Here is a 56,245-nt window from a genome sequence, read left to right as displayed (position 1 = left end):
TCGGCGCGCTGGGCGGCGATCTGCCCTTCCAGTTGCGCCAGCAGCGTGGCGCGCTCTTTCTGCTGCCCAACCAGGGCGGTCTTCTGTTCGGAGGTTTCGGCCACGACCTTTTCGATTTCGCCGCGGCGCGCATCGGCGCGCGCCTGCAAGGCGGCCAAACGTTCGATGTCGGCCCGCAGCGCCTGCACGGCATTGGCGCGGGCCTGCGACACGTAATCCAGATAGCCCAGGTTGCGGCCCAGCACCTGGGGATCGTCGCCGGACAGCAGCGCCGTCCAGGGCGACACGCCGCTGGTGTATTGGGTGCGCAGCTGATCGGCAAGCTCGGTGCGGCGCTTTGCCAGCACGGCCTCTTGCGCGCCAATCTGCTTTTCCAGGCTGGTCAGATCGGCCTGCGCCTGGCGGTTGGCTTCGCCCAACTCTCGCAAGCGCAGGTTGATCTTGGAAATCGCGGATTCCGACTGCTTGAGCGCGTCGGCCGCTTCCTTGCGGGCAGCCTCGCGGCCGTCGATGTCCTTTTGCAGGCTTTCGATGCGGTCGCGCAAGGCGGCCTGCTGGCGTTCGGCGTCGGACTGGCGCCCGGCAAGGTCGTTGGGGGCCGCGCGGGCCGACAGCGCCCCACCCGCCAACATGACCGCCAACAACAACCCTGCCGTGTGACGCATAGAAGGACCTGCTCTCACCGGAAGGAGCCTCGCACAAACTGGAAATCGGGGGCCAGGCCAGGCGTGGCCGACGCCGCGCGGCCTGCACCACGCAAGGTGGCCACCACGACGCCTGGCGCCCGAGTGCCAGCCTGCCCGGAGGGTGATTGCGCAATCATGCGAGGTTCCATCTGGGGTGAACGGGTCCTTTTAGTCCTTCTTGGCCTTGCCCTGGGCGGCCACGGCAGCCATGGCCGCCTCGATCTCGGCGGCATCGCCCAGATAATAGTGGCGGATGGGGCGCAGGTCATCATCCAATTCGTAGACCAGCGGCTGGCCGGTCGGAATATTGAGGTTGACGATGTCGTCGTCCGACACATTGTCCAGGTGCTTGATGAGCGCGCGCAAGCTGTTGCCGTGGGCGGCGACCAGCACCTTGCGGCCGGAGCGGATGGCCGGGGCGATGGATTCGTTCCAGAACGGCAGCACGCGGGCGACGGTGTCTTTCAGGCACTCGGTAGCCGGCAACTGGTCGGCCGGGATCTTCGCGTAGCGGCTGTCAAAGCGCGGATGGCGTTCGTCGTCCAGCGACAGCGGTTCCGGGGCGATGGCATAGGCGCGGCGCCAGACCAGGACCTGCTCGTCGCCGTACTTGGCGGCGGTTTCGGCCTTGTTCAGGCCTTGCAGCGCGCCATAGTGGCGTTCGTTCAGGCGCCAGTTCACGCCGACGGGAGTGTACATGGCGTCCATGGCGTCCAGCGCGATCCACAGCGTGCGGATGGCGCGCTTGAGCAGCGACGAATAGGCCAGATCGAAGGTGTAGCCCTCTTTCTTCAGCAATTCTCCGGCCTTGCGGGCCTGTTCACGGCCGGTTTCGGTCAGGTCGACGTCGGTCCAGCCGGTGAAACGGTTTTCCAGATTCCATTGGCTTTCGCCGTGGCGCATCAGAACAAGTTTATGCATGGTTTGGCACGCTTTCCGCGCGGGTTAAAGTTAGGGGATGGTTAAAGAATGCGCTCATTTTATAATTGAGTGATTTTGCCCTTGATTTTGCCCCGGCGCACCCGCCCATTTCCCTGGCGCGGCCCCTGAGGCGACGCCAAGGGTTCGCCCCTACCAGGCTTGTCGCCGTACTTCAGGATGCCCCGTGGATCTTCTGCAATTCTTGCTCGATAAAAATAACGTCTTCATCGTCGCCGTCGCCGTGATCTCCGGCGTGATGCTGGCCATTCCGGCGCTCCGCAAGGGGCGCAGCGGCTCGGCCGTCAGCACCGGCGAGGCCATTCAGATGGTCAACCAGCGCAATGCCGTCTGGGTCGACGTGCGTCCCGCCGAGCAATTCCAGGCTGGCCATATTGCCCAGGCACGCAACGTGCCGGCGGCCGACATTGAACAAAAGGCCGCGTCGCTGCCCAAGAACAAGCCGCTGGTCGTGGTTTGCGACAATGGCCGCGATTCCGCCCGTGCCGCGGCCAAGCTGCGCGCGCAAGGTTTCACCGACGTCGTGCCGCTGGATGGCGGCATGCGCGCCTGGTCGGCCGCCAGCCTGCCGGTTACCCAAAAGGGTTGAACCGGGGCGTCCGTCCCCTTCCTTCAAACCCGAATCGCAGGAGCGCCTATGAATAAAGTTGTCATGTATAGCAAGGACTATTGTCCTTACTGCGCCCGCGCCAAGGCTCTGCTCGAGCAACGCGGCGTGACCGACCTGGAGATCATCCAGATCGACCGCGACCCGTCCCAGCGCGATGTCATGATCGAACGTACCGGCCGGCGCACCGTGCCGCAGATCTTCATCGGCGATACCCATGTCGGCGGTTGCGACGACTTGATGGCCCTGGACCGCTCGGGCGGCCTTGCCCCCTTGCTGAACGGCTAATCGCCCTCTCTTTTGCCCCCTCCACCAACGGAAACACTCATGGCTGATCAAGACCAAAACACCCAGCAAGAAGGCGGCAACGACGCGCCCTCGTTCAATCTGCAACGCGTCTACCTGAAAGACCTTTCGCTGGAAATGCCGAACGCGCCTCACGTCTTCCTGGAGCAAGAAGCGCCCCAGGTCGAAGTGAGCATCACCGTGGGCGGCCAGCGTCTGGCGGAAACCGTGTTCGAGACCACGGTCACCGTCACCGTCACCACCCGCATCAACGATAAGGTCGTGTACCTGGTCGAAGGCACGCAAGCCGGCATCTTCGAAGCCGCCAACATCCCGGAAGAGCAACTGGATCCGCTGCTGGGCATCGTCTGCCCGACGATGCTGTACCCGTACCTGCGCGCCAACATCGCCGACGCGATCACCCGCACCTCGATGCCGCCGCTGCACCTGACGGAAGTCAACTTCCAGGCCCTGTACGAGCAACGCCTGGCCGAACTGCAACAGCAGCAAGGCGCGACCAACGGCAATGGCAACGGCAGCGACTCGGGCATCATTCTGCCCCCCAGCGCCACCCGCCAGTAAGCACGCCGCGCCCCGATGAACAATCCCACAGAGCCGCGCCTGCGCGTTGCCGTCCTGGGTGCGGGAAGTTGGGGCACCGCGCTGGCGGCGGCCTCCAGCCGCCGCCACGCCACCCTGCTTTGGGCGCGCGACGCCGCGCAGGCCGCCAGCATGGCCGCCACGCACGAGAACGCGCGCTATCTGCCTGGCATTCCCCTGCCCCAGGCCTTGAATGTCACCTCCGATCTCGACGCCGCGCTGCGCAGCCTGCAAGACGAGGGCGCACGCCGCCTGATCGTGCTGGGCGTGCCCGTGGCCGGGCTGACCGCCATTTGCGGCGAATTGTCGCGCCGGCTGCCCGTCTTGGGATTGCAGGACACCCCTATTGTCTGGACGTGCAAGGGCTTTGAAGCCGACACGGCCAGGCTACCCCACGAAATCGTGCGCCAGGCGCTGCCCGGCGCCGTCGGCGGCGTGCTGTCCGGGCCCTCGTTCGCGCGCGAAGTCGCCCAGGGCCTGCCGGTGGCGCTGACGGTCGCCAGTACCAGCGCCGCCTTGCGTGATGCCACCACCGCCGCCTTCCATGGCGCGGCGCTGCGCGTCTACGCCAGCGCGGACGTCGTGGGCGTGGAAGTGGGCGGCGCCTTGAAGAACGTGATCGCCGTCGCCTGCGGCATCGGCGACGGACTGGCGCTGGGCACCAATGCCCGCGCCGCGCTGATCACCCGCGGCTTGGCCGAAATGACGCGATTTGGCGTGGCGCTGGGCGCCCGCGCCGAGACGTTCGCCGGATTGACCGGCCTAGGCGACCTGGTGCTGACCGCCACGGGCGACCTGTCGCGCAACCGCCGCGTGGGCCTCGAGATCGGCGCCGGCCGCAAGCTGGCCGACATCCTGGCCAGCGGCATCACGGCCGAAGGCGTGCGCTGCGCGCGCGCTGCGCTGGACCGCGCCCGCGCCATTCATGTCGAATTGCCCATCACCGAAGCCGTCTGCGCCGTGCTGTTCGACGGCGTGGCGCCCATGACCGCGGTTTCCGCCTTGCTAGCCCGCGACGCGCGCGACGAAAGCGCGGACGCCGGCGGCCCGCTGGACCCGTCGCTGGGCGGCCATCTGTGACCCCACCCTAACAACAAGACACCGCACCGATTCCGAGGAGACATCCTTCATGACGCAAACCCGCACATTCGGAGTAGGCCCGCTTCTGCGCGCCCTGTGCCTCAGCCTGGCCGCCGCGCTGCCGGCCGCCGCCCATGCCGACTGGCCCGATCGCCCCATCCACATGGTCGTGCCCTTCCCGCCCGGATCGTCGCCCGACATCCTGGCCCGGACGATCTCGGAGCCGCTGTCGCAGGCGCTGGGCCAGCCCATCGTCATCGACAACAAGCCGGGCGCGGGCGGCAACATCGGCACGCGCATCGTGTCGCAGGCCAAGCCCGACGGCTACACGCTGCTCTATACGATCAACGGGCCGCTGGTCACCGCGCCCACGCTGTACAAGAAAACGCTAGGCTACGACCCGCTGGCCGATCTGGCCCCGGTCACGCTGGTGGGCACCAGCCCCAACGTGCTGGTCGTGCCGGGCAGCCTGAAGGTCGATAACGTCCAGGATTTCGTCAAACTGGTCAAAGGCCGCGGCAATTCCCTGAACTACGGGTCCGTTGGCCCCGGCAGCTCGGCCCATCTGGCGATGGAAATGTTCAAGGAACGCGCGGGCGTGGACCTGGCGCACATCCCGTATTCCGGATTCCCGCAGGTCATCACGGCGATCATCGGCGGCGACGTGCAGGCCGGCTTCATGGTGCCCGCCATCGCCGTGCCCCAGGCGCGGGACGGCAAGGTCAAGCTGCTGGCGGTGACCAGCCTGCAACCCAGCGAGGCCCTGCCGGGCATCCCGACGATGGCGTCGCAAGGCTACCCCGACTTCGAAGCCATTTCGTGGAACGCGGTGCTGGTTCCCGCCGGCACGCCCACGCCGGTCATCGAACGGCTGAACAGCGAACTGGCCCGCATCATCGACAGCGAGGCCGTGCGCAAGCAACTGGCCTTGCAGTACTTCACGCCTGCGGCATCCACCCCGGAAGCCCTGACCGCCCGCATCAAGAGCGAAAAGGCGCGCTGGGACCAGGTGATCGACAAACTGAAGCTGTCGCTGGATTAAGCACGGCCGGCGCGCGCCAGCGGCTTGCCTTCGTAGGATGGGTCGTCGGATGGGCCATCGGATGGGTCGTAGGATGGGTGTAGCGCGAGAGGTCTTAAGCAAGAATATTGCTGCCCAGCGCGCGTAACCCATCATGCTGCGGTCATTTCTTGCCCGCTTCAGCCACAACGCAACCGCCGCTTGATGGGTTGCGCGCGCTCGATGCCGGTGTTCTTGCATACGGACTGGCGCGCTTCACCCATCCTACACGCCGCCTTCGAAGCCTTGCTGGCGCCAGGCTTCGAACACGGTCACCGCGACGGCATTGGACAGGTTCAGGCTGCGCTGGCCCGCGCGCATCGGCAGCCGCAGGCGCTGCTGGGGCGCGAACATCGCTTGATGCTCCGCCGACAGCCCCGCCGTTTCGCGGCCGAACACAAACACGTCACCCGGTTTGAAACCGATATCCGCCACGCTGCGCTGCGCCTGCGTGGTCAGCGCGTAGATGCTTGAGGCGTCGGCGCCGGTGTCGTCCAACGCCTCTTGCAGCGTGTCGTGCACGCGCACGGGCTGCCACTCGTGATAGTCCAGGCCGGCGCGGCGCATGCGCGCGTCGTCCAGTTCAAAACCCAAAGGGCGCACCAAATGCAGTTGGGCGCCGGTATTGGCGCACAGCCGGATGGCGTTGCCGGTATTGGGGGGAATCTCGGGGCAGACGAGGATGACGTGGAACATGGCGAATAAGGAACAAGGACGGCGTGCGGCGCCAGAGTGGCCACACAGGCGAATTGTCGCCGATTTGCCGCGGTGGCGCGCTGGCCCGGGTCTGGCCCGGACCCGGGCCCAAGCCTGGCCGCCTCAGGGCGTGCGGGCCGCGACCAGGATGGTGACGCTGGCCGCGCCCGCCGCCAACAGGGCGCTTGCGGCCGCCTGGACGGTGCTGCCCGTGGTCATGACGTCGTCCACCACCGCCACATGACGGCCGAGCACCCGGGACGAGGCCAGGAACAGATCCGTCGCGCCTTGCTGGCGGGCGCGTCGCCCCAGCGACGTCTGGCGGGGCGTTTCCCGACGCCGCCGCAGCGCCCCGCGCGCCAGGGGCAGCGCCAGCTGGGCTGCCAGGCTTCGGGCGATTTCGCCGGCCGGGTTCATGCCGCGCAGACGCAGCGAGGCGCGGCCGGCGGGCACCGGCACCAGCAGGCTGCCCACTGGCAATCCGCCGTGGCGCAGGACCTCGGCAGCCAGCAACCGGGCCAGCACCGGCGCCATGCTCAGGCGCAGCCGGGTTTTAAGCATCTGAATCAGGGCGTCAGCGGGTGGCGCGTAGTCGAATGCGGCGATGGTCCGTCCGTAGGCCCGCGATGCGCCGAGACATGCCGGGCAAGAGGACGCGGTGGCCGGCAGGCGCAGCGCGCAGCCCGGGCACCGGGGCCGCCCGCCTGGCAAAGCGGTAATGTCGGCTTCGCAGCCGCCACATAGCCGCGCGCCCGCCACCCGCGCGCCGCATAACGGGCAATCGCAGCCGATCCGGGACCCCAGCCGCCGCCCCATGCCCTGTAGGGAGAATCGGGCCCGGCCGCCCGGATGCGCAATAATGTGTGCCATCCCTTATGAAATCATGTTCCGCCCCGCGGCGAAGACGCGGGCGCGACCGAAATGTCCCTGCCAGAATCCGCACCGCTTCCTTCCCTTCCCCTCGTTAGCGCCGACGTGCCGCGGCAGTTCGCGCGCCGAGGCGACTTATCCGACGCACAATTCCTCTATGGGGAAGTGGCCCGCCGCATGCTCGGCCGTCTGCAGTACATCCGGGTGCAGCCTCAGGCGATGCTGGACGCGGGCTGTGGCGCGGGCGACAACCTGCCGGTGCTGCGCGAGCGCTATCCGGACGCGGCCTATACCGGGCTGGACAACTGCGAACCGTTGTTAGACCAGGCCCGCAAGCGCCATGCGCCCGCAGGTCTGGGCGCCTGGATCGGCAAGCTGGCCCGCCGCGGCCCGGCGGCCCCCGCTTTCGTCAATGCCGACCTGGCCGATACCGGCCTGCCGCCCGAATCGCTGGAACTGGTGTGGTCGAACCTGGCCATGCACTGGCACCGCGCTCCGCACGCGGTGCTGGCGGAATGGCGCCGCATCCTGAAAGTGGGCGGGCTGGCGATGTTCTCCTGTCTGGGCCCCGCCACCCTACGTGAGCTGCGCCAGGCGCTGGCCGACGCCGGTCTTGCAACCGCCACGCCGTCTTTCGTGGACATGCATGATTTCGGCGACCTGCTGGTGGAAAACGGCTTTGCCGATCCGGTCATGGACCAGGAACTGCTGACCCTGACCTACCGCAGCCCGGAAAAGCTGCTGCAAGACGTCCGCGCGCTGGGCGGCAACCCCGCCGAAGGCCGCCGCGGCGGCTTGGTCGGGCGCGACTGGCGCGACCGCCTGTGCGCCGCGCTGGAAGCGCAACGCCGGCCCGACGGCCTGATCGCCTTGAGTATCGAAGTGGCCTATGGCCACGCGTGGCGCGCCGCCGCGCACCGCACGGTAGCCGGAGAAACCCGGCTATCCGTCAGCGCAATCGGCGGCCGGCACCGCGGAACCCCTTGAATCGGGGGCCCGCCACGGGGCCGCTCAGTGCAAGCGTTCGGGCAGGGGCACGCTGACCCCCGGCTCAGACGCCGACAGGGGCTGCATGGGCTCCGAATTGGCGCGGATGCGCCGGCGCAGCACCGCCGTGGGTTCCGCCGGGGCAGCCCCGGCCGGCTCGCCGCGCCAGGTGTGCGTCATGGCGTCCACCACCAGCGGCAGATCGCGCAGGCGGTGGAACTGGCTACGCAGCCACCGGGCGTCGTTGCCGCTACGCATGGCTTCGTCGCGCAGGGCGGCAATCATGTCGCCCGTGCCCAGTTCTTCCGCCACCGGCATCAGCCGCTGGAACAAGGCGCGCAGATGGTCCATCAGGCGCAGGCGCTGGCCATCCGGCGTGACATAGCTGCCTTGCAGGCCGAAACGGCAGGCCTGGAAGTGATTGCTGCGGTAAGACAGCCAGGCGTTGTCATGCGGGTCGTCCTCGCGCATCAGCAAGACCGCCAAGGCCTGGGCGAAGGCCGCGATCTGGCACGCGCGCTCCACCGTCAGCGGCGTATCGCACACGCGGATCTCTACCGTGCCGAATTCCGGCTTGGGACGGATGTCCCAGTACAAGTCCTTGATGCTCTCGGCCAGACCGTAGGCGCGCAGCTGCGACAAATGCGCCTCGAACTGGTACCAGTCCTTGACGTCGGGCGGCATATGGCCGGCCAGCGGGAAGCTGTTCACCGCATTCAGGCGCGAGCACGAAAACAGGGTGTCGACGCCCTCGCAATACGGGGACGAGGCCGACAACGCGATGAAGTGCGGGACGTAGGGGGAAAGCCGGCGCAACAGTTTGATAGAGTCGTCGCCATTTTTCACGCCCAGGTGGATGTGTTGGCCGAACACCGTAAATTGACGCGCCAGGTAACCGTACATTTCGGCCAGGTACTGGAACCGCGGGGTATCCGAGATAGAACGCTCTTGCCAGCGCATGAAGGGATGGGCGCCACCGCCGGCGACCGCCACGCCGACTGCGTCGGCCGCTTCAACCAAGGCGTCGCGCATCTCGCGCATTTCGGCCAGCAGGCCCATGGGGTGCTCGTGCACCGAGGAATTCAATTCGATCATGGACCGCGTGATTTCCGGTTTAACGCGGTCGGCAATGGGATGGTTGGCCATTTGGGCCAGCAGCTCGTCAGAGGCTGCGGTCAGATCAAAACTACGGGGGTCGATCAGTTGCAGCTCGAGTTCGATGCCCAGGGTGTTGGGGGCCGACGAAATGAACGGGATCTGTTCCATCTCGGACTCCTTTGAATGTTTGATGAGGGACGCACCGTTCGACCTTGAAGCCCGGTAACTTCCCGGGGGGTGCTAGACGGCGACTTGTGAACGCATGATAGCCGCAGGTTTGTGGCAAAACGATTGAAAATCGTGACATTTGTGTGCAACATCGCGAAGCATCCAGTTTTGCCCTCTGAAGGGAAGTGAGCGAGCGCTCACAACATAGAAACGGCGCGGGTCGCGGGCCGACGGCGGCCGGAATCGCAGTCGGGAAGCGGTTTCCGAGATGGGGCGGGATAACCCTGATCAGGGTAATCCCTTATGAAATATTCGAGCCCGGCGGCCCTTATTTGCGCCAGAAAATCGGCGTGAACAGCACCAGGACGGTCAGCAGTTCCAGGCGCCCAATCAACATGGCGAAGGTACAGACCCAAATCTGGAAATCGGACAGCACCGCGAAGTTGCCCATGGGCCCTACGGGCCCAAGGCCGGGGCCGGTGTTGTTGACGCTGGCAAAAACAGCCGAGAACGCCGTGATCGGATCCAGGCCGGACAGCAGCAGCAGGCTGGTGAATACCGCAATGGAGAGCCCATAAAACAGCATGAACGCCAGCACGGACGACATTGTCCGGGTGTCTACCGCCCGGCCGTTGATCCGCACGGGGCTGACCGCATGCGGATGCAACATTGTTACCAGTTCATTGCGTGCCTGCTTGACCAGCAAGATCGCCCGGATCATCTTGATCCCGCCCCCGGTTGATCCCGCGGACGTGGCGAAACCCGAGAGCAGCAGCATCGTCAGCGGCGCAAACAAGGGCCATTGGGCGAAGTCGGTATTGGCATAGCCCGTGGTGGTCGCCATCGAAATGGTGTTGAACATGCCATAGCGCAGCGCCTCTAGCGGCGAGCCATAAACGCCCTTCACGTACAGGAAAATCGAAATAACCAGCCCTGCTCCCAGCACGATGACAAGGTAGGGAATGGCTTCCGGACACCGCCAATAGGCGCGCGCGCTGCGCTGGCGGAAGGCGTTGAAGTGGGTGGCGAAGTTGATGCCGGCGATCAGCATGAACACCATAGCCACCATTTCCACCGCGACCGAATCGAAATGGGCGAAACCGTCGTCCCAGGTAGAAAATCCGCCCAGCCCCATCGTCGTGGCCATGTGGCACCAGGCCTCGAACCACGACAGCCCCACGGCGCGATAGGCCAGGAAGCACAGGATCGAAAACACGAAGTACACCGCGTACAGCGCCTTGGCGGTACTGGCGATGCGTGGCGTCAGGCGCTCGTCTTTCATGGGGCCTGGCGTTTCGGCCCGCACCACCTGATGGCCGCCCACCCCAAGGAGGGGCAGAATCGCCACGGCCAGCACCAGGATGCCCATGCCGCCAATCCAGATCAGCGTGGCGCGCCACAGGTTGATCGACGCGGGCAACGCGTCCAGGTTGGTCAGCACCGTCGCCCCAGTGGTCGTCAGCCCGGACATGGCTTCGAAGTAGGCGCCGGTGAACGACAGCGGCAACCCGGCACCGTGGAAATACAGCAATAGCGGTATTGCGGCCAGCAGCGGCAGGCCGGCCCATACGGCCGACACCAGCACAAAGCCGTCGCGCGCGCGCAATTCGCAACGGCTGTGCCGGGTCAGGGCGGCCAACCCGCCCCCGATGCCCACCGAAATCAGGAAGCCGTTCAGGAAAGCCTCGCGCGCGGCATCGCCGCCCACATAGGCGACAAGCAGCGGGATCAGCATGGTGAGGGCGAACATCACCATGGTCAGGCCCAGGATATAAAGGGTGGCCAGAACGCGCTTCATGGGGTTATCCGGCGGCGAGCGGCTTGGGGCGAGGCATGGGGCGGGTGCGCATCAGAAGAACGACGCCGACACTTGGAACAGCTTTTCCACGCGCGGCATCTGCTTGCGCGACGGCACGAAGACGATCACGTGGTCGTCCGTTTCGATCACGGTATCGGCGTCCGGCAGGATGATTTCGTCGCCGCGCACCAGCGCGCCGATGCTGGCCCCCTTGGGCAGGCTGATCTGACCCACCGCCCGGCCCACCACCTTGGAGGTTGAGCGATCGCCGTGGGCGATGGCTTCCAGGGCCTCGGCAACGCCCTGGCGCAGCCGGTGCACGGCCGCCACGTCACCGCGGCGCACATGGCGCAGCAGCTCGCTCATCGTCGCCTGCGAAGGCGACACGGCAATATCGATGTGGCTGCCCTGCATCAGTTCGCCATACGCCTGGCGGTTGATCAGCGCGATCACTTTGCGGGCGCCCAGGCGCTTGGCCAGCAGCGACGACATGATGTTGTCTTCGTCGTCGCTGGTCAGCGCCAGCCACGTGTCCATGTCTTCGATGTTTTCGCGTTCCAGCAGGGCTTCGTCCGTGCCGCTGCCATGCAGGATCAGGACGCTATCGGGTAGCTGAGTCGCCAGGTATTCGCAGCGTTTCAGGTCGCGTTCGATGATGCGCACGCTGTACTTTTCTTCGGCCAACTGGCGCGCCAGGCGCAGGCCGATGTTGCCGCCGCCCGCGATCATCACGCGGCGCACGGCGCGTTCGGCTTCGCGCAGCTGGCGCACGGCACGGCGCGCATCGCGCGAATCCACCACCAGCACGACTTCGTCGCCCGGGGCGATGACCGTGCCGCTGCCGGCTCGTAGCGGACGACCGCCGCGCAGCACGTCGATCACGCGCGCCTTCACGTCGGGCCAAACGTCGCGCAGCTTGTCCACGGAGGAATGCGCCATCGGGCTGCCATGCCCCACCCGCACCGTCACGACGCAGACGCGGCCTTCGGCGAATTCCACGACCTGCAAGGCCTCCGGAAATTCGATCAGGCTGTGCAGATAGGTGGTGACGCTGCGTTCTGGGCTGATCAGGGCGTCGATGCAAAAGCCCTCTTCGCTCATCAGTTCCGGGTGTTCCGGGAACTCGGCCGAACGGATGCGGGCAATGCGGCGGGGGATGTTGAACAGCTGGCGGGCGATCTTGCACGCCACCATATTGGCAGTGTCGGAGGCCGCACAGGCAATGAACAAGTCGGTGTCCGCCGCGCCGGCGGCTTCCAGCACCGACACCTGCGAGCCGTCGCCATGGACGACGCGCAGGTCGAAGTGTTCTTGCAGGTATTGAAGCTGCGTGGGATCGGAGTCCACCACGGTGATGTCGTTTTCTTCGGACACCAGGTTTTCGGCCACGCTGGTGCCTACGCGACCAGCGCCCATGATCAGGATCTTCATGTGCTGCGCTTGCGCGCCGACTCGATGCCCAATTGCTTGAGCTTGCGGTAGAGGTGGGTGCGTTCCAGCCCGGTGCGTTCGGACACGCGTGTCATGCTGTGGCTTTCGCGGACCAGGTGGTATTCAAAATAGATGCGCTCGAATTCGTCGCGCGCTTCACGTAGCGGCTGGTCCAGCGAAATGCTGCCCAATTGGCCGTTGGACGTGACGGGCACTTCGTTGGCGGGCGCAGCCACCACGGCGGGGGGATCCAGCTCGTCTTCCAGCGCCACGGTGGCGTTGGCGGCGGCCGGATGCACGGCGGCTGGCGCCGGATGCGGGGCGCGCCCGCGCGCCAATCCCGCCGCGACGGTCTTCAGCAGACGTTGCAGCGTGATGGGCTTTTCCAGGAAATCCATGGCGCCGATGCGCGTGGCCTCGACCGCCGTATCGATGGTGGCGTGGCCGCTCATCATGATCACGGGCATGTCGAGCAGGCCTTGCGAGCCCCACTCTTTCAGCAAGCTCACGCCATCGGTGTCGGGCATCCAGATGTCCAGCAACACCAGATCAGGACGCATGCGAAGGCGTGCGGCGCGCGCTTGCGCCGCGTTTTCGGCCAGTTCGACCGTGTGTCCTTCGTCGTAAAGGATCTCCGACAAAAGCTCGCGTATACCGACTTCGTCGTCAACCACCAGAATTCTGGCCATAAAGCATCCACCTATTGCGTAGCCGCATTATCCTTTTCTTGCGCGGTCGCGTCCATAGTATCTGCCCCGGGAGCCAACCGGGTCAACAAGATGGAAATCCGCGCGCCTCCTTCCTTGCGGTTGGCAAGGTCGATACGTCCGCCGTGCTCTTCCACAATCTTGCGTACGATTGCCAATCCTAACCCAGTCCCGTGGGACTTGGTGGTTACGTAGGGCTCGAACGCGCGCTGCATCACCTGCGGCGGGAAGCCCGGCCCGGTGTCGGCAACGGTAAATCTAAGTGCTTGCTGATCGGCCCGGTCGGGCTGTTCGCTGCGCATGAGCTGGGTCGTCACGCTGACCCTGCCCTCGCCGCCCATTTCGGCAATCGCGTCGCGGGCGTTGGACATCAGGTTGTGGATCACCTGGCGCAGCTGCGTCGGATCGCCTTCGATCGCCGGCAGGTCCGCCCCCAGGTTCACGTCCAGATTCAGCGCCTTGCCGGTCAGGCGGGACGAACCGCCGTCCGGCTCCCAGCCATACAGCGACAGCACGTCGGCCACCAGCGCGTTGAAATCGATGCGCTGCATGACGGCCGGCGGCGTCCGGGCGTACTCGCGGAAGTCGTCCACCATCTGCTTTAGCGACGCCACCTGGCTGACGATGGTATTGGTGGACCGCGTGACGATCTGCGCTTCGGTGGGTTGCAGCTTGCCTTCCAGCTTCATGGCCAAACGCTCGGCCGACAGCTGGATGGGAGTCAGCGGGTTTTTGATCTCGTGCGCCAGCCGGCGGGCCACTTCGCCCCACGCCACGGTGCGGTTGGCCGAAATCACTTCGGTAATATCGTCGAACACCACCAGATAGCCGTTGCCGCGCCCGTCCACGCGCAGATGGGTGCCACGCGCCAGCAGGGTCAGCGGCTGGGGTGCGGTGGCCGCGGCGCCCTGGGCCGGGCTGATTTCGAATTGCTGTTGCCAGTGTTGGCGCTCCGAGCCCACGGCCGCGTGGGTGGAAAACGCCTGGCGCACGATATTGGCGAATTCCAGCATGCCATCCACGGTTTCCAACGGACGCCCGATCACCGAGCGCAGATCCGCCCCCAGGATGGTCTGGGCGCCCTGGTTGACCGTGGTCACGCGGAACGATTCGTCAAAGACCAGCACCCCGGACGACAGGTTGGACAGCACGCTTTCCAGATAGACGTTGGACCGTTCCAGCTGCTGGCGGTTGCTTTCGACCATGCGCCGGGCCTCGTCCAACTGCCGTGTCATCGCGTTGAACGACCGCGTCAACTGGCCGACTTCGTCGCGCTCGGGCGGTTCGGGCAGCGGCCGGTAGTCGCCCACGCCCACGGCCTGCGTGCCGCCCGCCAGGCTCAGCAGCGGCCGCACCAGGCGCTTGGATAGCGATAGCGCCACGGCGATGGCGCCGAACGCCGCCAGCAGCAGCGCCAGCGTCAGCGTGATGCCGTAGAGCTTGCGCAGCCCCAGGCGGGACAGCGCCAGCTCTTGATAATCGCGGAAACCCTGCTGCACCAGGTTGGCGTTGTGCGCGATCTGCTCCGGCACGGGCTGCAGCAATTGCAGCCAGCGCGGTTCGGACGCCGCCCCCAGCAGGTTGTCATAGCGGTCCGGTCCGGTCAGCGGAATCACCACGCGCAGGTGTAGCCCCCCCTCGGCGCCCGCCGTAACGGGGTCATCGGCTTCGGCCGCGGAATAGCCGCGCGCCAGCCGCAGCTGGTTCATGACGGTCGACGGCGGCATGGCGGGCAGCAACTGCCCATATTGGCTGGTGGAAAACGCCACCATGCGCCCGCTGCCGGTGAACACCATGGCCTCTTGCACGCCATTGGTTTCGCGCAGCCGGGTCAGGGCCAGCATCACGCCGCTGTCGGTGCTGCGGTTCAGTTCCATGGCCATGGAGCGCGCACGCGCATCCAGGTCGGCCAGCAACGAATCCAGCGCGGCGCGACCCAGGTTAAGCCCTGCCTCCAGCGCCGTATCCACCCGCACGTTGAACCAGGATTCGATGGAGCGAGACATGAACTGCACCGATACGGTGTAGATCAGCGCTCCGGGGACCACGCCGATCAGCGCGAACGCCAGCGAAAAGCGCGCGGTCAGGCGGGCGCCGAACTGCCGGCGCCGGATCTGGCGGGCCAGCCGTACCGTCAGCGCCACCACCCAGATGAACAGCGCCAGGGCGAAAATGCCGTTCAACACCAGCAACGTGTCGTAATAGCGCGCAAAGCGCGAGGCGTTGCCCGTGGACCATGCCAGCAAGCCCAGCAATGCCAGGCCGCTTACGGCACCCACCATCAGGGCCAGCCGGAGCAACAGCCTCATGAGGGATCTTTCTCCTTGCCGCTCAGCGTGAATGAGAAGTCCGTCCAGGGAGTCCCCTGCGCCCATGAGCTGCTGTTCAAGGCGTTCACCTGGAACGGCCGGGGCAAGAGCGAGGTGTCCAGGCGCAGCCGCAGCTGGCCGCCGTACATCACCCCTTCGTCGAAGTCGCCGGCGTCAGCCACCGACCAATTGCGAATGTGGCGGATGACGCTCATGGCGTCGTCCAGCGACGCCACGGGAAACGAAAGTTCGCCCACGCCGGCGCGCCATTGCCGGGTCAGGGCGTTATAGACGACCCGCCAGGTGCGGGAGGTGTCCACCAGCGCCTTGTCGAACCACCACCAGCGTTCCTGCGTCATGGTCAGGTCGGCCGTGAAATACAGGGGGACGCCGCGCTGGGCCGCGTCCCGCAACTGTTGATTCAGTTCGAAGTCGATGTCCGCGTCGATCTCGAGGCGGCCGTTGCGCACGACCGGCTCGACCCGCACGACCTTCGGCTCGCCACCATATGCTTCGCCGCCCGGCACCAGGGAAAGCAAGGCGGATACCAGCAACAACCCAAGAAATAAACGCGAAATAATGGACATACGACACCGAAACACCGTCATGCCCCTATTCTTGGTGATTCAGGACTGCTTGGCAAACAAGGCGTAGAAAAACCCGTCATGTTGGGCGGCCGGTGTTGCATCGACCGCAACAGGCAGCAATTGGCCCGGCGCGTCCAGCCGTTGGGCCTCCGGATGCCGTTGCAGGAACTCCAGGGCCTGGCGCGCGCCTTCGATCGGGAAGACCGAGCAGGTCACATAGAGCAGGCGGCCGCCGGGCGCAACCGTCTGCCACAGCGAATCCAGGATCTTGGCCTGCAGCGTAGCCGTGCGGCGCACATCGTTTTCGCGGCGCAGCCAGCGGATGTCGGGGTGGCGGCGCACGATGCCCGACGCCGTGCAGGGCACGTCCGCCAGCACCGCATCAAAGGGTTTGCCGTCCCACCAGGCGTCCAAATCGGACGCGTCGGCGGCTTGCAGCTGGACGCGCTTGCTTGCCAGGCCCAGGCGGTCCAGGTTCTGCTCCACGCGTTCCAGCCGTTCACCGTCGGCGTCCAGCGCCACCAGGTCGATATCGGCCAGTTCCAGCAGGTGGGCGGTCTTGCCGCCGGGCGCCGAGCAGGCGTCCAGCACGCGCATGCCGTCGGCCGGCGCGAGGAGCTCGGCCGCCAGTTGCGCCCCCGCGTCCTGCACCGACCACCAGCCTTCAGCGAAGCCGGGCAATTGGATGACGGGCTTGGGGCTGCTCATGACCAGACCCGCCTGGCCCACGGGTTCCGCCGACAGGCCGGCGTCGTGGAAGGCCGCCAGTACCTGTTCGCGACTGGCCCGGCGGCGGTTCACGCGCAGCGTCAGCGGGGCCGGCACGTTGGCCGAGGCCAGGATCTGGCGCCATTGCTCCGGATAAGCCACGCCCAGTTGCTTGACCCACCAACCGGGGTGGTTCCATTCGGCCTCGGGGCTGTCGGCCACGGCGGCTTCCAATGCCGTGCGCTCACGCAGGAAGCGGCGCAGGCAAGCGTTGAGCATGCCCTTGAAGGACGCCAGGGCACGGGTATTGGAGGCGGCCGTCACGGCCTGGTCCACCACCGTATGCGGCGCGTACACCGGCATGCCGGGCAGCGCGGCGGCGGCCTCGCCTTCTTCTTTCAGCAAGGTCAGGGACACCAGCAGCAGCGATTCGAACAGCACGCTGGGATAGCGCTGGACGAGCTCGCGGCCCACGGCGTCGGCCCAGCCCAGGTAACGCATCGCATGGAACGACACGGCCTGGGTGGCCGGGCGCAAGGCGGAATTCACGTCCGTCAACGCGTCCGTCAGGGAACGGCCGTCCAGCACGCCCTCGACCACCCCCGCGCTGGAAAGAAGAACGGAGGAAAGCGGGGGGGCAAGATGGGGGGAGTCGGAACGCGTGGACATGGTGGGAATTCAGAGGATAAGACCGATATGGTAGCCGGACCTGGACGAATGGCGGCGCGCGCGTCAAACTGGCCCTTCCCCAGGGAGCGCTTTTCTCATGACTACCGCCACGCTGCTGCTGTTCATCCTGGCCTCGGCCGTCGCCATCGTGACGCCGGGCCCGACCACCCTGCTGGCGCTCAGCAACGGCTCGCGCCACGGCGTGCGCGCGGCGGGCTGGGGGATGGCCGGCGCGGTGCTGGCGGACCTGATCCTGGTTGGCGCGGTGGCCTCCGGCCTGGGCGTGGTGCTGGCGGCATCCGAAGTCGCTTTCCAGCTTGTCAAATGGGTGGGCGCGGCGTACCTGGCCTATCTGGGCTGGAAGATGCTGCGCTCGGACGCAGCGCTGATCCTGCCGTCGGCCGGGGCCGGCGCGGACCGGCCCGTGGGCCTGGCGCTAGGGCTGCGCAGCTTCATGGTGGCGCTGACCAACCCCAAGGCGCTGCTTTTCATGTCGGCTTTCCTGCCCCAGTTCATCGACCCGCAAGCGCCGCTGGCCCCCCAGTACGCCATCGTGGCCTGCGTCCTGGCCACCATCAATATCTTGACGATGCTGGTCTATGCCACGCTGGGCGCCCAACTGGTGCGCGCCTTCCAGGGGTCGGGCCTGCGCTGGCTGAACCGCGTCTGCGGCGGCTTGATGATCGGGCTGGCGGGCACGCTGGCGCTGTACCGGTGCGGGGCTGCCTAGCCTGACGGGCGCCACACCGCCTGCGGCGATGGCTGGCAATTCGAACAGGGAACTAGACACTTTTCGAGGGCACCTAGCGACAGACAATCAAAGGTGCCCTCATGCAATCCAACAAGCCTGCCCATGCCAGTCCGCCCGGTAACAATCCGCCTCCACAGCAGCCAGAGGCCATGCCGGCGGTCACCCCCGCCTTCCAGCAAGTACGGCCACCGATCGATAAAGTGGAGATCCGCAAGATCCTGAAGGCGTGGAGGGATCAGAAATTCGCTGTTGCGCAAGCACAGCCCGCGAGGTCTTCCACGCCGACAGCGACGTTGAGTTCACTGCCTATGGAACTCTTGTATCTAATCTCCTCCATGGGCAAGTCTGCGGTTCTTTCAAATAGGCTCGGCTCGATAAGCCGGGACTTCACCTATTTGCGGGAGCACATGCGGACAGGCCCGCTGGAAATAGGCGAAAACGAACTCACGGAATTTTTTGCTGCCTTGGAAGGGCGGACCCGGAATTTTGGAAATCTTGACTCGCTTGTGCTCAGGTGCAATCAAGGCATTTCCCCGGCACAGCTTCAGAGCTTGCCGAAACCCCTGAATGAACTTTCGTTAGTAGGTCTGGATGCCGCGAGTCTGCCATCCGTGTTGGCAATAGGAGATCACATAAAACGCCTGGTGTTAGCCGACAGTGGGTTCTCCATCAATGTCGGAACGCGCGAGGCCGCGGAGCTTATCCGTATTTTCCAGATACCTTCACTTCGCGAACTGCACATTAACGAGCGGCTTGTCAATCCAGTCGTTCTGGCGCAGTGCCTGGAAACCAGTACCGTCGAACATCTTGAGTTGCGGGCATTTTCCGATATTCCCATACCCACCTTCTTGCGAAACAATATTCATATCAAGACGTTGGACTTGAGCGACTCGGTTATTCACCCCGGGCAACTTATCGATATCCAGCACATATCCCGCCTTGCCGAACTGAAATTGCAAAATTGCCGGTTGAAATCGGATCACATGATCGACCTGATCAGTGCGGGGCCCATCCAAAACCTGGAGTGGTTGGATGTACGCGGCAATCCCCGTGTGAATGCGTTTTACCTGCGGATGCCGTGTGAGGAATCTACCCGACTTTCGGCGATCGGCGATCACGCCGCCTACGTGCGCGTATTCGGAAGTAAATTGAAGTTAATGAATGATGCCCTGTCCGCCCCACCTCCTGGGCTAGGCACTGTTTACGTAGATCTTTCTGGTGGCGCCGCCGGGATGCACGACCTCAGGAAGTTTCCCGTCGTGCTTCCCGACTCCACTGCCACGCTTGTCATCCTGGGCGGTAGCGTTTCTTTTCTCCCCAGTGACTTTCTACATAATTCAGCCGTTACACATTTCGGGTTCGCGTTTGCGCGGATCGACGCCGAGGCATACGGGCCACTGTTGCGATCAAATGTCCTCGACTTGACGTTCCTGCGATGCGAGCTGCAAAACAATGATCTGCAGGCGATGGCGATAAATTCACGCACGTCGACGGTTGAGGGGCGCTTCTTGACCGTTTCCGAAAATCTGCAACTGACGAACGACGGGGTAAATATCGCCCTTCGCATCGACCCACGACTTTCTGTACGCCACGGTAATTTTTTAACGCTTCAAGAAGGAGGCCTAAGAAGATTGGCGTCTGGTGAATTGCTGCACCACGCAGAGGGAGTGAGCCACCTGAGCCTTGTATACCGCGCAGGGCCGCACATGTTTCTGGCCCGCATCCCTCAGTCGACAATCCATTTGAACATTTCCTATCAGGATAACGCTGACAATTGGGGCCGCGCCAATCGCCGGCCTGGGTTCGCGCTCGACGCCGAGGACATTGAAATGCTGACTTTCCGCCCCGACGAGGGCAGCAACCTGACCACTATATCTCTCAGCAACGTTGCACTTGACGCCGATGCATTCGCGGCGCTAGCTGACCGTACCGGCGCGGCAACGCTCATACTGAATGCCTGTCACATAGCCTATGACGAATTGCTGGAGCTGAATCCGATTACGAGAGTCCTGCCGCATTTTCTAAGGGGCGTCATTGCCGACGACGATACCGTCACAACCGACGGGTTTCTCGCGCTTTCACAGACTTTTCCAACATTATCTATACAAACGCCGACTCAAGCGAAAATGACAGGCCCTGAGGTCGTTCACTTCTTCGAAGCGTTGCAAGCAACGCCCGAAATATACGCACAGCTACAAAGACTGGCGCTTGATCTGGACCCGGACTTTGCGTTATCGGGCGCATGGTTGGCACGCCTGCCCCAGTCCATCACGGAAATAGAATTTTCCGGCGGACGCATCGTGGATCTGCAAGCAGAACATATAGTCGACATGCAATGGCGCAGTGTCGCGCTTAATGGCACAAGGATTAACGACGATCACCTTGCGCTGTTTTACGCCCTTCCCACACTGAACCTTTCAACTTGAACCGGCGCGCGACCTGCCCGGACACGTTGAACCGCCTGAGATGAGCCCACACTGCGAAGAGCACCGCTAGCGCCCGAGACCCGGGGAACGAAGGGGCACCCAGATGCCCCATTTCCCCGCTTTTTCCGCGACGCGCTAAAATTGCGCATTGGCTTCGTACCCCTGGGCGCCGTTTGTGCCCCACCAGTGCCTATCACGGCCATCTCATCAAAAGCCCTTCAAAATCAATGAACTCTAAAGACCACACCCCGCGCGTGGGGTTTGTGTCGCTCGGCTGTCCTAAAGCCCTGGTCGACTCCGAACGCATCCTGACTCAACTGCGCACCGAAGGGTACGAAGTCACGCCCGACTACAACGATGCGGACGTCGTCGTCGTCAACACCTGTGGATTCATCGACAGCGCCAAGGCGGAATCGCTGGAAGCCATCGGCGAAGCGCTGGCCGAGAACGGCAAAGTCATCGTCACCGGCTGCATGGGCGTCGAGGAGTCGGTGATCCGCAAAGTGCACCCCAGCGTGCTGTCGGTGACGGGTCCCCAGCAATATGAAGAGGTGGTGCGCGCCGTGCACGACGCCGCCCCGCCCAAGAAAGACCACAATCCCTATCTGGACCTGGTGCCCCCGCAGGGCGTCAAGCTCACGCCGCGCCACTACGCCTATCTGAAGATCTCGGAAGGCTGTAATCACCGCTGCAGCTTCTGCATCATTCCGTCGATGCGCGGCGACCTGGTCAGCCGCCCGGTGGGCGACGTGCTGAGCGAAGCCGAGCGCCTGGTCAAGGCCGGCGTGAAAGAAATGCTGGTGATCTCGCAAGACACCAGCGCCTACGGCGTGGACGTGAAGTACCGCAGCGGCTTCTGGAACGGCCGGCCGGTCAAGACCCGCATGACCGAGCTCTGTCTGGCCTTGTCCGAAATGGGCGTCTGGACGCGCTTGCACTACGTATACCCGTACCCGCACGTGGACGAAGTGATTCCGCTGATGGCGGAAGGCAAGATCCTGCCGTACCTGGATATCCCGTTCCAGCACGCCAGCCCGCGCATCCTGAAAGCCATGAAGCGCCCCGCCTTCGAAGACAAGACCCTGGCGCGCATCAAGCGCTGGCGCGAGATCTGCCCCGACCTGACCATCCGTTCGACCTTCATCGTCGGCTTCCCCGGCGAAACCGAAGAAGACTTCCAGTACCTGCTGGACTGGATGCAGGAAGCGCAGCTGGACCGCGTGGGCTGTTTCCAGTATTCGCCGGTCGAAGGCGCGCCCGCGAACCTGCTGGACAATCCCGTGCCGGACGACGTCAAGCAAGACCGCTGGGAACGCTTCATGGAATTGCAGCAAGGCATCTCGACCGCGCGCCTGGCCCGCAAGGTCGGCCGCGAGATCGACGTGCTGATCGATGAAGTGGACGAAGATGGCGCCGTGGGCCGCAGCAGCGCCGACGCGCCCGAGATCGATGGCTGCGTGTACGTCAGTTCGGACAAGCCATTGAAGGCGGGCGACATGGTGCGCGTGCGCGTCACCGATTCTGACGAATACGACCTGTGGGGCGACGCGATCTGATCGAAGCAGGGGCGGCCCGCTGGCCGCCGCCGCGACGTAACACCCGGCCTTGCGAGGCCGGTTTTTTTTGCGCTGCCCTTCTACGTCTTCGCCAGGAAGTCCGACAGGTCGTCGGCGTGTTCTTCTTCCACCGCCAGGATCTCTTCCAACAGGCGGCGCGTGGTGGAATCCTGTTCGCCAATGTATTCGATCATCTGGCGGTAGCTGTCGATGGCGATACGTTCGGCGATCAGGTTTTCCTTGATCATCTCTTCCAACGTGTTGCCTTCGACATATTCCGAATGGCTGCGCTCCAAGAGCCCCTTGGGCGACAGGTTCGGTTCGCCACCCAGCTGCACGATGCGCTCGGCCAGGCGGTCGGCGTGGTCCTGCTCTTGCGTGGCGTGTTCGGCGAATTCCGCCGCCACCGGTTCCGCGTTCAAGCCTCGGGCCATGAAGAAGTGGCGCTTATAGCGCAACACACAGACGACCTCGGTGGCCAGCGCTTCGTTCAGCAGCTTCAGCACTGTCTGCCGGTCCGCGCGGTAGGTGTCCGTCACGGCGCCGGATTGGATGTCCTGGCGCGCCTTGGCGCGGATGGCCTTCACGTCCATGTCGAAAGGACGGCTCGTGTTCTGGGGGGTTCGGGTTGCGTGTTCCATATCGTTAGCTCCTCGGGTTAGTGAAAGCACTACGACGCTGGATTTCCAGTCGTGCCGAACAACCCAGTCTACCGATCATGGCGGATCGTGCTGTGTCCAAACATTGCGCCGCATCCCGCCTGCCCGGGCGCCCGGGCAACAAAACCCCGGGTCAAACCTTGCGTAAACTATCGGCTTCCCGAAAAGCCCGTGACGCAATCTGTAACGGGACGGCCATCTCCGACCTTTTATGACTCTGAAGAACATTTGCGTGTATTGCGGCTCGAATCCGGGCTCCCGCCCGGACTACATCGAACAGGCCCGCGTGCTGGCGCGCGAACTGGTCAAGCGGGACCTGGGCCTGGTGTACGGCGGGTCGGTGGTCGGCATCATGGGCGTCATCGCCAATGAGGTACTGGCCGGCGGCGGCCGCGTGATCGGCGTGATACCCGAACTGCTGCAAAAAAAGGAACAAGCGCACCGCGGGCTTACCGAACTGCATCTGGTGCAGAATATGCACGAGCGCAAAGCCATGATGATTGAAAAGGCCGACGGGTTCATCGCGCTGCCCGGCGGCGCCGGCACGCTGGAAGAATTCTTCGAAGTCTGGACCTGGGCGCAGTTGAACATGCACCAGAAACCCTGCGGCCTGCTGAACATCGCGGGATACTACGACGCGCTGGTGCAGTTCGTGGACCATGCCGTCGATGAAGCGTTCATCCGCCCCCAGCATCGCGACATGCTGGTGGTGGAAGAAGACCCTGCCGTTTTGCTGGACCGCTATGCCATCTACGAGGCGCCCAATGTCTCGAAGTGGTTCGACCCCATCAAGGCCTGAAGCCGCCCTTTCATGACCCAACGGAAGCTTACGCAATGATGCCCGATTCGTTGTCCCCTTCCAGCACCGAGTCCGTGCTGCGCGACTATTTCCACGCCAAGGACGAGAATCGCCCGCACTACATGGCGCGGGCATTCGCTGAAGACGCCGTGCTGAAAATGGCGCTGCGCACGCAGGCCATCGCCTTCCCCCCCGAATCGCATGGCCTGGCGGCGATCGCCGACACGCTGGTGCGCAAGTTCGGCCAGACCTACGACAACGTCTACACGTTCTACCTGTCGCGGCCGGCACCGGGCGCTTGTCTGCCCGACTACCAATGCGACTGGATCGTGGCCATGACCGAGAAGGCCACCGGCAACGTGCGCGTGGGCTGCGGCCGGTACGACTGGAAATTCCAGGACGCCCCTTACCGCGCCACGGACCTCACGATCACGATCGAAACCATGGTGACGCTGCCTCCGGGCGACATGGCCGCCGTCTTCGGCTGGCTGCTGGCGCTGGATTACCCGTGGACGAACGCCGCCCGCGTCGTGGCCAGCGCGCCGCCGCTGGAAGCCCTGGCGCCGGTCGTCCACTATCTGCTTCACCCCAACGGCTTGTAGCCACGCCTGCGCCGTCTACTGGATCCCACTTGAAATACGACATCGCCGCTTTTGATTTTGACGGAACCCTGGCGGACACCATGCCTTGGTTCAATTCCATCCTGAACACCGTGGCCGATAAGTACGGCTTTCGCAAGATCGACTTGTCGGAACGCGAAAACCTGCGCCACCGCGAAGCCGCCGACATCCTGAAATACCTGGGGATACCGCTGTGGAAGCTGCCGGCGATCATGTCGCACGTGCGCACCCTGATGCAGGACATCGACCCCAGCGTGCATCTGTTCGACGGCATCCCCGAAGTGCTCGCGCGGCTGAAGGCCGGCGGGCTGCGTTTAGCCGTGATTAGCTCGAATTCCATCGAAAACGTGCAGCGCGTGCTAGGCCCGGATGCCGCCGCGCTGTTCGACGACTACGAATGCGGCACTGACCTGTTCGGCAAGGCCGCCAAGATCGACCGCCTGATGCGCCGGCACGAAATCGCCGCCGACCGTTTCCTGCTGGTGGGCGACGAAATGCGCGACATCGACGCCGCCCGCAAGGCGGGCGTGCACGTCGGTTCCGTCGCCTGGGGTTATAACCATGTGGACGCCCTGCGCGAACGCGGCCCCAACGAGATTTTTCTGAACGTCGACGACCTGCCCGCCATCCTGGCCTGAACCTGGACCCCGCCATGCACACCGATCCCGCTCATGTCATCACTGATGCCGCCGCCTTGCAGGCGCTGTATGGCTCGCCCGGCGAAGCGTCGCTGAAGAAGGAAGTGGATCACGTGCATCCGCACTATCGCGCCTTCATCGAGGCCGCGCCGTTCGCGGTGCTGGCCACGTCCGGCCCCGGCCGGCTGGACGCTTCGCCGCGCGGTGACCCTGCGGGCTTCGTCGTGGTTGAAGACGAAAAGACGCTGCTGCTGCCCGACCGCCGCGGCAACAACCGCATCGACAGCCTGTTGAACATCCTGACCGATCCCCGCGTGGCGTTGCTGTTCCTGGTGCCAGGCGTGGGCGAGACGCTGCGGGTGAATGGCACGGCGCGCATCAGCGTAGAGCCCGCGCTGCTGGCGCGTTTCGAGATCGACGGCAAGCAGCCGCGCTCCGTGCTGATCGTGGACGTGCAGACGGTGTACTTCCAGTGCTCGCGCGCCCTGTTGCGCTCACGCCTGTGGGATCCGGCGACGCAGGTGCCACGCAGCGCCCTGCCCAGCGTCGGCCGCATTCTGTCGGACCTGACCGCCGGCACTTTCGACGGCGCGACCTACGACCGCGACCTGCCCGGGCGCGTGGCCGGCACCCTGTATTGACGCTGAAAGAAGGACGCTCCGCATGGCACGCAACGTGGAAATCAAAGCGCAGGTCGACAGCCTGGCCGCCATCGAGCCCCTGGCCGCCGCGCTGTCCGGGCAGGAGCCGGTTTTCATCGCCCAGGACGACACCTTCTTCACCTGCACCCACGGACGGCTGAAGCTGCGTGCGTTCGCCGACGGCACGGGGGAATTGATCTTCTATCAGCGCGCCGACGATACGGGGCCGAAAGAGAGCTTCTATGTCATCTCGCCAACCGATTCGCCCAGCACCTTGCGCGACGCGCTTACGCGGGCCTACGGCGCGATCGGCCGCGTGAAAAAGCAGCGGACGGTGTTCATGGCCGGACGCACCCGCATTCACCTGGACAAGGTGGAAGGCCTGGGGGAATTCCTGGAATTGGAAGTGGTGCTGCGCGACGGCGAAAGCGCCGAAGCCGGCATGGAAGAAGCCCGAACCTTGATGCAGGGCCTGGGCGTGGCGCCCACGCAGCTGCTGTCGGGCGCCTACCTGGACTTGCTGGCCGACCGCCAGCCTTGAACGTTCAGGCCGGCTGCCAGCCGCGCAAGAAGACGTCTACCGCCTGACGCTTGCCGCCCGCTTTCTGCAATTCAAGCAGGCGCAGCACGCCATTGCCCGTGGCGATATCGATTCCCGCGGCATCGGCGCGCAACACGCTGCCGGGCTCCCCCGCCGTTGACGACGCCAGCGCCTGCGCGCGCCAGACCTTCACCGGGTCGGCCAAGCCGGGCAGGCGGATACTGGCGCCGGGCACCGGATTGAAGGCACGCACACGGCGTTCCAGCAATTCAGCCGATTGGGTGCAATCCAATGCTGCTTCCGCCTTGTCCAGCTTGGCGGCGTAGGTCACGCCGGCTTCGGGCTGCTTGGTCGGGGTCAGGCCGCCTTGGGCCAATGCGGCCAGCGCCTCAACGATGGCCTCGCCGCCGGCCTGGGCCAATGCGTCGTGCAATTGCGCCGCATTGGTATCGGCCGAAATGGGCACCACGCGCTCCAGCAGCATGTCGCCGGTATCCAGGCCTTGGTCCATCTGCATGATGGTCACGCCTGTCTGCGAATCGCCAGCTTCGATGGCGCGCTGGATGGGCGCCGCGCCGCGCCAGCGCGGCAGCAGGCTGGCGTGGATATTCAGGCAACCCAGGCGCGGCAGGTCCAGTACCCACTGCGGCAGGATCAGGCCGTAGGCCGCCACCACCATGACATCCGGCGCCACCTGTTCCAGCAGCGCACGGGCCTCGGCGGCTTCGTCGGGATAGCGGCCGTCCAGCCGCAGGCTGCGCGGCTGGGCGACGGGGATGCCCGCGTCCAGCGCGGCCTGCTTGACCGGGCTGGGCGAGAGCTTCAGCCCTCGTCCGGCCGGGCGGTCGGGCTGCGTCATGACAAGAGCAATGTCGTGACCTGCGGCCCGCAAGGCATCAAAGGCGATACGGGCGAACTCCGGCGTGCCGGCAAAGACTAGGCGCATGGGATGAAGAACAAAGCAAGCGGGTTGGGGAAGGGACTTTAGGTCAGTCGCGCAGCGCTTCGCGCTCGGCTTTCTTCAGCTTGGTCTTGATGCGGTTCTGCTTCAAGTTGGACAGGTATTCGACGAAGACCTTGCCTTCCAGGTGGTCGAGTTCGTGCTGCACGCACACGGCCAGCAGGCCGTCGGCTTCGAACTCGAACGGCTTGCCGTCGATGTCCAGCGCCTTGCAGCGGATACGCGACGCGCGTTCGACTTCGTCGTAGACGCCGGGCACGGACAGACAGCCCTCTTCGTAGATCTTGTAGTCGTCGCTGCGCCAGGTGATCTCGGGGTTGATCAGGGTCAGCAAATCGTTGCTGTCCTCGGACACGTCGATCACGACGACGCGTTCGTGCACGTCGACCTGGGTCGCGGCCAGGCCGACGCCCGGCGCGTCATACATGGTTTCGGCCATGTCGCGCACCAGTTGACGGATGCGGTCGTCGACTTCGGCTACCGGCTTGGCCTTTTTGTGCAAGCGCGGGTCCGGATAGCGAAGGATAGGAAGTAAAGCCATTGAAGGGGTATCGCCAGTAATTGATGCTTAGCTAAGAGTTTAATTCATTAGAGTCTTGATTTCTAATAGTTTTCGGCTAAGTCGAGCATTACGGACATTGCTGCGTCCCCGGTTTAATAAGCCCCCGCGCGGCGCGGCCAGCGCGACAGTTCGGTCCCGCTCCCGCAGGGCTCGCCCGCCTTGCATGCGACACTCATGCACCCTTCGACGCCTTACGCGCTTGCCTCATGCCGCTTACGCATTCTTCCGCCGAACTAGCCGCCTGGCTGCGGCTGTCCCTGGAACCCAATATCGGGTCCGCCACCGCCTGCATGCTGCTGGGCGCGCTGGGCCTGCCCGAACAAATTTACGCGCAACGGGCCACGGCGCTGGTGCGCCATGTTCCCGAGGCGCTGGCGCGGCAATTGGCCGCGCCCATGCCCGAAGACATGGCGGCGCAGGTGGACAACGCGCTGGAATGGGTCAGCGCCCCCGGCCGGCATATCCTGACGCTGGCCGACCCCACTTATCCGCAGAGCCTGCTGACCATCGCGGATCCGCCCATCCTGCTTTATGTCGCTGGCGACCCGGCCTATCTGCAAGGCCCATCGCTGGCCGTCGTCGGCGCGCGCAACGCCACGCCCGGCGGCCAGGAAAACGCCCGCGCCTTCGCCCGCCACCTGGCCGCGCACGGCTGGCGCGTCGTCAGCGGACTGGCACTGGGCATCGATGCGGCGGCACATGAAGGCGCGCTGGACGCCGGTCCGGAAGGCGCGGGCACGGTGGCCGTCATGGGTACCGGCATCGATCGCATCTACCCCGCCCGCCACCGCGACCTGGCGCACCGCATCGCGGCGCATGGCGCACTGGTTTCCGAGTTTCCGCTGGGCACAGGGGCCTTGCCGCCGCACTTTCCCAAACGCAACCGCATTGTGGCCGGCCTGGCGCGCGGCGTGCTGGTGGTGGAAGCGGCCAAGCAAAGCGGCTCGCTCATCACGGCGCGGCTGGCCGGCGAAAGCGGGCGCGAGGTCTTCGCCATTCCTGGCTCTATCCATTCCCCCTTGTCGCGCGGCTGCCATGCGCTGATCCGCCAAGGCGCCAAGCTGGTGGAAACCGCAGCCGACATCACCGATGAACTGGGCGCCGGCCCCACCCCCGCCGTGCGCGTCGCGCCCAGGCCCGAGGCCCCACTGCCCGACCATCCCGTACTGGAAGCGCTTGGCTTCGACCCGCTGCACCTGGACACCTTGCAAACGCGTCTGACACTGAACACGGGCGACCTCCAAGCACAACTGGTCGAACTGGAATTGCAAGGCCGTGTCGCCCGCCTGGATGACGGCCGCTACCAACGGCTGAAGTAGGGCCGCATTGCCCGCTCGGCGTAAGCGAACTGCAGTGCGATGGCGCTAATATTGACGCAAGCGCCGCAGCCTTGCGCGCCGCGTCACCCAATACCGAACCAGGAAGAGACATGGCTTTGCCCTCCCGCGTGAAGATCGTCGAGGTGTCGCCTCGCGACGGTCTGCAGAATGAAAAGGAATTCGTGCCCACCGACGTCAAGGTGGAACTGGTCAACCGCCTGGCCGCCGCAGGCTTCCCCAATGTGGAAGCCGCGTCGTTCGTGTCGCCCAAGTGGGTGCCGCAGATGGCCGACGGCGCCGACGTGATGGCGCGCATCGAACGCCGGCCCGGCACGATCTATTCGGTGCTGACCCCGAACATGAAGGGCTTTGAAGGCGCGCTGGCCGCTGGCGCGGACGAGATCGTCATCTTCGGCGCCGCCAGCGAAGCGTTCTCGCAAAAGAACATCAACTGCTCCATCGCCGAGTCCATCGCCCGCTTCGAGCCCGTGGTGCAAGCCGCGCGCGAGGCCGGCATCCGTGTGCGCGGCAGCATCAGTTGCGCGCTGGGGTGCCCCTACCAGGGCGACGTCCCGGTGGAGTCCGTGGTTGACGTGGCACAGCGCTACCTGGCGATGCACGTCGACGAGATCGACGTGGCCGACACGATCGGCGTGGGCACGCCGCAGCGCGTGCGCGACGTGATGGCGGCGGTCACCCGCGTGGTGGACCCGGCCCGCGTGTCCGGCCACTTCCATGACACCTACGGCCAGGCGCTGGCCAACATTCTGGCCGCGCTGGAAACCGGCATTTCCATCTTCCACACGTCCGTCGCCGGCCTGGGCGGCTGCCCCTACGCCAAGGGCGCCACCGGCAACGTCGCCACCGAAGACGTGCTCTACATGCTGCGCGGCCTGGACATCGACACCGGCGTGGACTTTGACGCCGTGGTCGACATCGGCCAATGGATGTCGGCCCACCTGAACCGCAAGGGCTCCAGCCGGGCCGGCAACGCGATCGCCGCCAAACGGGCCGCATGAGCACGCCTGACACCGCCCCCGCCATGGAAGACCGCGCGGCGTTGCTGCGCGAGATCGGCCCGCTGCCGCTGTCGGGCCAGGCATGGCCCGACTGGGTGCGCATCCTGGCATGGGTGATCCTGGCGGTGCTGGGCGTGCAGGTGGTGACGACCGCCATCCGCGCGCCCGCGCAGCCCTTCGATACCGTGCTGGCGGTGGTGGTGGTGCTGTGCTTCGTGGGCCTGCTGTTCGTGTCCTGGCACATGCAGACGTCGATCACCACCATCGATGAACGCGGCCTGCGCCAGACCTGGTTCACCCGCCGCGAAGTTGCCTGGGAAGACGTGCGTTACGCACGCTTCGTGCCCATGCTGTTCTCAAAACGGCTGGTAGTGTTTACGCACCGGGGGCGGCCGGTGATCCTGCAGGGAGGCACGCGCGAATTGCGCAGCGCCTTCGTGAAGATCGCGCAGTTGTATCGCCGGGGATGATGGGTTGCGCGCGCTGCGCGTCAGCCCGATAGCGGCAAGCCATGCCGCGCTCCACCCATCCTACAGAGTCAGGTCATGCCCGTAAGAGGGGGGGTGTGCCGCATGCCCGTAGGATGGGCGGTGTGCCGCAGGACCGTAGGATGGGTGGAGCGCGAGAATCCCTAGGCAAGGATATCGTTGCGCAGCGCGCGCAACCCATCAGCAATCAGCGAATCGGCAATGCGTACATCAAACCGCCCTGCGTCCACTGCGCGTTCAGGCCGCGCTTGATCTTCAGCGGGCTACCCTGGCCGACGTTGCGCTCGAAGCTTTCGCCGTAATTGCCCACCTGCTTGACGATGTTGTAGGCCCATTTTTCATTCAGCCCCAGGTTGGCGCCGCCGCCGGGCGTGACGCCCAGGATGCGCTTGATGTTGGGGTTGGCGCTCTTGGCCTGTTCATCCACATTCTTGGACGTGACGCCGTATTCCTCGGCTTCGATCATTGCCGACAGCGACCAGCGCACGATGTTCAACCAAGCATCGTCGCCCTGGCGCACGAAGGGCCCCAGCGGCTCTTTCGAGATGATCTCGGGCAGCACGATGTAATCGTCGGGATTCTGCAGCTTCGAGATCCGGATGGAAGCCAGGCCCGAGGCATCCGTGGAAAAGACGTCGCAGCGCCCTGCGGCGAACGCGTTCACCACTTCGTTGAAGGTCTCGATCACCACCGGCTTGTAGGTCACGTTGTTGGCGCGCGCCCAGTCGGCCAGCGTGTTCTCGTTTGACGTGCCGGTCTGCAGGCAGATCGTGGCGCCGTTGATGTCTTTGGCGCTCTTCACGCCCAACGACTTGGGCACCAGAAAGCCCTGGCCGTCGTAGAAGTTGATGCCGGCGTGGATGATGCCCAGCGCCGTATCGCGCTGCTGCGTCACAGTGGTGTTGCGCGTCAGCACGTCGACTTCGCCGGATTGCAGCGCAGTAAAGCGCTGCTGCGAATTCAACGGCACCACCTTGATCTTGTCGGCGTCGCCGAAGACCGCTGCGGCGATCGCGCGGCACAGGTCCACGTCCAGCCCCTGCCATTTACCTTGCGCGTCGGGCGCCGAAAAGCCCGCGAAGCCCGTGGTCGTGCCGCAAGCCACTGCGCCGCGCTGACGCACGACGTCCAGTGTTGCCGCCTGCGCGCCTTGCGCCGCCGCCATCAAGAGCGCCGCGCCCGCCAACCCTTTTGCAATGTTCATGACCTGGATTCCTGTTATGCCGGGCGCGGGAACGCGCCAAGGCGAGAAGCTTATAGATATGAAGCGCCCACGCCAAATAACAAGCGCTTATTTAGGTATGCCCATCGGCCGCCCGATGCGGGCACGGCCAGACTGGGCTCCAGCATACCCACGGCTTGCGCGGGCAGGCTTGGCCCGGATCAAGCCGCGATCACGCCGCCATCGCTTACAGCCCAAGCCGCAAGAAAGCGTTGCCTAAGCCGCCAGCGAAATCGACACGGGTTCGTTGGCTTCGCAGGCCTCCAGCGCGCGGCCCAGCCGGACCATGCCTTGGGCAATCTGGGTTTCGTTCATGGTGGCGAACGACATGCGCATGGCGAACAGGTCGGCCTGGTCCGCATTGGCGTAGAAGGCCTTGCCGGGCACATAAACCACTTCGTGCTCGATTGCGTAAGGCAACAGGCGCGTGGCATCCACGTCGCCCGTCAGGCGCGCCCAGAAGAACATGCCGCCTTCGGGCTTGCTGAACCGGACGCGGCCGTTGAGTTCGCGGGCCAGCGAATCGGCCATCGCGTCGCAGCGCAGGCCGTAGGCGGCGCGGATGCGCGGCACATGCTCTTCGTAGCGGCCGTTGGCCAGGTACTGCGCCACCACTTCCTGAATCCAGGCGGACGAGGCCATGTCGTCGGCGGCCTTGGCGCCGACGCAGCGACGGCGGATCTCGGGCGGGGCGACCAGCCAGCCGATGCGCAGCGCGGGGGCCATCGTTTTGGACATGCTGGCCAGATACACCGCCCAATGGCGGGCTTCGCCTTCAGCCAGAGCCGCGATGGGCGGCACGGCCTCGCCGGCAAAGCGCAATTCACTGTAAGGATCGTCTTCGACGATCAGGAAGCGGTGCTTCACCGCCAGTTCCAGCAGCCGCAGGCGGCGCTGGCGCGTCAGCGTCGCGCCGCAGGGGTTCGAGAACGACGCCACCACGCAGACCATCTTGGGTTTGATCCGGCCGGCCAGTTCGTCCAGCGCGTCGACGTCGATGCCGTCCGGGCCGGAGGGCACGGTGTGCACCGTGGCGCCCGTGTAGCGCAAGGCCTGGACGGAATTCGGGAAGGCGGGCGATTCGATGATGGCGTGATCGCCGGGTTGCAGCATCACGCGCGTCAGCAGCGCCAGCGCCTGCTGCGACCCGCCCGTCACCATCAGTTCCGTGTCGGCGTTGCACTGCAAGCCACGCGCCGCGGACAGACGCGCCAATTCATGGCGCAGGGTGGCTTGGCCATCGATATTGGAATATTGCAGGCAGGCGCCCAGGCGAGCCATTACCTGTGTCGACGCGATGGACAGGCCTTCCACATCGAACAGTTCTTGCGCGGGATAGCCGCCCGCCAGCGAAATCGTGCCCGGCCGCATGGCGTAGGGCATGAGCGATCGGATGGGAGATGCGGGGGGATTCAGGAAAGGCGTGGCAAAGGCGTATTCTGGCGCAGCGCTGGACATGGCGGGGGACTGGAAAGGTGGGAAACCGTGTCGTCCGGCGGGCGGCACAGGTGGCATAGAACATTGAAATATAAACAAATCTCTATAAATTCTAAGCCTGCCGATTACGCAGGGTCAACGGCGAAAGCGGCCAGTGTGGCGAAACGATCGTGCGCAGTCCTACACTATGGGACATCCTGTTCCTGCAAGAGAGCTGCATGACCGTCGTAGACACCATGGCCGGGCGCCTTGCCCAGATCCAGCAACGCATCGCCCGCGCGTGCGCGCGCGCCGGACGCGCGCCCGACAGCGTCGTGTTGTTACCCGTCAGCAAGACTTTCGACGTGGACGCGATCCGCGAAGCCATGGCGCTGGGTCTGACCCGATTTGGCGAAAACAAGACGCAGGAGATTCGCCAGAAAGCCGCCGCGCTGAGCGGACAGGGCCTGGAATGGGTGCTGATCGGGCACCTGCAGACCAACAAGTCGAAAGACGCCGCCCGCGACGCGACCGAGGTCCAGTCCCTGGACCGGCCCGACTTGGCCGAAGCGCTGCACCGCCGGCTGCTGAACGAAGGCCGCACGCTGGACGTCCTGGTGCAGGTGAAGACCTCGGCGGAACCCAGCAAATTCGGCATGGCCCCGGGCGACGTGGGCGCGTTCCTGCGCCGCATCGCCGCCGAATTCCCCACCTTGCGGGTCAAGGGCTTGATGACGCTAGCCGTGAATTCGCCCGACCCCGAGGAAGTCCGCGCCTGCTTTCGCGCGCTACGCGAGCTGCGCGACCAGTTGCGGGCCGAAGGCATCGCCGGGATCTCGCTGGACCGGTTGTCGATGGGCATGAGCGGCGACTTCGAACTGGCGATCGAAGAAGGGTCGACGGAAGTGCGTATCGGCACGGCGATCTTCGGGGCGCGCACCTACCCCGATCCGCAGTAGCCGGCCACGTGGTGCAGTGCGGGAAAACCGGGAGGCATGACGCCGCCTTTCCGGTCGCAACGCGAGGCATAATAGCGTCGCAAAAAAAGCGACGCATACTGACGGCGCAAGACTCGATTGCCGCCGGCGTCGCGCTCAATACAGACCCCGCACGAGGAGACACCCCATGCAAAACCCCGCACGGCGCCTATTGGCGCTGGCCGCCCTGTCGCTGGCCGCCGCCACGGCTTCCGCCCAATCCTGGCCCACGCAGCCGATCCGCTGGATCGTGCCCTACCCCGCCGGCGGCGGCACCGACGTGGTGGCCCGCACGGTCGCCAGTGGGCTGGAAAAGCCCTTGGGCCAGACCATCGTCGTTGAAAACCGTCCCGGCGCCGCCACCATCATCGGCGCCACGGCCATCGCGCAAGCCGAGCCCACCGGCTACCTGATCGGCACGGCCGACTCCGGCACGCTGGCGTTCAACTCGTCGCTGTACGCCAAGCTGTCCTACGACCCGGCCAAGTTCACCTACATCGGCGGCATCGCCAAGTTCCCGCTGCTGCTGGCCGTGAACGTCAATTCGCCGTACAAGACGGTCGACGACGTGCTGGCCGCCGCAAAGAAAGAACCAGGCAAGCTGACGGCGGCCTCGGCCGGCGCGGGCTCGCCCCACCACCTGGCGCTGGAGCTCTTCAAGCAGCGCACGGGCGCCAACCTGCTGCACGTGCCTTACAAAGGCGCCGCTCCCGCCATCCAGGACCTGCTGGGCGGACAGGTCGACGTGATGTTCATTGACCTGGCCTCGGGCCTGCCCAACGTGAAGGCCGGCAAGCTGCGCGTCCTGGCCGCCGCCACGCCGGAACGCGTGTCCGTGCTGCCCGACGCGCCGACGATGGCCGAACAAGGGGTGGCCAACTTCACGGCCTATGCGTGGCAAGGCCTGGTCGGCCCCGCCGGCTTGCCGGAAGCCGTGGTCAAGAAGCTGTCGGCCGACCTGGACGCCACGCTCAAAACCCCGGCCGTGTCGCAAAAGATGCTGGACATGGGCGTGATCCCGATGCCGATGTCCGCCCAGGATTTCAAGGCGTATGCCGAGCAAGAGCGTAGCGCCTGGGCCGACGTCATCAAGAAGGCGAACATCAAGCTGGAATGATCCGGCAAGACGTAAAAAAAACGCGGCCATTGCGGGCCGCGTTTTTTTTGCCGGATGATGGGTTGCGCGCGATCGGCGCGTGGGTTCTTCTGCACCCGCTTTCGCGCTCCACCCATCCTACGGGCGACTTGCGCGGTTTATTTATCCTACGGCGGCTTGCGCTTTACACCGGCTTTTGCGCTTTACCGCTCCTGCGGATGATGGCCTTGCCTTGTAGGATGGGTGGAGCGCGCGGGGCGGCGGGCGGGATCACGGACGCCGCAACGCGCGCAACCCATCACCGCCCCCTCACCGCCCCAGCACCCCACCCAGACCGACACCGGGGACCGGGACGATACCTACACCAGCACCCGCTCGATGCCGCCGGCGTTCGCGCGCTTCACGTAGTCTTCCATCCAGCCCTCACCCAGGATGTGGCGGGCCATTTCGACAACGATGTAGTCGGCTTCCATCTTGACGTCGCCTTCATAGCGCGACAGGCCCTGCAAGCAGGACGGGCACGAGGTCAGCACTTTCACGTCGCCCGTGAAGCCGTCGCTGCGCAGCGCGGCGTCGCCCTTCAGCAGCTCTTCCTGCTTGCGGAAGCGCACTTGCGTGGAGATGTCCGGCCGGCTCACCGCCAGGGTGCCTGACTCGCCGCAGCAGCGGTCGCTCTTGACGGCGTCGTCACCCACCAGGGCGCGCACCGTCTTCATCGGCTCCTGCAGCTTCATCGGTGTGTGGCAGGGGTCGTGGTACATGTACCGCACACCCTTGGCGCCTTCCAGCTTGATGCCCTTTTCAAGCAGGTACTCGTGAATGTCGATCAGACGGCAGCCCGGGAATATCTTGTCGAATTCATAGCCCGACAACTGGTCGTAGCAGGTGCCGCAGCTGACCACCACCGTCTTGATATCCAGGTAGTTCAGCGTATTGGCGACCCGGTGGAACAGCACGCGGTTGTCGGTGATGATTTGCTCGGCCTTGTCCGTCATGCCGTTGCCGCGTTGGGGATAGCCGCAGCACAGGTAGCCCGGCGGCAGCACGGTCTGCACCCCTGCATGCCACAGCATGGCCTGCGTGGCCAGGCCGACTTGCGAGAACAGGCGTTCGGAACCGCAACCGGGGAAATAGAACACCGCCTCCGTATCCGCCGTCGTGCCCTTGGGATCGCGGATGATCGGGACGTAGTTAGCGTCTTCGATGTCCAGCAGCTTGCGCGCGGCCTGCTTGGGCAGCCCGCCCGGCATCTTCTTGTTCACGAAGTGCACGATCTGCTCGCGCAGCGGCGGCTTGCCGACGGTGGCGGGAGGTTTGGCCGTCTGCTTCTTCACCAGGCCGGAAAACAAGTCATGCGCCGCGCGCTGAACCTTGTAGCCCACGCCCACCATTGCCTTGCGGGTGGCATTGATCGTGGCCGGATCCTTGGCGTTCAGGAAGAACATGGCGCTGGCCGTGCCCGGATTGAACGACTTGCGGCCCATGCGGCGCAGCACGGCGCGCATGTTCATCGACACGTCGCCGAAATCGATATCCACGGGACAGGGGTTGTAGCACTTGTGGCAGACGGTGCAGTGATCGGCCACGTCTTCGAACTCTTCCCAGTGCTTCAGGCTGACGCCGCGCCGGGTCTGCTCTTCGTACAGGAAGGCTTCAACCAGCAGCGACGTCGCCAGGATCTTGTTGCGGGGCGAATACAGCAAGTTCGCGCGCGGCACGTGGGTGGCGCACACCGGCTTGCACTTGCCGCAACGCAGACAGTCCTTGATGGAGTCCGAGATGGCGCCAATGTCGCTTTGCTGCATGATCAGCGACTCGTGGCCCATCAGGTTGAAGCTGGGCGTCCAGGCGTGGCGCAGGTCGGCGCCCGGCATCAGCTTGCCGGCGTTGAAGTGGCCGTTGGGGTCCACGCGGCGCTTGTAGTCCTGGAACGGCGCCAGTTCGGCTTCGGTCAGGAATTCATACTTGGTCAGGCCGATGCCGTGCTCGCCGGAGATCACGCCGTCCAGGTCGCGGGCGATCTGCATGATGCGGTCGACGGCCTGATGGGCCTCGCGCAGCATTTCGTAGTCGTCCGAGTTGACCGGGATGTTGGTGTGCACGTTGCCGTCGCCGGCGTGCATGTGTAGCGCCACGAATACGCGGCTCTTCAGCACGCGGCCGTGGATGGCGATCAGTTCATCCACGATCTTCTTGTAAGCGGCGCCCGAAAACGCGCGCTGCAGGCCCGGCAGCACTTCGACCTTCCAGGACACGCGGATCGTGCGGTCCTGCACGATGTCGAACACGCGGGCGGTGGGCTGCGCGGCCAAGCGGTCCGTCAGCGTGGCATGGACGTCACCCAGGCCCAGTTCCTGCAGGTCCGGCAACGCCTGCGCCAGCGGCAGGTCCAGGTTGTCCAGCAGCCATTGCCAGCGCTGGCGCACGCTGCCCAGCAGCTCAAGCGCCTGGCGCGTGCGATCGGCCAGCACTTCGGCGCGGGTGCTTTCGATATCGGCGTCGTCGGCCTTGCCCACCGGCAGCGGGGTGCACAGGTAGGCGTCCAGCGCGCCCAGCAGCTTCAACTTGTTGCGGGTCGACAGCTCGATGTTGATACGTTCGATGTGATCCGTGTATTCGCCCATGCGGGGCAACGGAATCACCACGTCTTCGTTGATCTTGAAGGCGTTGGTGTGGCGCGCGATCGCGGCAGTGCGCGAGCGGTCCAGCCAGAACTTCTTGCGCGCCTCGGGGCTGACGGCCACGAAGCCTTCGCCATGGCGCGTATTGGCCAGGCGCACGACTTCGCTGGCGGCAGCGGCCACGGCATCATCGTCGTCGCCGACGATGTCGCCAATCAGGACCATCTTGGGCAGCACGCCACGCTTGCTCTTGGTGGCGTAGCCGACCGCGCGCAGATAGCGTTCGTCCAGGTGTTCCAGCCCGGCCAGGATGGCGCCGCGCGCGCGCCCTTCGCCGTCCAGGTAGCCCTTGACCTCGACAATCGACGGGATGGCGTCGCGCGCCTGCCCGAAGAATTCCATGCAGACCGTACGCGTGTGGCGCGGCATGCGGTGCAACACCCAGCGCGCGGACGTGATCAGGCCGTCGCAGCCTTCCTTCTGGATGCCCGGCAGGCCCGCCAGGAACTTGTCCGTGACGTCCTTGCCCAGCCCTTCCTTGCGGAACACGCGGCCTTTGATTTCCAGCGTTTCGGTCTTGAGCAGGCGTTCGCCGGGCTTGCCTTTGCCGTCAAACCACTTAAGTTCGAAACGGGCCAGCTCCACATCGTGGATCTTGCCCATGTTGTGCTCCAGGCGGGTGACTTCCAGCCAGTTGCCGTCCGGATCGACCATGCGCCACCAGGCCAGATTGTCCAGCGCGGTGCCCCACAGCACGGCCTTTTTGCCGCCCGCGTTCATGGCGATGTTGCCGCCCACGCAGGACGCTTCGGCCGACGTCGGGTCCACGGCGAACACGAAGCCGGCGGCCTCGGCCGCTTCCGACACCCGTTTGGTCACCACGCCGGCGCCGGCATGGATGACGGCCACGGGCTCGGTCAGCCCGGGCAAGATACAGGACTCGACCTTGCCCAGCTTGTCGAACTTCTCGGTGTTGATGACGGCCGACTTCCACGTCAGCGGGATGGCCCCGCCCGTATAGCCGGTGCCGCCCCCGCGCGGGACGATGGTCAGCCCCAGCTCGATACAGGCCGTGACCAGCGCGGCGATCTCGTCTTCGGAATCCGGCGTCAACACCACGAAGGGGTATTCCACGCGCCAGTCGGTCGCGTCCGTCACGTGCGATACGCGCGACAAGCCGTCGAACTTGATGTTGTCGCGCGCCGTGATGCGGCCCAGCACCTTCTGCGCCTGCTTGCGCATCATGGTGGTCTGGTCGAACTCGCCCTCGAAAGCGGCGATGGCGGAACGGGCGCGGGCCAGCAGGCCGACGACCTTTTCGTCACGGCGCGGATCGTGGCCTTCCTCGGTGGGCGTGCCCGGTTCGCGGCGGCGGTCGATCTCACCCAAGCGGTGGTGCAAAGCGTCGATGAGCTGCTTGCGGCGCTTGGGATTGTCCAGCAGGTCGTCCTGCAGATACGGATTGCGGCGCACGACCCAGATGTCGCCCAGCACTTCGTACAGCATCCGCGCGGAGCGGCCGGTACGGCGTTCGCCGCGCAGGTCGGACAGCAGGCTCCAGGCGTCTTCGCCCAATAGCCGGCCGACAATCTCGCGGTCGGAAAACGACGTGTAGTTGTAGGGAATTTCGCGCAATCGCGCGGGTGCTGCGGGCGGCATCGCCCCGTTCAAGATGTGGCTAGCGAGTGGGGCGTTCATGGCGGCAAGAGGGGCCCATAAAAAATTATTTTATGCCATCGGGCGGACTTGACCCCAAATACCCCTAGGAAGCCGGCCAAAAGCGTGGGGAAACGACACCAATGCGTCCCCAATTAAGCTTTCAGTCAGCCTCAAACCTGCCCGGGAAAGAACCACAGCAAGCTGGCGGTCATCACCAGATAACGCAGGAATTTGCCGATGGCCATATACAGCACGCACGGCCAGAACGACAGCCGCAACCATCCCGCCACCGCGCACAGCGGGTCGCCCACCGCGGGTAGCCAAGATAGCAGCAAGGCCGGCGGCCCCATGCGATGGATCCAGTCATGCGCCCGCTCGTTCCAGCGCCCGCGCATGCGGCCGCTTTCGGTCGTGTCGGGGTGCGGATGGGGGTGCTTTTCCTTCCAGCGCTCCACGGCCTTTTCGGCGCCCACGCCCATCCAGTAGCTGATCGCCCCGCCCACGGTATTGCCGGCAGTGGCCACCAGGATGGCTGGCCAGAACATGTCGGGCGACAACTTGATATAGCCGAACACCGCCGGCTCGGAGCCCAGGGGCAGCAAGGTGGCGGATACGAGCGACACCGTAAAAATGGCCGACAAGCCCACCGAGGGCAGCGCCAGCATTCCCAGGAGCCAGTGAACAGCGGATAGGAGGCTTTCTTCCATGATGAGCGAGTGTAGCCGCGCGCAAGTGAATGACGATCGGGAATCGGTCGGGCCATTCCCGTCCACGCAGCGTCATCAGGGGCGTAAACCTTTCGGGCAACACGGTTTTCCCTGCAATAATCGTGCCCACGTCCTCACTCTTGCCCCTACGCGCGGTCCATGTCCACTGATTATCTGAAACGCATCCTGACTTCCAAGGTTTATGACGTCGCGGTCGAGTCGCCGCTGGAAATAGCGCCGCAGCTATCCGCGCGGATCGCGAACACGGTCCTGCTCAAACGCGAGGACACCCAGGCCGTTTTCAGCTTCAAGCTGCGCGGGGCCTACAACAAGATGGCCAATCTTGCGCCCGCCGTGCGCAACCGCGGCGTCATCGCGGCATCCGCCGGCAACCACGCCCAAGGCGTGGCGCTGGCCGCCAGCCGGCTGGGCTGCCGCGCCGTCATCGTGATGCCCACGACCAGTCCCCAGGTGAAGATCGACGCAGTGCGCCGGCTGGGCGGCGAGGTCGTGCTGGCGGGCGAGAGCTTCACCGATGCCTTCGCGCACGCGCAGATCCTGGAAAAGAAAGGGAAGCTGACCTTCGTCCACCCCTTTGACGATCCTGACGTGATCGCCGGCCAGGGCACGGTGGGCATGGAGATCCTGCGCCAGCACCCGGGCCCCATCGACGCCATCTTCGTCGCCATCGGCGGCGGCGGCCTGATTTCCGGCGTGGCCGCCTATATCAAGCAGTTGCGGCCCGAGATCAAGATCATCGGCGTGCAAACCGAGGACTCCGACGCCATGTTGCGCAGCGTGCGCGCCGGCCGCCGCGTGCAACTCAGCGATGTGGGCCTGTTTTCCGATGGCACGGCCGTCAAGATGGTGGGCGCCGAAACCTTCAAGCTGACCCGCAAATACGTCGACGACTTCGTTGTGGTCGACACCGATTCAATCTGCGCCGCCATCAAGGACGTCTTCCAGGACACGCGTAGCGTGCTGGAACCGGCAGGCGCCATGGCGGTGGCGGGCGCCAAGCAGTACGCGGCCGAACACCATCTGAAGGGCAAGACGCTGGTGGCCATTGCCTGCGGCGCGAACATGAACTTCGACCGCCTGCGCTTCGTGGCCGAACGCGCCGAAGTGGGCGAAATGCGCGAAGCCGTCTTCGCCGTGACGATGCCCGAGCAACGCGGCAGTTTCCGTCGCTTCTGTGAACTGGTTGGCGAACGCAGCGTCACGGAATTCAACTACCGCATTTCGGATGCCGACCGCGCCCACGTCTTTGTCGGCATCCAGGTGTCGTCCGCCGCCGAGCCGGACAAGATCGCCGCCAATTTCCGCCGCCACGGGTTCGACACGCTGGACCTGACGCACGACGAAATGGCCAAGACCCATTTGCGCCACATGGTCGGCGGGCGTTCGGCGCTGGCGCGCGATGAATTGCTGTATCGCTTTGAATTCCCGGAACGTCCGGGCGCGCTGATGCGCTTCTTGAATGCGATGAATCCGGACTGGAACATCAGCCTCTTCCATTACCGCAACCAGGGCGCCGATTACGGCCGCATCCTGATCGGCATCCAGGTGCCGGCGGCGGACAAGAAGCAATTCCGGTCTTTCGTGGCGGAACTCGGCTATCCCCACTGGAACGAGACCGACAACCCGGCCTACAAGCTGTTCCTGTAGGCGACGGGCGCGAGGCCAAACCGCCCGCCGCCCCAATGCGAGAGGGCCTCCTGACGGAGGCCCTGCCCTTCTGTGCGTCAAACGCGCCCGGCCGAACCCCAATAAGCGGGGGGTTCGCTGTCACTCGGCGGCTTACGGAGATAAGCCGCGCATTCAGCAAGGTCCGGCCGGGCGATTCGCCGCTTAGAACCGGTGACGAATACCCATTGCGACGGCGGTATCGCGCGCATCGTGCTGGAACGCGTAGTTGTCGCCGTAGGAAGCGTAGGCGTACAGGTTGGTGCGTTTGGTGAAGTCGTAGGTGTAGCCCAGGCTGTACACGTTGAACGTGGCGTCATCGCCCGTCAACTTGTCGTTACCCGGAGTGGCGCGCTGCCACGAACCGAACACGGCGTGACGGCCCATCGGCACGGTGGCGCCGATCATGTAGGAGTTGGCGCGGAAGCCGTCAGCCAGCTTGAACGAACCCAAATTGTTCATGCCAGCGGGCGTGGTGCCCATGTTCTGGCCGACGAACCAGCCGTCGCGGGTCTGGCCGAAAGCGGCAGCCAGCTTCACGACTTCAAAGTCGTACGAACCGCCGATGATGTATTCCTGGATCCGGGCCGAGTCTTTGCCGCCGACGCGCTTGTTCGTGGGATCGAAACGGTCGTAGGCCAGGGCCACGTTCAGCGGGCCGTTGACGTATTGCACGCCGGCGGTCAGCACGCGGTTGTTGTCGCCCGTGGCAAAGCCGGTCTGGGTCGTGTCGCTGACGCTGTCGTCGGCGCTGAACGAGTAGCCCACGCCTGCCTTGAAGCCGCCCATGCTCGGGGTCTGGTACAGAACCAGGTTGTCCAGGCGCATCGTGTTGGCGCTACCGAACGTAGTGCCCATGTTGGCGGTGTTGTAGCTGATCGAGAACGGGTCGATGGAACCAAAATACTTCGACGCCAGGTTCGTCTGGCGGCCGAATTCCAGACGGCCCCAGGAATCGCTGTCCAGGCCCACGGTGGCCTGACGGCCGAACAGGCGGCCGTTCTGCAGCGACTTGCCGTTCATGGGACCGAAACCGCCTTCCAGCGTGAACACGGCGCGCAGGCCGTCACCCAGGTCTTCCGTGCCGCGCAGGCCAAAACGCGAACCGCTGCTCACGCCCTGCACGCCGCCGAAGCGGCTTTGCGACACCCCATTGAACTTCACTTGCTCGTAGCCGATACCGGCGTCGATCAAGCCGTACAGCGTCACGGAGTCTGCGGCTTGCGCGGCGCCGGCAAAGCCTGCCAGCAACGCGACGGCCAATAGCGTCTTCTTCATATAAGTCCCCAAAATGGCGAGATAAAAGGCATCCGCAAACGCGCCGTCCCGATGACGGGGCCTTTGCGTGCCGCCTGCGAACACGCAGGCGGCGTCTGCACTGAATCTAGTGTCCGGCTTGCGCCAACCCGAAGTAACACGGATTTCGAAGAACTACTTTCCATGATTGGGATAATGACGAACCGCTGACACCTCGCCAGGTCTGGAGACCTGCGTTAACACCTTGAAAATAAATATGAATCTTTGCTCGCAAAGCGGCAATGGGCGCTGTCCTGTTCCTTCGACGCGCCGGATTCACCGACAACACTTGTTCCAGCGTGCGCACAGTTTTGCGGCAAAAACGCCACACTGTGTCGCTGGCCTCGCCGCGGACAGGCAATAAAAAACCCCTCGGCGTCTCAAGGGGTTTCTCGTGACCATCCGGGGCCGAACGTTCACCGTCTAGGCTTACTTGCCCTTCGGCGGGTAGTCCAGTTCACCGAAGGTGTATTCGCCACGGGCCTTGGCTTCGGCCAATTCCTGGCGGACTTGCTCGCGGGTCTTGCCGCCGGATTGCGACACGGCAGCGCGGGGCGGGTAGTCCAGTTCGGCGGTCGTGACCTGGCCGGCGGCCTTGGCGCTTTGCAGTTCTTGCTGGACTTGATCGCGCGTCAGGCTGGTCTGAGCGGCGGCGGCGGGCGGGTAGTCCAGTTCGCCAAACGTGACTTGGCCTGCGGCCTTGGCGGCCTGCAGTTCTTGTTGAACCTGTTCACGCGTCTTGCCATCGGCGTGAGCGGCGGACATGCCAACCAGGGTTGCGGTGACCATAAGTGCGGTTGCTAGGGCTTTCATTGTGATGACTCCATCCTAAACCTTGCACAGCGTCTTCTGCCAGGCTGGCAGCTGCGATGTGACTGTTTGATTGCTGGGACGAAGTATCTGGCGATTGGCGCCTAGTAAAAACCCTTATTTTGGTGAACATATTTTCACGGATGGGACAATTGCACGATGTATCTGCCGCAACCTGCGCGATTTCTGCGCACCCCGGGTGCGGATCCAGGCGCGACAAGCCTTGGCGGCATTCAGCTGCAAGCAAGCTGCGCCATGGAACGTGCGGCCACCTTCCGGGAACGGGATGTTCCGCGTGGATAAATAGACATTTCTGCTGGCGGGACAATAATTCCATTTATCATACAAATCTGCCAGAAATGGAATTTTGAGTTTAGAGGGCCTTATGGATATCCAGCTTAACGACATCGCGCTTTTTGTCGAAGTCGCCAAGCGCAAGAACTTCAGCCACGCAGCGGAAGCCTTGAATATTCCGACCTCCACGCTCTCTCGCCGGGTCAGCGAACTGGAACGCAGCGTGGGGATGCGCCTGTTGAACCGCAGCACGCGCAAGATCGATCTGACCGAAGCGGGCGCCATCTACTTTGAACGCTGCCGACACATCGTGGAAGAAGCGCGCATCGCCCACGACCAGTTGCTGGACATGGCGGTGCAGCCCAAAGGCCGCCTGCGCATTTCGTTGCCCACCAGCCTGGCCCAGTTGTTCCTGCCCGCCGTCATCAGCGAATTTCGTGAGCAGCATCCCGATATCGAATGCGATTTCGATTTGAGCATGCGTCCGATCGACCCGATCAGCAATCCGTTCGACCTGATCCTGCGCTTCGGGCAGCAGCCCGATTCCAGCCTGATCTCGCGCAAAATCGTGCTGATGGCGCATCAGTTGTACGCGTCGCCGGACTATCTGGCGCGCCACGGCGAGCCGCGCGTGCCCGCCGACCTGACGCACCATGAATGCCTGCGGCCGACCATGCGCGAGGAATCATCCTTTTGGATGCTCCATTCGGGCGATAAGGTGGAACGCGTGCAGGTTTCCGGCCGGCTGTCGGCTAACAATGTAGGCATGCTGGGGCGCCTGGCCGGCCAAGGGCTGGGCATTACGCCGCTGCTGGTGTTCGATGCGATGGAGCGCGCCATCAAGCAAGCGGGATTGGTGCGCGTGCTGCCCGACTGGAGCCTGACGCCTCTACCGCTGTTCGCGCTGCTGCCGTCCCGCATGCTGCCCGCCAAGACCAAGGCGTTCCTGGACTTCATCCAGCCCCGGCTATCGGATTCGTAGGATGGGTGGAGCGCGAGCGTTCGGTGCCAAGAACTCCGACCTTCAGCGCGCGAAACCCATCAAGCAGCGGTGGGTTCTTGGCAGCGTCAGCTACAACGCACAGGCTGCTTGATGGGTTTCGCGCGCTGAGCCCCTGCGTTCTTGCTTAAGAATCCTCGCGCTCCACCCATCCTACGCCCTGCAATCGGGGGACGCTTACGGCGTGGTGCCGCCGTACTGACAGACCGTGTAGAGCGGCGTGCCGGTGGCGGCCACCTTGGCCGAACCGCCCAAATCGGGCAAATCGATAATAGCGGCGGCTTCGACCACGTTCGCGCCCAGGCGCTGCAGCAGCTTGATGGCGGCCAGCATGGTGCCGCCCGTGGCGATCAGGTCATCGACCAGCAACACGCGTTGGCCGGTGCGCACGGAATCCGTGTGCATCTCGACGGCGGCGTTGCCGTACTCAAGCGAGTATTCCTCGGCCACGGTGCGAAAAGGCAACTTACCCTTCTTGCGCACGGGCACGAAACCCAGATTCAGCTCATAGGCCAGCACGCTGCCCACGATGAAGCCGCGTGCGTCCACGCCCGCCACCAGATCAAGGCGCTGGCGCATATAACGATAGACGAACAGATCGATCAGCACCCGGAACGCACGCGGGTCTTGCAGAACCGGCGTGATGTCGCGGAACACGACACCCGGTTGGGGCCAGTCCGGAACGCTGCGGATGGTGCGCCGGATGTACTCGGCGTTGTCGGTCTGCATGGAAGGCGGCCCTGAAGAATTGAAGCAAGGCGAACTATAACCTTGCCACCGCGCTTAAGCCAGGATTGCCTCCGGTGACAAGTCATGTAATCGGGCATGGCGTAACGCGTAGCAACGGTCGACCGCGCCGGCGGGCAACACCGCGTGCGTGGCCAGCACGACGGTGCGTCCCCGCACCGCGCGCTGCAGGTCGTTGAAGAAGTCGGCTTGGGCCGTGGCGTCCAGGCCGGCGGTCGGTTCGTCCAGCACAATGACCGCCGCCGGCGACAGCAGCGCCCGCGCCAGGCACAGGCGGCGCGCCTGGCCCACCGACAGTTGCGAACCGGTCTCGCCCGCCCAAGTGTCCAGCCCGTCGGGCAGACCGCGCACGAAATCGCCCAGTCTGGCGGCGTCCAGCGCGCCCCACAGCGCCGCATCGTCCGCGCCAGGGTCCCCGATCAGCAGATTCGTGCGCAAGGTGCCCAGGAACACCGGTGCGTCCTGGGACAGCAGTGCAATGCGCCGGTGCCAATCCGCCTGTGTGCAATTGCGCGCGTCGCACCCGCCGAAGCGCACCTGCCCCGATTGAGGATCCTCCAGCCGCAGGATCAGATGCAGCAGCGTGGACTTGCCCTGCCCGCTCGCCCCCAAGATGGCGACCCGCTCGCCGGGCTCGACCCGCAAGCTGACGCCGTCCAGCACCGCCGGGCTCGCGCCGTCCCCTCGGGGCGGATAACGGAACACGACGCCGTCCAGTTCCAGCGCGCCAGCAGACGGCAAGGCGCGCGCCACGGGCGCATCCTGCATGTCCGGCTGCGCTTGCGTCACTTCACGGATTCGTGCCGCGGCCGACATGGCCGACCCCATGCGGGATGCGCCGCGCATGATCGGCCCCGCCACCTCGAAGATGCCGATCACGGCCAGCAACAAGCCCACCAGCACCGGGCCTTCGATCTGTCCAGCCTCATGCGTCCCCAACCCGAACCACAGCAACGCCAGCACCGACAGGCCGGCCGCGACTTGCAAGAACCATTGTCCGCGCGCCGCCACCCGGGCCTGACTGCGGCGGGCCAGCGCGCTGGCTTCGCATAGCCGTTCGAAATGCGCGGTGGTCGGCGCCTGCGCATGCAGCGCCACCATGTCTGCGTGGCCGTCCACCGCGTCCAACGTGGCCGCACGCAGCCCCGACGCGCTTTCCTGGGCGGCGGCGCCCGGTTTGCGCGCTGCGCGCAGCAGCCACCCAGGCACCAGGACACAGGCGGCCAGCAACGCCAGCGCAAACGTCAGCGCGGCGGCAGGCACCCACATGCCCAGCACCGCCGTCAGCACGGCGCCTCCCAGGATGGCGGTGGCCAAGGGTGCCAAAACAAACAGGAAAACGGTATCCAGCGCGTCGACGTCGCCCGTCATTCGCGCGACAAGATCGCCACTGCGATACTTCGCCAACTGGCGTGGCGTCAGCCGGATCAGCGCGCCGAATACCGTGGCGCGCAGGTCGGCCAACAGGCGCAACGTAGCGGAGTGGCCCACGACACGATCCGCATAGCGAGAAACGATGCGCAGAAAAGAGAGCCCACGCACCAGCGCGGACGGCGCGAACAGGTTGAACACCCCACCCGCCCCCGCCAAGGCCGCGCCCGTCAGGAACCAACCGGACACGCCCAGCAGGCCGACACCTGCGGCAACGGTTGCCAGCGCACATAACAATGCGAGCAAAAGCCCGCTTTTACGGCGTGCATACAACGGCACCAGCAACAACAGGTTTTTCATGCGTCCTCCACCTTTCCGCTGGCCACGCGCAGCACGCGGCCGAACCGCGCCGCGACTGCCGACGCATGCGTCGCCAACAACAAGGTACGGCCCGCGGAGAATTCCAGGATTTCATCCAGCACCCGGGCCTGGGTAGCCTCGTCGAGATGCGCAGTGGGCTCATCCAGGAGAATCAGCGCGGGATCCCGCAGGAAAAGACGCGCCAGCGCGACACGCTGCGCCTGCCCGCCCGACAGGCCATGGCCGCGGCTGCCCAGCAGCGTGTCCAGACCATGCGGCAGCTCGTCCGAGAACTCCAGCACACAAGCGCGGCGCGCGGCGTCCTGCAAGTCGGCGTCGGACGCGCCCGGACGGCCCAGCCGGATGTTGTCGGCAATCGACCCTGCCAGCAGTTGCGGTTTTTGCCCGATCAGCGCCACGCGCTGGCGCAAGCCAGCTTCATCCCAGTCGGCCAGCGGCACGCCGTCGATACGGACATCGCCGTCAAACGGACGCAAACGGGCAAGGGCCTCGATCAACGTCGACTTGCCGATGCCACTGGGCCCCATCAACGCGACTTGCTCGCCCGCCGCCAGATGCAACCCGGTACCGTCCAGAATGGTCTGCCCGCGTCCGGGCGCGGTCACACGCAAGTCTTTCACGTCGACCCGCGCCCCGACGCCGAGCGCCGCCACCGCGACGGCCCCCTGCGCGGCTGGCCGAGGCTGCGCATCGTCTTGCGGCAGGCCATCGAACAACACGGCGATCTGCGTCACGGCCGCCAACGCCGTGGCGCGGTCGTGATAGTGGGCGGCGAACTGGCGCAACGGCGCATAGACCTCCGGCGCCATCAACAGGCAGAACAGACCCGCCTGCAAGGTCAGGGGCGACCAGCGCACGTCCAGAAATCCAAGATAAGTCAGGCCGATATATACGGCCACGCCCGCCACGCCCAACGCGGCGAAAAACTCCAGCACTGCGGACGACAGGAAAGCGATGCGCAGCACCGACATCGTGCGCTGGCGCAACGCATCGCTGGCGGCCACCACGGAGGCCGCCTCGGCTTCGGCGCGGCCATAGAGTTTCAGCGTGGACAACCCACGCAACCGATCGGCGAAAAAACCGGACAAGCGCGCGAAAGCACGCAGGTGGCGGCGGCTGGCGCCTTGCGCGCCCCACCCCACCAATGCCATGAAAAGCGGGATCAGCGGTGCGGTGATCAACAACACCAGACCGGCGATCACGTCCACCGGCAACAGCAGCACCGAAAATGCCACCGGCAGCATCGCGGCGGCGGCCATCGCGGGCAGGTACTTGGCAAAGAAGCCGTCCAACGCCTCGACCTGATCGACGACCGCGCTGGCCAATTCGCCCGACGCCTTGCCTCGGCTCCAGTACGGCCCCTTCGCGACCAACCGGGCGAACAGTGACTGGCGCACATGACGCTTGATGCGTTCAGCGGCGTCCGCCCCGGCCCGCTCTCCCGCCCAGGTGATGCACGCGCGCAGCAGCATCAACCCGGCGATGCCCACGATGCCGGTCAGCAACTCCTGGCGCGGCGCATGGCGGACGATGGCCGCGTCCAACACGTTTGCCAACAGCCAGGCCTGCACGACCAGCAAGGCGCCGCTGACCAACGGCGCGGCCCCCGCCAGCATCAACGGAACCCTCGCCGCCTTCGCAAGCGCCATCAACCACCGCGACTGTTCGCGCGGCGGTTTCTGCAGGCTGGCCGATGGATCGTGCTCGAGGGTGCTAGCGCTGCCGCTCACTCTTCGCCACGGCTGGCGCGCGGGTCATGCGAATGCCCTTCACGCAGCTCAAACCACATTGCATTGAGGATAGCGAATGCACACGCCAGGCCCAAGCCGAGTATCCACGAGAAATACCACATGGTGGAGGCTCCTTTTTCAGTAAGAGTTGGGCGTGTCGCCCACGGAATCATGGGTGACCTTGCCGCGCATGACGCGATACACCCAGGCGGTGTAGAGCGTGACGATAGGCAGGAAGATGACCACCGCGATCACCATGATCCACAGCGTCAGATGGCTGGACGACGCGTCCCAGACGGTCAGGCCGGCTTGGGGATTGGTCGACGAGGGCATCAGGAACGGGAAAAGCGAAAAGCCCACCGTCAGGATGACGCCCGTAATCGACAGTGCAGAGGCCAGGAACGACAGGACATGGGCGCGCACGCTCAAGAGCAGCAGCACCAGCACCGCACCCGCCACGCCCAGCGCCGGCGCGATCCACATCAACGGCCATTTCGCATAGTTGGCCATCCAGGCGCCGGCCTGCACGCTCACGGACTTGAGCATGGGGTCGGACGGCCCCTTCATGTCGACTGCGCTGGTGATGACGTGGCCGCTGAGCCCGCCCGCGACCCAAAAGCCGCCCGCGACGAACAGCGCCACCGTCAGCAACGCCAGCAGGCGCCCCCAATTGCGCGCCCGCGACGAAATGGGGTCTTCCGTGCGCCAGGCCAGCAGCACCGCGCCGTGCATGGCCAGCATCACCACGCTCAACACGCCGCACAACAGCGCGAATGGCGTGAACAGCTGGTAGAAATGGCCTTCGTACACCATCCGCAGTGCAGAACCCTGGAAGGTGAACGGCACGCCCAGAATGATGTTGCCGACCGCCACCCCAAACACCAGCGAGGCCACCACGCCCGAAAAACACAGCACGCCGTCCCAGCTATTACGCCAGCGGGTGCCTTCCATCTTGCTGCGGTACTTGAAGCCCACGGGGCGCAGGATCAGCGCGATCAGCGCCAACATCATCGCCAGGTAGAACCCGGAGAACGACGCGGCATACAGCAGCGGCCAGGCCGCGAAGATCGCGCCGCCCGCCGTGATCAGCCAGACCTGGTTGCCTTCCCATACGGGGCCGACCACGTTGATCACCACGCGGCGCTCGGCGTCGGTCTTGGCCACGACGGGCAGCAAGGCGGCCACCCCCAGGTCGAAGCCGTCCATCACGGCGAAGCCGATCAGCAACGCGCCCAGCAGCACCCACCAGATCACGCGCAAGGTGCCATAGTCAAAAGGAATAAGGGTATCCATCTGCTTCTCCCCCTCAGGCGCGCACGGCGGCGCGCACAGGATCGGCGGCGGCGTTGCCCGCCGTCGGCCCATCGGATTTCGGACCCGCCTTGATGGCGTGCAACATTACCTTCACGCCGATGATCAGCAGGACCGTGTACAGCACCAGGAAGATAGCCAGGCTGATGGCCAGGTCGGCGATCGTCAGGCCCGAGGCGGCGTAGTACGTGGGCAGCACGCCCTCGATCACCCAGGGCTGACGGCCGTATTCCGCCACGAACCATCCGCTTTCAATGGCGACCCACGGCAGCGGCAGGCTCCACAACGCCACCTTGAGCAGCCCGCGGCGGCTGTCCAGACGGCCGCGAGAGGCCAGCCAGAACGCCACGCCGAAGAACAGAATCAAGTACATGCCCACCGCCACCATGATGCGGAACGCCCAGAACAGCGGCGCCACATTCGGCACGGTGTCCACCGCAGCCTTCTTGATATCGGCTTCGGTGACTTTGCTCATGTCTTCCTGGTAACGCTTGACCAGCAAGGCGTAACCCAGGTCGGGCCAGGTCTTGTCGAACGTCAGGCGCGCGTCCACGTCCTTGGGATTGGCGCGGATCTTCTGCAACGCGTCGTAGGCGACCATGCCGTCGCGGATGCGGTTCTCAGCGCGCAGGATCAGGTCGTCGATGCCCAGCAGCGGCGTGGTCAGGGAACGCGTGCCGATGATGCCCATGACGTAGGGGATCTCGATGGCGAAGTCGTTCTTGCGTTCAGCCTGGTTGGGGATCGCGATCAGGTTGAAGGAGGCAGGCGCCGGCTCGGTGTGCCACATCGACTCCATCGCCGCGATCTTCATCTTCTGGTGTTCCGTGGTCAGGTAGCCGCTTTCGTCTCCCAGCACCACGACCGACAGCGCACCCGCCAGGCCGAAGCTGGCGGCCACCGCCATCGAACGCTTGGCCAGGTCGGTATGACGGCCCTTCAACAGGTACCAGGCGCTGATCGACATCACGAACATGGCGCCCGCAACATACCCTGCGCTGACCGTGTGCACGAACTTGGCTTGCGCCACCGGGTTGAAGATCACCGCCGCGAAGTCGGTCATCTCCATGCGCATGGTGTCAGGATTGAAGATCGCGCCCACCGGGTTCTGCATCCAGCCGTTGGCGATCAAGATCCACAGGGCCGAGAAGTTCGTGCCGAACGCCACCAGCCACGTCACCACCAGATGGCTGACCTTGGACATGCGGTTCCAGCCGAAGAAGAACAGGCCGACGAAGGTGGCTTCCAGGAAGAAGGCCATCAGCCCTTCCAGCGCGAGCGGGGCGCCGAAGATGTCGCCCACGTAGTGACTGTAGTAAGACCAGTTCATACCGAACTGGAACTCCATCACCACGCCGGTAGCGACGCCGAGCGCGAAATTGATGCCGAAAAGCGTGCCCCAGAACATGGTCATCCGCTTCCAGATGGGGCGGCCGGTCATGACGTACACGCTTTCCATGATGGCCAGGATGAACGACAGGCCAAGCGTGAGAGGGACGAACAGGAAGTGGTAAAGCGCGGTCGCGGCAAACTGGAATCGCGACAGATTTACGACGTCGAGATCAATCATTGGGGCGCTCCCAAGCAGTTGAGGTGCCGCGGCAACCGGCATGGTTCCCAGGCCGTCTCTCGCGCCATGTTACGGGCGTTGCAAACAACTTCATAGAGGTTTCCTGAAAAATCGGGGCGCATGGGCAAATCAGCCTTTGCCCCGCAATTTGCCGGCGAAGCCCAGCACTTTCTGCACTTGCGAACCCAGTCGCATGAGCTTTTGCACGGTCTCCGGGGGCAGGCGTTGAACCTCATCGAACCATCCGGAAGACAGTTCGATGAGCTCCAACATTTCGGTCATGCGCTGCTGGGCGTAGGCGTCGTTGGGCCCCGACGGCGTTTCCAGCAGGGTGTCACGCAGCAGAGTGAGCGTGGGATTGATTTCTCGCTTGCGCTTTTCTTCCATCAGGATGCGGAAGATCTCCCACACGTCTTTGGGCGTCTCGAAGTAGTCACGACGGTCACCGACCTGGTGGATCAGCTTGACCAGCCGCCAAGACTGCAGCTCTTTCAGCCCCAGGCTGACGTTCGAGCGCGAGAACCCCAGCGTTTCCGCAATGTCGTCGGCATTCAGGGGGTCGGGATGCAGGAACAGCAGGGCGTAGATCTGGCCGACAGTGCGGTTCACGCCCCAGCGGCTGCCCATTTCGCCGAAATGCAGGACGAAGCGTTCGTTTTGAGGAGTAAGAACCATAAGTTATCGGCGCCAGCGGTCGGATCACGGTGCGGCTGATAAATACAGTTACACCGTTTTCAGTAATTCCTGAAATTATCGAACAAACTGTGAGAAAGCGCAAACCACACTGGCGGCGTGGGCAATGGCGCAAGCCGCGCTACGGTCGGGGCGGCGGGCGGCGCGGCAAGGGCAGCCAGTCGGCGGCTAAACCCGGCCCTGCGGCCCCAATGCAAGCAGCCACCGGCCAAAGGCGGGTGGCTGCGGACGGCGCGGGTGCCTGAAAAGGGGGGCAGGCGCCCCGGCGGAAATGACAATAGGGCGGGCGTCGCCCGGCGGTATCAGCCCGCCTTGACCGAGACGGCGGCGGACACGCGCTTGGCCTTGGCGCGGGCGGTCGCGACATCGTCGGCAACGGCCAGGCCCACGCCCATGCGGCGCTTGACGAAGGATTCGGGCTTGCCGAACAGGCGGATATCCGTGCCGGCTTCCGCCAGGGCTTCCGCCACGTGATGGAACGACACGGCGGCGGCATCCACCCCGCCGTAGATAACGCTGCTGGCCCCCGGTTGGCGCAGGCGCGTATCCACCGGCAGCCCCAGCAGCGCGCGGGCGTGCAATTCGAATTCGTTCTGGGCCTGCGTGATCATGGTCACCATGCCCGTGTCGTGCGGACGCGGGCTGACTTCCGAGAACCAGACCTGGTCGCCGGCCACGAAGAGCTCGACGCCGAAAATGCCCAGCCCGCCCAGGTCGGCCGTGACGGCCAGGGCGATTTCGCGGGCCCGCGCCAGCGCGGCGGGCGACATCGGGTGCGGCTGCCAGCTTTCGACGTAGTCACCATCGACTTGTTTGTGGCCGATGGGCTCGCAATAGTGGGTCTCGACGCGGCCGTCGGCGCCCCGGGCGCGGACGGTCAGCAGCGTGATTTCGTAGTCGAAGCGGATGAAGCCCTCGACGATGGCCCGGCCGCCGCCCACGCGGCCGCCTTCCTGGGCGTACCGCCACGATTGCGCCACGTCGTCCGCGCTTTTGATTACCGACTGACCCTTGCCGGATGAAGACATGACGGGCTTGATGACGCAGGGGTAACCGATGCCGCCGTCGATGGCCGCGCGCAATTCGGCTTCGGTATCGACGAATTTGTACGGGGAAGTCGGCAGGCCCAGGGTCTCGGCGGCCAAGCGGCGGATGCCCTCGCGATTCATGGTCAATTGGGCCGCGCGGGCGGTCGGGGTCACGCGCGCCACGCCGGCCGCTTCCAGCTCCACCAGCAAACTCGTGGCAATAGCCTCGATTTCGGGGACAATAACGTGCGGCCGTTCCTGTTCGATGATCTTCTTCAGGGCGTCCGCGTCGGTCATCGAGACCACGTGCGCCCGGTGCGCCACCTGATGGCCAGGCGCATCGGCGTACCGATCCACCGCAATGACTTCCACGCCCAGCCTCTGCAGGGCAATGATGACCTCTTTACCCAATTCGCCCGATCCGAGCAGCATGACGCGGGTGGCCAGGGGGGACAGGGGCGTGCCAAGGACGGGGCTGGAAATGCTGGACATGGAGCGGGCCTGGATAGAAGGATTGAAAGCCGTTGAAAACAGCCGCCAGGATGCCATACGCCCCTGCCGGGGGCAAACCCGCATACTGATATTAAAATCGCCGCATGACTGATCATCCCACCACATCGTCCGATACCGCGCTGGCATCCGCGCGCAGAACGCTGCAAATCGAAAGTCAGGGTTTGCTGGACCTGTCCGCGCGGTTGGACGACTCCTTTACCCAAGTTGTCGCCCTGCTGCTGGCCTGCCGCGGCCGCGTCGTCGTCACCGGCATCGGCAAGACCGGCCATATCGCCCGCAAGATCGCCGCGACGTTCGCCTCGACCGGCACGCCCGCCTTCTTCGTGCATGCCGCGGAAGCGGTCCATGGCGACCTGGGCATGATCACGCGGGACGATGTCGTCATCGCCGTCTCGTATTCGGGCGCGGGCCAAGAGCTCCTGACCATTTTGCCGGTGGCGCGCCGCATGGGCGCGAAGCTGGTCGCGATTACCGGCAACCCGCAATCGGAACTGGCGCTGCTGGCCGACGTGCACCTGGACGGCAGCGTAGCGGTGGAGGCTTGCCCGCTGAACCTGGCCCCCACCGCCAGCACCACGGCGGCGCTGGCCCTGGGCGACGCCCTCGCGGTTGCCTGCCTGGAAGCGCGCGGCTTCGGCCCGCAGGATTTTGCGCGGTCGCATCCGGGCGGCGCTCTTGGCCGCCGCCTGCTGACGCACGTGCGCGACGTGATGCGCCAGGGCAACGCCCTGCCGATCGTGCTGGCCGGCACCCCGGTGTCCCAGGCGCTGGAAGTCATGTCGGCAAAAGGCATGGGCATGACGGTCATCACCGACGCGCAGCGCCGCCCCCTGGGCATCTTCACCGACGGCGACTTGCGCCGCCTGATCGCCCGGCACGGCGATATCCGAAGCCTGACCGTGGAGGCCGGCATGACCCGGTCGCCACGCAGCATCAACCCCGACGCGCTTGCCGTCGAAGCCGCCCAGCAGATGGACGAGCTACGGCTCAGCCAGATGCTGGTGCTGGACAATGACGGCGCGCTGCTCGGCGCCTTGCACATGCACGATCTGATGGCCGCTAAAGTGGTATGACTATGAATCTTCCTGCTTCCGTGACTCACCCGGCCGAAGCGCTGGTCCTTGCCCGTATTCCCGCCACCGTGCGCGACCGTGCCGCGGCCGTGCGCCTGATGGTGTTCGACGTCGACGGCGTGCTGACCGACGGCAGCCTTTACTATGGCGAAAGCGGCGAACTGCAAAAGCGCTTTCACGCGCTGGACGGCCACGGGCTGCGCCTGCTGATGGAAGGCGGCCTGAAAGTGGCGCTGATGACCGGCCGCTCGGGCCCCATCGTGGCGCGCCGTGCTGCCGAACTGGGCATCGCGGAAGTCATGCAAGGGGTGCGCGACAAGGGCGCGGCCCTGGTAGAACTTGCGCAACGCAACGCTGTCCAACTGAACCAGACCGGCTATATGGGCGATGACATCATCGACCTGCCGGCCATGCAGCGCGCAGGCTTCGCCGTCAGCGTGCCGAACGCGCCCGGCTATGTCAGCCAGGCGGCGCATTGGGTCTCGACGCAACCAGGCGGCAGCGGCGCGGTGCGCGAATGCTGCGACCTGCTGCTGGCCTCCCAGGGGCGCCTGGGCGCGTTCCTGGCAGCGCCGGGCCTGCTAGGCCCCGGCGCTATCCAATGACCCCCTTGAACCCGCACACGCCCGCGCGGCGAACCTGATGAAAGAACGTTTCCCTTCACTGATCGCGCTGTTCCTCCTGCTGGTGCTTGTCGCCAGTTCCTGGTGGGCGGCCGATTACGCGCAGCGCGCCGTCCAGGTGGATCCGCCGCGTCGCCTCACCCACGAGATGGACGC

General features: G+C 64.9%; 53 protein-coding genes (2 of these 53 cut by a window edge). 24 read left to right on the top strand and 29 right to left on the bottom strand.

Features of this window, described 5'->3' with window-relative positions; translation table 11 throughout:
• The 3 genes in view from ACI0FO_RS13705 to gpmA are tightly spaced (at most 31 nt apart) and all read right to left on the bottom strand, a layout consistent with a single transcriptional unit that may run on beyond the window.
• Nucleotides 1–665: the 5' end (the start) of a murein hydrolase activator EnvC family protein gene (locus ACI0FO_RS13705; RefSeq protein ID WP_416027385.1), read on the bottom strand. It extends 931 nt beyond the left edge of the window; the window shows 665 of its 1,596 coding nt (coding positions 1–665); the start codon lies at nt 663–665; its stop codon lies beyond the left edge, outside the window.
• Nucleotides 666–679: 14 nt separating this feature from the next.
• The gene (locus ACI0FO_RS13700) at nt 680–823 is read right to left on the bottom strand and encodes a hypothetical protein (RefSeq protein WP_416027383.1); all 144 of its coding nucleotides are present in this window, start codon (nt 821–823) and stop codon (nt 680–682) included.
• Between the two features lie 31 nt (nt 824–854).
• Nucleotides 855–1,607, bottom strand: a complete 753-nt coding sequence (gpmA, locus tag ACI0FO_RS13695) for a 2,3-diphosphoglycerate-dependent phosphoglycerate mutase (RefSeq protein ID WP_105555955.1) — start codon at nt 1,605–1,607, stop codon at nt 855–857.
• 184 nt (nt 1,608–1,791) lie between these two features.
• Here gpmA and ACI0FO_RS13690 point away from each other — a divergent pair, with 184 nt between their 5' ends.
• The 5 genes from ACI0FO_RS13690 to ACI0FO_RS13670 are packed head-to-tail and all read left to right on the top strand — an operon-like array spanning nt 1,792 to nt 5,239.
• Nucleotides 1,792–2,214, top strand: a complete 423-nt coding sequence (locus tag ACI0FO_RS13690; RefSeq protein WP_169271583.1) for a rhodanese-like domain-containing protein — start codon at nt 1,792–1,794, stop codon at nt 2,212–2,214.
• 48 nt (nt 2,215–2,262) lie between these two features.
• A complete protein-coding gene (gene grxC, locus ACI0FO_RS13685; protein WP_088588734.1) occupies nt 2,263–2,520 on the top strand; it encodes a glutaredoxin 3 in 258 nt (85 codons plus the stop codon).
• Nucleotides 2,521–2,559: 39 nt separating this feature from the next.
• The gene (gene secB / locus ACI0FO_RS13680; RefSeq protein ID WP_310035309.1) at nt 2,560–3,099 is read left to right on the top strand and encodes a protein-export chaperone SecB; all 540 of its coding nucleotides are present in this window, start codon (nt 2,560–2,562) and stop codon (nt 3,097–3,099) included.
• A gap of 15 nt (nt 3,100–3,114) precedes the next feature.
• Complete coding sequence (locus ACI0FO_RS13675; protein WP_416027380.1) at nt 3,115–4,197, top strand: NAD(P)H-dependent glycerol-3-phosphate dehydrogenase; 1,083 nt, start codon at nt 3,115–3,117, stop codon at nt 4,195–4,197.
• Nucleotides 4,198–4,246: 49 nt separating this feature from the next.
• Nucleotides 4,247–5,239: a Bug family tripartite tricarboxylate transporter substrate binding protein gene (locus ACI0FO_RS13670; RefSeq protein ID WP_416027378.1), complete on the top strand. Its 993-nt coding sequence runs from the start codon at nt 4,247–4,249 to the stop codon at nt 5,237–5,239.
• A gap of 243 nt (nt 5,240–5,482) precedes the next feature.
• Here the strand turns inward: ACI0FO_RS13670 and ACI0FO_RS13665 are convergent, their stop codons facing one another.
• Together ACI0FO_RS13665 and ACI0FO_RS13660 are read right to left on the bottom strand one after the other, a co-directional pair.
• A complete protein-coding gene (locus ACI0FO_RS13665) occupies nt 5,483–5,953 on the bottom strand; it encodes a tRNA (cytidine(34)-2'-O)-methyltransferase (protein ID WP_088588732.1) in 471 nt (156 codons plus the stop codon).
• Between the two features lie 123 nt (nt 5,954–6,076).
• On the bottom strand, nt 6,077–6,514 hold the full coding sequence (locus ACI0FO_RS13660) for a ComF family protein (RefSeq protein ID WP_416027375.1): 438 nt from the start codon (nt 6,512–6,514) through the stop codon (nt 6,077–6,079).
• Between the two features lie 360 nt (nt 6,515–6,874).
• Here ACI0FO_RS13660 and ACI0FO_RS13655 point away from each other — a divergent pair, with 360 nt between their 5' ends.
• Nucleotides 6,875–7,810, top strand: a complete 936-nt coding sequence (locus ACI0FO_RS13655) for a methyltransferase domain-containing protein (protein ID WP_416027373.1) — start codon at nt 6,875–6,877, stop codon at nt 7,808–7,810.
• Between the two features lie 24 nt (nt 7,811–7,834).
• Here the strand turns inward: ACI0FO_RS13655 and ACI0FO_RS13650 are convergent, their stop codons facing one another.
• From ACI0FO_RS13650 to rsmB, 7 genes are all read right to left on the bottom strand, one after another.
• A complete protein-coding gene (locus ACI0FO_RS13650) occupies nt 7,835–9,076 on the bottom strand; it encodes a YbdK family carboxylate-amine ligase (RefSeq protein WP_105555948.1) in 1,242 nt (413 codons plus the stop codon).
• A 328-nt stretch (nt 9,077–9,404) separates the two neighbouring features.
• Complete coding sequence (locus tag ACI0FO_RS13645; RefSeq protein ID WP_416027371.1) at nt 9,405–10,874, bottom strand: TrkH family potassium uptake protein; 1,470 nt, start codon at nt 10,872–10,874, stop codon at nt 9,405–9,407.
• 51 nt (nt 10,875–10,925) lie between these two features.
• Nucleotides 10,926–12,305, bottom strand: a complete 1,380-nt coding sequence (trkA, locus tag ACI0FO_RS13640) for a Trk system potassium transporter TrkA (RefSeq protein ID WP_416027369.1) — start codon at nt 12,303–12,305, stop codon at nt 10,926–10,928.
• On the bottom strand, nt 12,302–12,994 hold the full coding sequence (locus ACI0FO_RS13635) for a response regulator (protein ID WP_416027367.1): 693 nt from the start codon (nt 12,992–12,994) through the stop codon (nt 12,302–12,304). The genes trkA and ACI0FO_RS13635 overlap by 4 nt, the downstream gene beginning before the upstream one ends.
• An 11-nt stretch (nt 12,995–13,005) precedes the next feature.
• Nucleotides 13,006–15,321 carry a sensor histidine kinase gene (locus ACI0FO_RS13630; RefSeq protein ID WP_416027365.1) on the bottom strand — a complete coding sequence of 772 codons (2,316 nt, stop codon included), beginning with the start codon at nt 15,319–15,321 and terminating at the stop codon, nt 13,006–13,008.
• Nucleotides 15,318–15,908, bottom strand: coding sequence for a DUF4390 domain-containing protein (locus tag ACI0FO_RS13625; protein ID WP_416027363.1), 591 nt, complete (start codon nt 15,906–15,908; stop codon nt 15,318–15,320). The genes ACI0FO_RS13630 and ACI0FO_RS13625 overlap by 4 nt, the downstream gene beginning before the upstream one ends.
• 39 nt (nt 15,909–15,947) lie before the next feature.
• A complete protein-coding gene (gene rsmB / locus ACI0FO_RS13620) occupies nt 15,948–17,285 on the bottom strand; it encodes a 16S rRNA (cytosine(967)-C(5))-methyltransferase RsmB (protein WP_416027361.1) in 1,338 nt (445 codons plus the stop codon).
• Nucleotides 17,286–17,382: 97 nt separating this feature from the next.
• Here rsmB and ACI0FO_RS13615 point away from each other — a divergent pair, with 97 nt between their 5' ends.
• The 3 genes from ACI0FO_RS13615 (at nt 17,383) to rimO (ending at nt 22,018) form a co-directional block, all read left to right on the top strand.
• Nucleotides 17,383–18,015, top strand: a complete 633-nt coding sequence (locus tag ACI0FO_RS13615; RefSeq protein WP_416027360.1) for a LysE family translocator — start codon at nt 17,383–17,385, stop codon at nt 18,013–18,015.
• A 101-nt stretch (nt 18,016–18,116) separates the two neighbouring features.
• On the top strand, nt 18,117–20,462 hold the full coding sequence (locus ACI0FO_RS13610) for a hypothetical protein (RefSeq protein ID WP_416027358.1): 2,346 nt from the start codon (nt 18,117–18,119) through the stop codon (nt 20,460–20,462).
• A 227-nt stretch (nt 20,463–20,689) separates the two neighbouring features.
• Nucleotides 20,690–22,018 carry a 30S ribosomal protein S12 methylthiotransferase RimO gene (rimO, locus tag ACI0FO_RS13605; protein WP_416027356.1) on the top strand — a complete coding sequence of 443 codons (1,329 nt, stop codon included), beginning with the start codon at nt 20,690–20,692 and terminating at the stop codon, nt 22,016–22,018.
• Between the two features lie 80 nt (nt 22,019–22,098).
• On the opposite strand, the gene ACI0FO_RS13600 is transcribed toward rimO, so the two are convergent.
• Nucleotides 22,099–22,659 (bottom strand): ferritin-like domain-containing protein, encoded by a 561-nt coding sequence (locus ACI0FO_RS13600; protein ID WP_416027355.1) that lies wholly within the window; start codon nt 22,657–22,659, stop codon nt 22,099–22,101.
• 229 nt (nt 22,660–22,888) lie between these two features.
• Here ACI0FO_RS13600 and ACI0FO_RS13595 point away from each other — a divergent pair, with 229 nt between their 5' ends.
• Genes ACI0FO_RS13595 through ACI0FO_RS13575 form a run of 5 tightly spaced genes read left to right on the top strand, consistent with a single transcriptional unit; the run spans nt 22,889 to nt 25,916 of the window.
• On the top strand, nt 22,889–23,476 hold the full coding sequence (locus ACI0FO_RS13595; protein WP_416027354.1) for a TIGR00730 family Rossman fold protein: 588 nt from the start codon (nt 22,889–22,891) through the stop codon (nt 23,474–23,476).
• 35 nt (nt 23,477–23,511) lie between these two features.
• A complete protein-coding gene (locus tag ACI0FO_RS13590) occupies nt 23,512–24,078 on the top strand; it encodes a hypothetical protein (RefSeq protein WP_416027352.1) in 567 nt (188 codons plus the stop codon).
• A gap of 29 nt (nt 24,079–24,107) precedes the next feature.
• Nucleotides 24,108–24,734, top strand: a complete 627-nt coding sequence (locus ACI0FO_RS13585; protein WP_416027350.1) for an HAD hydrolase-like protein — start codon at nt 24,108–24,110, stop codon at nt 24,732–24,734.
• Nucleotides 24,735–24,748: 14 nt separating this feature from the next.
• Nucleotides 24,749–25,375, top strand: a complete 627-nt coding sequence (locus ACI0FO_RS13580) for a pyridoxamine 5'-phosphate oxidase family protein (RefSeq protein ID WP_416027349.1) — start codon at nt 24,749–24,751, stop codon at nt 25,373–25,375.
• Nucleotides 25,376–25,397: 22 nt separating this feature from the next.
• Complete coding sequence (locus tag ACI0FO_RS13575) at nt 25,398–25,916, top strand: class IV adenylate cyclase (RefSeq protein ID WP_416027347.1); 519 nt, start codon at nt 25,398–25,400, stop codon at nt 25,914–25,916.
• A 4-nt stretch (nt 25,917–25,920) separates the two neighbouring features.
• Here the strand turns inward: ACI0FO_RS13575 and fmt are convergent, their stop codons facing one another.
• Together fmt and def are read right to left on the bottom strand one after the other, a co-directional pair.
• Nucleotides 25,921–26,862 (bottom strand): methionyl-tRNA formyltransferase, encoded by a 942-nt coding sequence (fmt, locus tag ACI0FO_RS13570; RefSeq protein ID WP_416027346.1) that lies wholly within the window; start codon nt 26,860–26,862, stop codon nt 25,921–25,923.
• A gap of 43 nt (nt 26,863–26,905) precedes the next feature.
• A complete protein-coding gene (gene def, locus ACI0FO_RS13565) occupies nt 26,906–27,418 on the bottom strand; it encodes a peptide deformylase (protein WP_105555932.1) in 513 nt (170 codons plus the stop codon).
• A gap of 227 nt (nt 27,419–27,645) precedes the next feature.
• Between def and dprA the strand changes: the two genes are divergently transcribed.
• The 3 genes from dprA (at nt 27,646) to ACI0FO_RS13550 (ending at nt 30,247) form a co-directional block, all read left to right on the top strand.
• On the top strand, nt 27,646–28,758 hold the full coding sequence (dprA, locus tag ACI0FO_RS13560; RefSeq protein ID WP_416027344.1) for a DNA-processing protein DprA: 1,113 nt from the start codon (nt 27,646–27,648) through the stop codon (nt 28,756–28,758).
• A 110-nt stretch (nt 28,759–28,868) separates the two neighbouring features.
• Nucleotides 28,869–29,777: a hydroxymethylglutaryl-CoA lyase gene (locus ACI0FO_RS13555; RefSeq protein ID WP_416027342.1), complete on the top strand. Its 909-nt coding sequence runs from the start codon at nt 28,869–28,871 to the stop codon at nt 29,775–29,777.
• Nucleotides 29,774–30,247, top strand: a complete 474-nt coding sequence (locus ACI0FO_RS13550; protein ID WP_416027340.1) for a hypothetical protein — start codon at nt 29,774–29,776, stop codon at nt 30,245–30,247. The genes ACI0FO_RS13555 and ACI0FO_RS13550 overlap by 4 nt, the downstream gene beginning before the upstream one ends.
• Nucleotides 30,248–30,452: 205 nt before the next feature.
• Here ACI0FO_RS13550 and ACI0FO_RS13545 read toward each other — a convergent pair whose 3' ends face one another.
• A complete protein-coding gene (locus ACI0FO_RS13545) occupies nt 30,453–31,469 on the bottom strand; it encodes an amino acid ABC transporter substrate-binding protein (protein ID WP_416027338.1) in 1,017 nt (338 codons plus the stop codon).
• A 234-nt stretch (nt 31,470–31,703) separates the two neighbouring features.
• Nucleotides 31,704–32,945: a PLP-dependent aminotransferase family protein gene (locus ACI0FO_RS13540; RefSeq protein ID WP_416027337.1), complete on the bottom strand. Its 1,242-nt coding sequence runs from the start codon at nt 32,943–32,945 to the stop codon at nt 31,704–31,706.
• 197 nt (nt 32,946–33,142) lie between these two features.
• Between ACI0FO_RS13540 and ACI0FO_RS13535 the strand changes: the two genes are divergently transcribed.
• A complete protein-coding gene (locus ACI0FO_RS13535; RefSeq protein ID WP_416027414.1) occupies nt 33,143–33,862 on the top strand; it encodes a YggS family pyridoxal phosphate-dependent enzyme in 720 nt (239 codons plus the stop codon).
• 166 nt (nt 33,863–34,028) lie between these two features.
• Nucleotides 34,029–34,997, top strand: coding sequence for a Bug family tripartite tricarboxylate transporter substrate binding protein (locus ACI0FO_RS13530; RefSeq protein WP_416027335.1), 969 nt, complete (start codon nt 34,029–34,031; stop codon nt 34,995–34,997).
• Between the two features lie 338 nt (nt 34,998–35,335).
• Here ACI0FO_RS13530 and ACI0FO_RS13525 read toward each other — a convergent pair whose 3' ends face one another.
• Together ACI0FO_RS13525 and ACI0FO_RS13520 are read right to left on the bottom strand one after the other, a co-directional pair.
• Nucleotides 35,336–39,295, bottom strand: coding sequence for a DUF3683 domain-containing protein (locus ACI0FO_RS13525; RefSeq protein WP_416027333.1), 3,960 nt, complete (start codon nt 39,293–39,295; stop codon nt 35,336–35,338).
• Nucleotides 39,296–39,426: 131 nt separating this feature from the next.
• Complete coding sequence (locus ACI0FO_RS13520) at nt 39,427–39,963, bottom strand: YqaA family protein (RefSeq protein ID WP_416027331.1); 537 nt, start codon at nt 39,961–39,963, stop codon at nt 39,427–39,429.
• 159 nt (nt 39,964–40,122) lie between these two features.
• Between ACI0FO_RS13520 and ilvA the strand changes: the two genes are divergently transcribed.
• Complete coding sequence (gene ilvA / locus ACI0FO_RS13515; RefSeq protein WP_416027329.1) at nt 40,123–41,631, top strand: threonine ammonia-lyase, biosynthetic; 1,509 nt, start codon at nt 40,123–40,125, stop codon at nt 41,629–41,631.
• 183 nt (nt 41,632–41,814) lie between these two features.
• Here ilvA and ACI0FO_RS13510 read toward each other — a convergent pair whose 3' ends face one another.
• Nucleotides 41,815–42,927 carry a porin gene (locus ACI0FO_RS13510; RefSeq protein ID WP_416027328.1) on the bottom strand — a complete coding sequence of 371 codons (1,113 nt, stop codon included), beginning with the start codon at nt 42,925–42,927 and terminating at the stop codon, nt 41,815–41,817.
• Between the two features lie 447 nt (nt 42,928–43,374).
• Complete coding sequence (locus ACI0FO_RS13505) at nt 43,375–43,758, bottom strand: DUF4148 domain-containing protein (protein WP_416027326.1); 384 nt, start codon at nt 43,756–43,758, stop codon at nt 43,375–43,377.
• A 382-nt stretch (nt 43,759–44,140) separates the two neighbouring features.
• Between ACI0FO_RS13505 and ACI0FO_RS13500 the strand changes: the two genes are divergently transcribed.
• Complete coding sequence (locus tag ACI0FO_RS13500) at nt 44,141–45,031, top strand: LysR family transcriptional regulator (protein ID WP_006224713.1); 891 nt, start codon at nt 44,141–44,143, stop codon at nt 45,029–45,031.
• Between the two features lie 195 nt (nt 45,032–45,226).
• Here the strand turns inward: ACI0FO_RS13500 and ACI0FO_RS13495 are convergent, their stop codons facing one another.
• From ACI0FO_RS13495 to purT, 8 genes are all read right to left on the bottom strand, one after another.
• Nucleotides 45,227–45,778, bottom strand: a complete 552-nt coding sequence (locus ACI0FO_RS13495) for an adenine phosphoribosyltransferase (protein ID WP_105555918.1) — start codon at nt 45,776–45,778, stop codon at nt 45,227–45,229.
• Between the two features lie 54 nt (nt 45,779–45,832).
• Nucleotides 45,833–47,527, bottom strand: a complete 1,695-nt coding sequence (gene cydC, locus ACI0FO_RS13490) for a thiol reductant ABC exporter subunit CydC (RefSeq protein ID WP_416027323.1) — start codon at nt 47,525–47,527, stop codon at nt 45,833–45,835.
• Nucleotides 47,524–49,278, bottom strand: coding sequence for a thiol reductant ABC exporter subunit CydD (gene cydD, locus ACI0FO_RS13485; RefSeq protein WP_416027321.1), 1,755 nt, complete (start codon nt 49,276–49,278; stop codon nt 47,524–47,526). The genes cydC and cydD overlap by 4 nt, the downstream gene beginning before the upstream one ends.
• Nucleotides 49,275–49,400 carry a cytochrome bd-I oxidase subunit CydX gene (gene cydX, locus ACI0FO_RS13480; RefSeq protein WP_416027319.1) on the bottom strand — a complete coding sequence of 42 codons (126 nt, stop codon included), beginning with the start codon at nt 49,398–49,400 and terminating at the stop codon, nt 49,275–49,277. The genes cydD and cydX overlap by 4 nt, the downstream gene beginning before the upstream one ends.
• Nucleotides 49,401–49,416: 16 nt before the next feature.
• Entirely contained in the window at nt 49,417–50,571 is a 1,155-nt protein-coding gene (cydB, locus tag ACI0FO_RS13475; protein WP_416027317.1) for a cytochrome d ubiquinol oxidase subunit II, read from the bottom strand.
• A 13-nt stretch (nt 50,572–50,584) separates the two neighbouring features.
• The gene (locus tag ACI0FO_RS13470; protein WP_105555913.1) at nt 50,585–52,159 is read right to left on the bottom strand and encodes a cytochrome ubiquinol oxidase subunit I; all 1,575 of its coding nucleotides are present in this window, start codon (nt 52,157–52,159) and stop codon (nt 50,585–50,587) included.
• Between the two features lie 129 nt (nt 52,160–52,288).
• The gene (locus tag ACI0FO_RS13465) at nt 52,289–52,834 is read right to left on the bottom strand and encodes a GbsR/MarR family transcriptional regulator (RefSeq protein WP_105555912.1); all 546 of its coding nucleotides are present in this window, start codon (nt 52,832–52,834) and stop codon (nt 52,289–52,291) included.
• 320 nt (nt 52,835–53,154) lie between these two features.
• Nucleotides 53,155–54,372, bottom strand: coding sequence for a formate-dependent phosphoribosylglycinamide formyltransferase (gene purT / locus ACI0FO_RS13460; RefSeq protein ID WP_416027316.1), 1,218 nt, complete (start codon nt 54,370–54,372; stop codon nt 53,155–53,157).
• Nucleotides 54,373–54,476: 104 nt separating this feature from the next.
• On the opposite strand from purT, the gene ACI0FO_RS13455 reads away from it, so the two are divergent.
• The 3 genes in view from ACI0FO_RS13455 to lptC are tightly spaced (at most 37 nt apart) and all read left to right on the top strand, a layout consistent with a single transcriptional unit that may run on beyond the window.
• The gene (locus ACI0FO_RS13455) at nt 54,477–55,466 is read left to right on the top strand and encodes a KpsF/GutQ family sugar-phosphate isomerase (RefSeq protein WP_416027315.1); all 990 of its coding nucleotides are present in this window, start codon (nt 54,477–54,479) and stop codon (nt 55,464–55,466) included.
• On the top strand, nt 55,463–56,071 hold the full coding sequence (locus ACI0FO_RS13450; RefSeq protein ID WP_105555910.1) for a KdsC family phosphatase: 609 nt from the start codon (nt 55,463–55,465) through the stop codon (nt 56,069–56,071). Before ACI0FO_RS13455 ends, ACI0FO_RS13450 begins: the two co-directional genes overlap by 4 nt.
• A gap of 37 nt (nt 56,072–56,108) precedes the next feature.
• Nucleotides 56,109–56,245: the 5' end (the start) of an LPS export ABC transporter periplasmic protein LptC gene (gene lptC / locus ACI0FO_RS13445; RefSeq protein ID WP_416027314.1), read on the top strand. Its footprint extends 496 nt past the window's final position; the window shows 137 of its 633 coding nt (coding positions 1–137); its start codon is at nt 56,109–56,111; its stop codon lies off the right edge, out of view.

This window comes from Achromobacter marplatensis, from assembly GCF_049060505.1.
GTDB lineage: Bacteria > Pseudomonadota > Gammaproteobacteria > Burkholderiales > Burkholderiaceae_B > Achromobacter > Achromobacter marplatensis_A.
Note: the sequence above shows the minus strand (reverse complement) of the source record. Positions and strands in the feature narration are given on the sequence as shown.

Coding starts and splice junctions, on each gene's coding strand:
- def (WP_105555932.1), bottom strand. CDS start 27,418: ATGGCTTTACTTCCTATCCTTCGCTATCCGGACCCGCGCTTGCACAAA.
- cydX (WP_416027319.1), bottom strand. CDS start 49,400: ATGTGGTATTTCTCGTGGATACTCGGCTTGGGCCTGGCGTGTGCATTC.
- rsmB (WP_416027361.1), bottom strand. CDS start 17,285: ATGTCCACGCGTTCCGACTCCCCCCATCTTGCCCCCCCGCTTTCCTCC.
- ACI0FO_RS13500 (WP_006224713.1), top strand. CDS start 44,141: ATGGATATCCAGCTTAACGACATCGCGCTTTTTGTCGAAGTCGCCAAG.
- ACI0FO_RS13550 (WP_416027340.1), top strand. CDS start 29,774: ATGAGCACGCCTGACACCGCCCCCGCCATGGAAGACCGCGCGGCGTTG.
- ACI0FO_RS13590 (WP_416027352.1), top strand. CDS start 23,512: ATGATGCCCGATTCGTTGTCCCCTTCCAGCACCGAGTCCGTGCTGCGC.
- gpmA (WP_105555955.1), bottom strand. CDS start 1,607: ATGCATAAACTTGTTCTGATGCGCCACGGCGAAAGCCAATGGAATCTG.
- trkA (WP_416027369.1), bottom strand. CDS start 12,305: ATGAAGATCCTGATCATGGGCGCTGGTCGCGTAGGCACCAGCGTGGCC.
- ACI0FO_RS13555 (WP_416027342.1), top strand. CDS start 28,869: ATGGCTTTGCCCTCCCGCGTGAAGATCGTCGAGGTGTCGCCTCGCGAC.
- dprA (WP_416027344.1), top strand. CDS start 27,646: ATGCCGCTTACGCATTCTTCCGCCGAACTAGCCGCCTGGCTGCGGCTG.
- ilvA (WP_416027329.1), top strand. CDS start 40,123: ATGTCCACTGATTATCTGAAACGCATCCTGACTTCCAAGGTTTATGAC.
- ACI0FO_RS13530 (WP_416027335.1), top strand. CDS start 34,029: ATGCAAAACCCCGCACGGCGCCTATTGGCGCTGGCCGCCCTGTCGCTG.
- ACI0FO_RS13645 (WP_416027371.1), bottom strand. CDS start 10,874: ATGAAGCGCGTTCTGGCCACCCTTTATATCCTGGGCCTGACCATGGTG.
- ACI0FO_RS13635 (WP_416027367.1), bottom strand. CDS start 12,994: ATGGCCAGAATTCTGGTGGTTGACGACGAAGTCGGTATACGCGAGCTT.
- grxC (WP_088588734.1), top strand. CDS start 2,263: ATGAATAAAGTTGTCATGTATAGCAAGGACTATTGTCCTTACTGCGCC.
- ACI0FO_RS13470 (WP_105555913.1), bottom strand. CDS start 52,159: ATGATTGATCTCGACGTCGTAAATCTGTCGCGATTCCAGTTTGCCGCG.
- ACI0FO_RS13670 (WP_416027378.1), top strand. CDS start 4,247: ATGACGCAAACCCGCACATTCGGAGTAGGCCCGCTTCTGCGCGCCCTG.
- ACI0FO_RS13675 (WP_416027380.1), top strand. CDS start 3,115: ATGAACAATCCCACAGAGCCGCGCCTGCGCGTTGCCGTCCTGGGTGCG.
- ACI0FO_RS13535 (WP_416027414.1), top strand. CDS start 33,143: ATGACCGTCGTAGACACCATGGCCGGGCGCCTTGCCCAGATCCAGCAA.
- ACI0FO_RS13625 (WP_416027363.1), bottom strand. CDS start 15,908: ATGTCCATTATTTCGCGTTTATTTCTTGGGTTGTTGCTGGTATCCGCC.
- ACI0FO_RS13505 (WP_416027326.1), bottom strand. CDS start 43,758: ATGAAAGCCCTAGCAACCGCACTTATGGTCACCGCAACCCTGGTTGGC.
- ACI0FO_RS13655 (WP_416027373.1), top strand. CDS start 6,875: ATGTCCCTGCCAGAATCCGCACCGCTTCCTTCCCTTCCCCTCGTTAGC.
- ACI0FO_RS13465 (WP_105555912.1), bottom strand. CDS start 52,834: ATGGTTCTTACTCCTCAAAACGAACGCTTCGTCCTGCATTTCGGCGAA.
- ACI0FO_RS13525 (WP_416027333.1), bottom strand. CDS start 39,295: ATGAACGCCCCACTCGCTAGCCACATCTTGAACGGGGCGATGCCGCCC.
- rimO (WP_416027356.1), top strand. CDS start 20,690: ATGAACTCTAAAGACCACACCCCGCGCGTGGGGTTTGTGTCGCTCGGC.
- fmt (WP_416027346.1), bottom strand. CDS start 26,862: ATGCGCCTAGTCTTTGCCGGCACGCCGGAGTTCGCCCGTATCGCCTTT.
- ACI0FO_RS13700 (WP_416027383.1), bottom strand. CDS start 823: ATGATTGCGCAATCACCCTCCGGGCAGGCTGGCACTCGGGCGCCAGGC.
- ACI0FO_RS13615 (WP_416027360.1), top strand. CDS start 17,383: ATGACTACCGCCACGCTGCTGCTGTTCATCCTGGCCTCGGCCGTCGCC.
- ACI0FO_RS13650 (WP_105555948.1), bottom strand. CDS start 9,076: ATGGAACAGATCCCGTTCATTTCGTCGGCCCCCAACACCCTGGGCATC.
- ACI0FO_RS13595 (WP_416027354.1), top strand. CDS start 22,889: ATGACTCTGAAGAACATTTGCGTGTATTGCGGCTCGAATCCGGGCTCC.
- ACI0FO_RS13495 (WP_105555918.1), bottom strand. CDS start 45,778: ATGCAGACCGACAACGCCGAGTACATCCGGCGCACCATCCGCAGCGTT.
- ACI0FO_RS13455 (WP_416027315.1), top strand. CDS start 54,477: ATGACTGATCATCCCACCACATCGTCCGATACCGCGCTGGCATCCGCG.
- ACI0FO_RS13630 (WP_416027365.1), bottom strand. CDS start 15,321: ATGAGGCTGTTGCTCCGGCTGGCCCTGATGGTGGGTGCCGTAAGCGGC.
- ACI0FO_RS13540 (WP_416027337.1), bottom strand. CDS start 32,945: ATGTCCAGCGCTGCGCCAGAATACGCCTTTGCCACGCCTTTCCTGAAT.
- ACI0FO_RS13575 (WP_416027347.1), top strand. CDS start 25,398: ATGGCACGCAACGTGGAAATCAAAGCGCAGGTCGACAGCCTGGCCGCC.
- ACI0FO_RS13660 (WP_416027375.1), bottom strand. CDS start 6,514: ATGCTTAAAACCCGGCTGCGCCTGAGCATGGCGCCGGTGCTGGCCCGG.
- purT (WP_416027316.1), bottom strand. CDS start 54,372: ATGTCCAGCATTTCCAGCCCCGTCCTTGGCACGCCCCTGTCCCCCCTG.
- ACI0FO_RS13580 (WP_416027349.1), top strand. CDS start 24,749: ATGCACACCGATCCCGCTCATGTCATCACTGATGCCGCCGCCTTGCAG.
- ACI0FO_RS13600 (WP_416027355.1), bottom strand. CDS start 22,659: ATGGAACACGCAACCCGAACCCCCCAGAACACGAGCCGTCCTTTCGAC.
- cydB (WP_416027317.1), bottom strand. CDS start 50,571: ATGGATACCCTTATTCCTTTTGACTATGGCACCTTGCGCGTGATCTGG.
- ACI0FO_RS13520 (WP_416027331.1), bottom strand. CDS start 39,963: ATGGAAGAAAGCCTCCTATCCGCTGTTCACTGGCTCCTGGGAATGCTG.
- cydC (WP_416027323.1), bottom strand. CDS start 47,527: ATGAAAAACCTGTTGTTGCTGGTGCCGTTGTATGCACGCCGTAAAAGC.
- ACI0FO_RS13610 (WP_416027358.1), top strand. CDS start 18,117: ATGCAATCCAACAAGCCTGCCCATGCCAGTCCGCCCGGTAACAATCCG.
- ACI0FO_RS13510 (WP_416027328.1), bottom strand. CDS start 42,927: ATGAAGAAGACGCTATTGGCCGTCGCGTTGCTGGCAGGCTTTGCCGGC.
- ACI0FO_RS13450 (WP_105555910.1), top strand. CDS start 55,463: ATGACTATGAATCTTCCTGCTTCCGTGACTCACCCGGCCGAAGCGCTG.
- ACI0FO_RS13545 (WP_416027338.1), bottom strand. CDS start 31,469: ATGAACATTGCAAAAGGGTTGGCGGGCGCGGCGCTCTTGATGGCGGCG.
- ACI0FO_RS13665 (WP_088588732.1), bottom strand. CDS start 5,953: ATGTTCCACGTCATCCTCGTCTGCCCCGAGATTCCCCCCAATACCGGC.
- secB (WP_310035309.1), top strand. CDS start 2,560: ATGGCTGATCAAGACCAAAACACCCAGCAAGAAGGCGGCAACGACGCG.